This is a genomic window from Blautia sp. Marseille-P3201T (assembly GCF_900120295.1).
GTDB lineage: Bacteria > Bacillota > Clostridia > Lachnospirales > Lachnospiraceae > Blautia.
On record NZ_LT635463.1, the window covers coordinates 1 to 57,671 of the forward strand.

60 protein-coding genes (1 of these 60 running past the window's edge) are annotated in these 57,671 nt (G+C 35.3%); 12 read left to right on the forward strand and 48 right to left on the reverse strand.

What is annotated here, in order from left to right; translation table 11 throughout:
* A partial coding sequence (locus tag BQ7352_RS00035) for a CHAP domain-containing protein (protein WP_143143360.1) occupies positions 1-1,100 on the reverse strand: 1,100 nt, incomplete at its 3' end.
* 112 nt (positions 1,101-1,212) lie between these two features.
* Positions 1,213-1,986, reverse strand: a complete 774-nt coding sequence (locus BQ7352_RS00040; RefSeq protein WP_072445814.1) for a hypothetical protein — start codon at positions 1,984-1,986, stop codon at positions 1,213-1,215.
* 205 nt (positions 1,987-2,191) lie between these two features.
* Here BQ7352_RS00040 and BQ7352_RS00045 point away from each other — a divergent pair, with 205 nt between their 5' ends.
* Complete coding sequence (locus BQ7352_RS00045; protein ID WP_072445816.1) at positions 2,192-2,410, forward strand: hypothetical protein; 219 nt, start codon at positions 2,192-2,194, stop codon at positions 2,408-2,410.
* A gap of 87 nt (positions 2,411-2,497) precedes the next feature.
* Here the strand turns inward: BQ7352_RS00045 and BQ7352_RS00050 are convergent, their stop codons facing one another.
* Together BQ7352_RS00050 and BQ7352_RS00055 are read right to left on the reverse strand one after the other, a co-directional pair.
* Entirely contained in the window at positions 2,498-3,025 is a 528-nt protein-coding gene (locus tag BQ7352_RS00050) for a sigma-70 RNA polymerase sigma factor region 4 domain-containing protein (RefSeq protein ID WP_072445818.1), read from the reverse strand.
* Between the two features lie 185 nt (positions 3,026-3,210).
* Positions 3,211-3,747: a hypothetical protein gene (locus BQ7352_RS00055; protein WP_072445820.1), complete on the reverse strand. Its 537-nt coding sequence runs from the start codon at positions 3,745-3,747 to the stop codon at positions 3,211-3,213.
* 157 nt (positions 3,748-3,904) lie between these two features.
* Here BQ7352_RS00055 and BQ7352_RS00060 point away from each other — a divergent pair, with 157 nt between their 5' ends.
* Entirely contained in the window at positions 3,905-6,343 is a 2,439-nt protein-coding gene (locus BQ7352_RS00060; RefSeq protein ID WP_072445822.1) for a glycoside hydrolase domain-containing protein, read from the forward strand.
* 15 nt (positions 6,344-6,358) lie between these two features.
* Positions 6,359-6,754 (forward strand): hypothetical protein, encoded by a 396-nt coding sequence (locus tag BQ7352_RS00065; RefSeq protein WP_072445824.1) that lies wholly within the window; start codon positions 6,359-6,361, stop codon positions 6,752-6,754.
* 69 nt (positions 6,755-6,823) lie between these two features.
* Here the strand turns inward: BQ7352_RS00065 and BQ7352_RS00070 are convergent, their stop codons facing one another.
* From BQ7352_RS00070 to BQ7352_RS00130, 13 genes are all read right to left on the reverse strand, one after another.
* Positions 6,824-7,513, reverse strand: coding sequence for a recombinase family protein (locus tag BQ7352_RS00070; RefSeq protein ID WP_072445826.1), 690 nt, complete (start codon positions 7,511-7,513; stop codon positions 6,824-6,826).
* Positions 7,514-7,673: 160 nt separating this feature from the next.
* Positions 7,674-8,207 carry a recombinase family protein gene (locus BQ7352_RS00075; protein ID WP_242948486.1) on the reverse strand — a complete coding sequence of 178 codons (534 nt, stop codon included), beginning with the start codon at positions 8,205-8,207 and terminating at the stop codon, positions 7,674-7,676.
* 181 nt (positions 8,208-8,388) lie between these two features.
* Complete coding sequence (locus tag BQ7352_RS00080; protein WP_143143361.1) at positions 8,389-8,835, reverse strand: hypothetical protein; 447 nt, start codon at positions 8,833-8,835, stop codon at positions 8,389-8,391.
* A 203-nt stretch (positions 8,836-9,038) separates the two neighbouring features.
* A complete protein-coding gene (locus tag BQ7352_RS00085; RefSeq protein ID WP_072445832.1) occupies positions 9,039-9,380 on the reverse strand; it encodes a hypothetical protein in 342 nt (113 codons plus the stop codon).
* Positions 9,381-9,393: 13 nt separating this feature from the next.
* On the reverse strand, positions 9,394-9,924 hold the full coding sequence (locus BQ7352_RS00090) for a hypothetical protein (RefSeq protein WP_072445834.1): 531 nt from the start codon (positions 9,922-9,924) through the stop codon (positions 9,394-9,396).
* 17 nt (positions 9,925-9,941) lie between these two features.
* The gene (locus tag BQ7352_RS00095; RefSeq protein WP_072445836.1) at positions 9,942-10,262 is read right to left on the reverse strand and encodes a hypothetical protein; all 321 of its coding nucleotides are present in this window, start codon (positions 10,260-10,262) and stop codon (positions 9,942-9,944) included.
* 49 nt (positions 10,263-10,311) lie between these two features.
* Positions 10,312-11,208: a ParB/RepB/Spo0J family partition protein gene (locus BQ7352_RS00100; protein ID WP_159430621.1), complete on the reverse strand. Its 897-nt coding sequence runs from the start codon at positions 11,206-11,208 to the stop codon at positions 10,312-10,314.
* Between the two features lie 165 nt (positions 11,209-11,373).
* Positions 11,374-12,459 (reverse strand): AAA family ATPase, encoded by a 1,086-nt coding sequence (locus BQ7352_RS00105; RefSeq protein WP_072445840.1) that lies wholly within the window; start codon positions 12,457-12,459, stop codon positions 11,374-11,376.
* 199 nt (positions 12,460-12,658) lie between these two features.
* Positions 12,659-14,131: a MobP2 family relaxase gene (mobP2, locus tag BQ7352_RS00110; protein WP_072445842.1), complete on the reverse strand. Its 1,473-nt coding sequence runs from the start codon at positions 14,129-14,131 to the stop codon at positions 12,659-12,661.
* A gap of 39 nt (positions 14,132-14,170) precedes the next feature.
* On the reverse strand, positions 14,171-14,623 hold the full coding sequence (locus BQ7352_RS00115) for a hypothetical protein (protein ID WP_143143362.1): 453 nt from the start codon (positions 14,621-14,623) through the stop codon (positions 14,171-14,173).
* On the reverse strand, positions 14,601-14,876 hold the full coding sequence (locus BQ7352_RS00120) for a hypothetical protein (RefSeq protein WP_072445846.1): 276 nt from the start codon (positions 14,874-14,876) through the stop codon (positions 14,601-14,603). Before BQ7352_RS00120 ends, BQ7352_RS00115 begins: the two co-directional genes overlap by 23 nt.
* 329 nt (positions 14,877-15,205) lie before the next feature.
* Entirely contained in the window at positions 15,206-15,538 is a 333-nt protein-coding gene (locus tag BQ7352_RS00125) for a hypothetical protein (RefSeq protein WP_072445848.1), read from the reverse strand.
* A gap of 132 nt (positions 15,539-15,670) precedes the next feature.
* Positions 15,671-15,943 carry a hypothetical protein gene (locus BQ7352_RS00130; RefSeq protein WP_072445850.1) on the reverse strand — a complete coding sequence of 91 codons (273 nt, stop codon included), beginning with the start codon at positions 15,941-15,943 and terminating at the stop codon, positions 15,671-15,673.
* A gap of 660 nt (positions 15,944-16,603) precedes the next feature.
* Here BQ7352_RS00130 and BQ7352_RS00135 point away from each other — a divergent pair.
* Positions 16,604-17,320: a replication initiation protein gene (locus BQ7352_RS00135; RefSeq protein WP_072445852.1), complete on the forward strand. Its 717-nt coding sequence runs from the start codon at positions 16,604-16,606 to the stop codon at positions 17,318-17,320.
* Positions 17,321-17,428: 108 nt separating this feature from the next.
* Here the strand turns inward: BQ7352_RS00135 and BQ7352_RS00140 are convergent, their stop codons facing one another.
* Both BQ7352_RS00140 and BQ7352_RS00145 read right to left on the reverse strand, forming a co-directional pair.
* The gene (locus BQ7352_RS00140) at positions 17,429-18,295 is read right to left on the reverse strand and encodes a DUF5688 family protein (protein ID WP_072445854.1); all 867 of its coding nucleotides are present in this window, start codon (positions 18,293-18,295) and stop codon (positions 17,429-17,431) included.
* Between the two features lie 59 nt (positions 18,296-18,354).
* The gene (locus tag BQ7352_RS00145) at positions 18,355-18,639 is read right to left on the reverse strand and encodes a hypothetical protein (protein WP_072445857.1); all 285 of its coding nucleotides are present in this window, start codon (positions 18,637-18,639) and stop codon (positions 18,355-18,357) included.
* A gap of 454 nt (positions 18,640-19,093) precedes the next feature.
* Here BQ7352_RS00145 and BQ7352_RS00150 point away from each other — a divergent pair, with 454 nt between their 5' ends.
* A complete protein-coding gene (locus BQ7352_RS00150; protein ID WP_072445859.1) occupies positions 19,094-19,351 on the forward strand; it encodes a type II toxin-antitoxin system RelB/DinJ family antitoxin in 258 nt (85 codons plus the stop codon).
* Positions 19,351-19,614 (forward strand): Txe/YoeB family addiction module toxin, encoded by a 264-nt coding sequence (locus tag BQ7352_RS00155; RefSeq protein ID WP_072445861.1) that lies wholly within the window; start codon positions 19,351-19,353, stop codon positions 19,612-19,614. Before BQ7352_RS00150 ends, BQ7352_RS00155 begins: the two co-directional genes overlap by 1 nt.
* Before the next feature lie 86 nt (positions 19,615-19,700).
* On the opposite strand, the gene BQ7352_RS00160 is transcribed toward BQ7352_RS00155, so the two are convergent.
* The 3 genes from BQ7352_RS00160 to BQ7352_RS00175 all read right to left on the reverse strand — a co-directional run bounded on the left by BQ7352_RS00160 (position 19,701) and on the right by BQ7352_RS00175 (position 21,802).
* The gene (locus tag BQ7352_RS00160; RefSeq protein WP_072445863.1) at positions 19,701-20,594 is read right to left on the reverse strand and encodes a class I SAM-dependent methyltransferase; all 894 of its coding nucleotides are present in this window, start codon (positions 20,592-20,594) and stop codon (positions 19,701-19,703) included.
* A 187-nt stretch (positions 20,595-20,781) separates the two neighbouring features.
* Positions 20,782-21,240, reverse strand: a complete 459-nt coding sequence (locus BQ7352_RS00165; RefSeq protein WP_072445865.1) for a JAB domain-containing protein — start codon at positions 21,238-21,240, stop codon at positions 20,782-20,784.
* 352 nt (positions 21,241-21,592) lie between these two features.
* A complete protein-coding gene (locus BQ7352_RS00175) occupies positions 21,593-21,802 on the reverse strand; it encodes a hypothetical protein (RefSeq protein ID WP_072445869.1) in 210 nt (69 codons plus the stop codon).
* A 168-nt stretch (positions 21,803-21,970) separates the two neighbouring features.
* Between BQ7352_RS00175 and BQ7352_RS00180 the strand changes: the two genes are divergently transcribed.
* Positions 21,971-22,234: a helix-turn-helix domain-containing protein gene (locus tag BQ7352_RS00180; RefSeq protein WP_072445871.1), complete on the forward strand. Its 264-nt coding sequence runs from the start codon at positions 21,971-21,973 to the stop codon at positions 22,232-22,234.
* Between the two features lie 70 nt (positions 22,235-22,304).
* Positions 22,305-22,460, forward strand: coding sequence for a hypothetical protein (locus BQ7352_RS14575; protein WP_200791348.1), 156 nt, complete (start codon positions 22,305-22,307; stop codon positions 22,458-22,460).
* Positions 22,461-22,878: 418 nt separating this feature from the next.
* Here BQ7352_RS14575 and BQ7352_RS00185 read toward each other — a convergent pair whose 3' ends face one another.
* The 23 genes from BQ7352_RS00185 to BQ7352_RS00290 all read right to left on the reverse strand — a co-directional run bounded on the left by BQ7352_RS00185 (position 22,879) and on the right by BQ7352_RS00290 (position 48,711).
* Positions 22,879-23,937: an ArdC family protein gene (locus tag BQ7352_RS00185; protein ID WP_072445873.1), complete on the reverse strand. Its 1,059-nt coding sequence runs from the start codon at positions 23,935-23,937 to the stop codon at positions 22,879-22,881.
* Positions 23,938-23,939: 2 nt separating this feature from the next.
* Positions 23,940-24,146 carry a hypothetical protein gene (locus BQ7352_RS00190; protein WP_072445875.1) on the reverse strand — a complete coding sequence of 69 codons (207 nt, stop codon included), beginning with the start codon at positions 24,144-24,146 and terminating at the stop codon, positions 23,940-23,942.
* Between the two features lie 18 nt (positions 24,147-24,164).
* On the reverse strand, positions 24,165-24,464 hold the full coding sequence (locus tag BQ7352_RS00195) for a hypothetical protein (RefSeq protein WP_072445877.1): 300 nt from the start codon (positions 24,462-24,464) through the stop codon (positions 24,165-24,167).
* Positions 24,451-25,548, reverse strand: a complete 1,098-nt coding sequence (locus BQ7352_RS00200) for a hypothetical protein (protein WP_072445879.1) — start codon at positions 25,546-25,548, stop codon at positions 24,451-24,453. Before BQ7352_RS00200 ends, BQ7352_RS00195 begins: the two co-directional genes overlap by 14 nt.
* 12 nt (positions 25,549-25,560) lie before the next feature.
* Positions 25,561-26,655 carry a DUF3991 and TOPRIM domain-containing protein gene (locus tag BQ7352_RS00205; RefSeq protein WP_072445881.1) on the reverse strand — a complete coding sequence of 365 codons (1,095 nt, stop codon included), beginning with the start codon at positions 26,653-26,655 and terminating at the stop codon, positions 25,561-25,563.
* 5 nt (positions 26,656-26,660) lie between these two features.
* Positions 26,661-27,470, reverse strand: coding sequence for a hypothetical protein (locus BQ7352_RS00210; protein WP_072445883.1), 810 nt, complete (start codon positions 27,468-27,470; stop codon positions 26,661-26,663).
* Positions 27,471-27,487: 17 nt separating this feature from the next.
* Positions 27,488-27,727 carry a hypothetical protein gene (locus tag BQ7352_RS14475; protein ID WP_072445885.1) on the reverse strand — a complete coding sequence of 80 codons (240 nt, stop codon included), beginning with the start codon at positions 27,725-27,727 and terminating at the stop codon, positions 27,488-27,490.
* Between the two features lie 47 nt (positions 27,728-27,774).
* The gene (locus BQ7352_RS00220; protein WP_072445887.1) at positions 27,775-28,536 is read right to left on the reverse strand and encodes a class B sortase; all 762 of its coding nucleotides are present in this window, start codon (positions 28,534-28,536) and stop codon (positions 27,775-27,777) included.
* Positions 28,533-29,270 carry a hypothetical protein gene (locus BQ7352_RS00225; RefSeq protein ID WP_072445889.1) on the reverse strand — a complete coding sequence of 246 codons (738 nt, stop codon included), beginning with the start codon at positions 29,268-29,270 and terminating at the stop codon, positions 28,533-28,535. The genes BQ7352_RS00220 and BQ7352_RS00225 overlap by 4 nt, the downstream gene beginning before the upstream one ends.
* Positions 29,248-30,081: a class C sortase gene (locus BQ7352_RS00230; RefSeq protein WP_072445891.1), complete on the reverse strand. Its 834-nt coding sequence runs from the start codon at positions 30,079-30,081 to the stop codon at positions 29,248-29,250. The genes BQ7352_RS00225 and BQ7352_RS00230 overlap by 23 nt, the downstream gene beginning before the upstream one ends.
* An 18-nt stretch (positions 30,082-30,099) precedes the next feature.
* Complete coding sequence (locus BQ7352_RS00235; protein ID WP_072445893.1) at positions 30,100-32,010, reverse strand: isopeptide-forming domain-containing fimbrial protein; 1,911 nt, start codon at positions 32,008-32,010, stop codon at positions 30,100-30,102.
* A gap of 17 nt (positions 32,011-32,027) precedes the next feature.
* Positions 32,028-35,138, reverse strand: a complete 3,111-nt coding sequence (locus BQ7352_RS00240) for a SpaA isopeptide-forming pilin-related protein (protein ID WP_083429805.1) — start codon at positions 35,136-35,138, stop codon at positions 32,028-32,030.
* Positions 35,128-35,298 carry a hypothetical protein gene (locus BQ7352_RS14480; RefSeq protein ID WP_159430622.1) on the reverse strand — a complete coding sequence of 57 codons (171 nt, stop codon included), beginning with the start codon at positions 35,296-35,298 and terminating at the stop codon, positions 35,128-35,130. The genes BQ7352_RS00240 and BQ7352_RS14480 overlap by 11 nt, the downstream gene beginning before the upstream one ends.
* A gap of 27 nt (positions 35,299-35,325) precedes the next feature.
* A complete protein-coding gene (locus BQ7352_RS00245; RefSeq protein WP_072445895.1) occupies positions 35,326-35,757 on the reverse strand; it encodes a single-stranded DNA-binding protein in 432 nt (143 codons plus the stop codon).
* 174 nt (positions 35,758-35,931) lie between these two features.
* On the reverse strand, positions 35,932-37,023 hold the full coding sequence (locus BQ7352_RS00250) for a CHAP domain-containing protein (protein ID WP_072445897.1): 1,092 nt from the start codon (positions 37,021-37,023) through the stop codon (positions 35,932-35,934).
* A 2-nt stretch (positions 37,024-37,025) separates the two neighbouring features.
* On the reverse strand, positions 37,026-38,930 hold the full coding sequence (locus BQ7352_RS00255) for a VirB4 family type IV secretion system protein (RefSeq protein WP_083429806.1): 1,905 nt from the start codon (positions 38,928-38,930) through the stop codon (positions 37,026-37,028).
* Positions 38,931-38,948: 18 nt separating this feature from the next.
* Positions 38,949-39,491, reverse strand: coding sequence for a hypothetical protein (locus BQ7352_RS00260; RefSeq protein WP_072445901.1), 543 nt, complete (start codon positions 39,489-39,491; stop codon positions 38,949-38,951).
* Positions 39,478-39,828 carry a DUF5592 family protein gene (locus tag BQ7352_RS00265; RefSeq protein ID WP_072445903.1) on the reverse strand — a complete coding sequence of 117 codons (351 nt, stop codon included), beginning with the start codon at positions 39,826-39,828 and terminating at the stop codon, positions 39,478-39,480. Before BQ7352_RS00265 ends, BQ7352_RS00260 begins: the two co-directional genes overlap by 14 nt.
* Before the next feature lie 11 nt (positions 39,829-39,839).
* On the reverse strand, positions 39,840-42,470 hold the full coding sequence (locus BQ7352_RS00270) for a pLS20_p028 family conjugation system transmembrane protein (RefSeq protein ID WP_072445905.1): 2,631 nt from the start codon (positions 42,468-42,470) through the stop codon (positions 39,840-39,842).
* Positions 42,460-44,835, reverse strand: a complete 2,376-nt coding sequence (locus BQ7352_RS00275; protein WP_072445908.1) for a type IV secretory system conjugative DNA transfer family protein — start codon at positions 44,833-44,835, stop codon at positions 42,460-42,462. Before BQ7352_RS00275 ends, BQ7352_RS00270 begins: the two co-directional genes overlap by 11 nt.
* 57 nt (positions 44,836-44,892) lie before the next feature.
* Positions 44,893-45,189 carry a hypothetical protein gene (locus tag BQ7352_RS00280; RefSeq protein WP_072445910.1) on the reverse strand — a complete coding sequence of 99 codons (297 nt, stop codon included), beginning with the start codon at positions 45,187-45,189 and terminating at the stop codon, positions 44,893-44,895.
* Positions 45,186-46,211, reverse strand: a complete 1,026-nt coding sequence (locus BQ7352_RS00285; RefSeq protein WP_072445912.1) for a hypothetical protein — start codon at positions 46,209-46,211, stop codon at positions 45,186-45,188. Before BQ7352_RS00285 ends, BQ7352_RS00280 begins: the two co-directional genes overlap by 4 nt.
* A gap of 1,066 nt (positions 46,212-47,277) precedes the next feature.
* Positions 47,278-48,711 carry a hypothetical protein gene (locus BQ7352_RS00290; protein ID WP_072445914.1) on the reverse strand — a complete coding sequence of 478 codons (1,434 nt, stop codon included), beginning with the start codon at positions 48,709-48,711 and terminating at the stop codon, positions 47,278-47,280.
* Between the two features lie 621 nt (positions 48,712-49,332).
* On the opposite strand from BQ7352_RS00290, the gene BQ7352_RS00295 reads away from it, so the two are divergent.
* Positions 49,333-51,060: an IS1634 family transposase gene (locus BQ7352_RS00295; RefSeq protein ID WP_072445916.1), complete on the forward strand. Its 1,728-nt coding sequence runs from the start codon at positions 49,333-49,335 to the stop codon at positions 51,058-51,060.
* Positions 51,061-51,847: 787 nt separating this feature from the next.
* Here BQ7352_RS00295 and BQ7352_RS00300 read toward each other — a convergent pair.
* Entirely contained in the window at positions 51,848-52,717 is an 870-nt protein-coding gene (locus BQ7352_RS00300; protein ID WP_072445918.1) for a hypothetical protein, read from the reverse strand.
* A gap of 687 nt (positions 52,718-53,404) precedes the next feature.
* Between BQ7352_RS00300 and BQ7352_RS00310 the strand changes: the two genes are divergently transcribed.
* Entirely contained in the window at positions 53,405-54,166 is a 762-nt protein-coding gene (locus tag BQ7352_RS00310) for a hypothetical protein (RefSeq protein ID WP_072445922.1), read from the forward strand.
* Positions 54,167-54,398: 232 nt separating this feature from the next.
* On the opposite strand, the gene BQ7352_RS00315 is transcribed toward BQ7352_RS00310, so the two are convergent.
* On the reverse strand, positions 54,399-55,184 hold the full coding sequence (locus tag BQ7352_RS00315; RefSeq protein ID WP_072445924.1) for a coiled-coil domain-containing protein: 786 nt from the start codon (positions 55,182-55,184) through the stop codon (positions 54,399-54,401).
* A gap of 272 nt (positions 55,185-55,456) precedes the next feature.
* On the reverse strand, positions 55,457-55,756 hold the full coding sequence (locus BQ7352_RS00320) for a hypothetical protein (protein ID WP_072445926.1): 300 nt from the start codon (positions 55,754-55,756) through the stop codon (positions 55,457-55,459).
* 1,241 nt (positions 55,757-56,997) lie between these two features.
* Here BQ7352_RS00320 and BQ7352_RS00330 point away from each other — a divergent pair.
* Positions 56,998-57,585 carry a hypothetical protein gene (locus BQ7352_RS00330; protein WP_072445927.1) on the forward strand — a complete coding sequence of 196 codons (588 nt, stop codon included), beginning with the start codon at positions 56,998-57,000 and terminating at the stop codon, positions 57,583-57,585.
* On the forward strand, positions 57,573-57,671 hold the start of the coding sequence (locus BQ7352_RS00335; protein WP_072445929.1) for a hypothetical protein. Its footprint extends 462 nt past the window's final position; the window shows 99 of its 561 coding nt (coding positions 1-99); it begins with the start codon at positions 57,573-57,575; the stop codon falls past the right edge of the window. The genes BQ7352_RS00330 and BQ7352_RS00335 overlap by 13 nt, the downstream gene beginning before the upstream one ends.

Below are 57,671 nucleotides of genomic sequence, written 5' to 3' on the forward strand. Positions count from 1 at the left end.
CCCGCCATTTTACTGTTATAATATTTTTTCTGGTAAACGCCATCTCCGTTATCAATGATGCCTGTGTTAGGACCAGTATTACCTTCGATTGTAACAAATAAATCGCCCTGCACATCAATAACTAATCCTGTATGACTAAATGTTTTTCCATTCCAGAACATTACAACATCACCTACTGCAGGATTTGCATGATGGGTAAATCGACTCGCTAAGTCAGGCACATACACATAGGGATAGTGTTTCAAAAGTTCATCTGCTTTTGCTTTTCCGAAAGCCTGTACAAAAACCCACGTAACAAAACAGGCACACCAAGGAGATTTCTGCCATTCAGGTCTAATATCTCTCCAATATTTTGTATAATTGCCATCACCTGCATTACCTGTTTTGCTATCTAAATCATAATTTGATTTCTTTTCTAAATATCCAACTTCATCCTGCGCAACTTTAATGGCTGCCTGAATGGCAGCTTCAGGTGTAACAACAAAATTACTGATATATTTTTTTAAGGACTCATATACCATTTTTTGCCGGCTTTTATACGCCCCTACCTGATTTCCTGTATCCGTTTTACATGCAGCATATAAATGGTCAAGTGTATACGGTGTTTCCGTTTTTGCTAAAATTCTTGTTACTGCTCCTAAACCACCCTGATGTCTGAAATTTGCGCACATCATTTTAGCATCCATATCCGTCACTCCCAGATTTGCAGCCTCCTGTACATAAGCTTCCATCTGTTCATCTACTAATAAATCCTGACACTGATGCCCTACTTCACTGTCAATAATTCGAACAATACATTTTGCTTTTGCTGAGTCTTTTGAAACCTGATATGTTGCCCAGTTTTTTGTATCCAAATCGTTACCAATACCCGCAGTATCTAATTCTGCAAATAAAGAAGGATTTTTCTGACGAATATTCTTTAAAAGACGCTGGGCTTCTGTCGCATACCACTGACCTGCACCAATAGTAATTGCTTTTTCGTTGCTTGTATTTGCATAAGCTTCCGTAAAATCAGCATAATCTTTATTTCCATAAACTTGTCCGCCAGTTTCTACTGCGTAAATAATATTTCGCATTACCTCTTTTTCGTAATCTGTCATGTTTCTTACCTCTTAATTTTTTATTTGAATTAGCTAACTCACTAATTAAAAAGAGCTTTAAGAGAATTTTGTAAACATGACTTTTTAAACATTTTGCGTAATAGTTTTATATCTACGGAACAATACAACTAACGGAGAGTGCATAATATGTATTTTCTTTCATATAGTATGTAACAGTGATCAAAGAATTCACACTTGCTTCTTGTGGCATACTGGCTTTTGACACATTAAAGACAATACTTTCTCCATTATTATCCCCTTCGTCAACATGTATTTTTATTGTTTCATCTGTAAGTTCCTGTATCTGTCCGGAAGAAACATACACGATCATTTCTTTTTCATCATTATCCGTAGAAATTTTTGTTACAATGTTTCTCCCTTTTTCCTCATAATAAGTAATAGAAACTGTTAATCCTGTTCTAATTCTGCATTCCCTATCTTCCAGATAACCTGATGTTGGAATAACTTCTTTTTCTGCATTTGTAATATCAAATTCCACTCCACGATCAAGACCTTCTTCCGGATAATTTCTTCCTCCCGAATTTTCTAAATCTACAATAATAATATTCCCCTCTGTTTCCAAAACATATCCCTCTACTACCTTTTCCTGCTTAATGGTATTGTCAGCGTTTTCTTCCATTTGATTTTGTGTCCCAATTTCTTGTTCGACGTTATTACTACTGCCTTCTCCTATTTCATTCTTTACATAATCTCCTTGCAATACTTCTTCCCCTGTTTTTTCTTCTTCGACCACATCTTTATCGCTCTGAATTATTTCTGAAGTCTCTTTATCCTTCTTTTCCTCTGTTTTTGTAAGCGTACATCCTCCCAGCAAACAAGTTATCATAAAAAAATTCACTGCTACAAATAACGGTTTTTTCATCATCTTATCCACCTTTCCATAAAATACCTTATAAAAATCAAATACTCAATTCCTAGAATAATTATAACATACTATCTATTTTTTTAATATTGTCATTCATATAAATCAACTATACTGATCTTCTCTTAAATAATTTAGTTTACAATTCTCCTACTTTATTCTTTTTTCTAATTATATTGGACGCTATGTATAAAAAGGAGATGAAAATATGAATTTGAATACTTATCTAAAACGCTTTAAAAATCCATCCACCATTATCGGTATTTCCGGTTATATTCTTACAATTCTTTCTACTATGGGCGTAGAAATAAATAATGGTGCTGTAATGACAATTATACAATGCTTATGCGGCATCGCTGTATTATTGGGAATATTAAATAATCCTGAAACATCCGGATTAGATTTTCCAGTATTACCAAAAAAATAAATATTCCATTTAGCGTCCAATTAGGAGCTGCTATCCCAAAAATTCGCAGCTCCTTTTTTCTCAAATTAAACCACATAGTAAAACCTATTATGTATATTTTTTAAATTCCTCCAGTAATTTTTTCTTTTCTTGATTTACATACTGCCTAGAAACTCCTAAAATCCGGCTAATTTCTGCACTATTCATATTTGCTACTATGTACAACATCATAATCAGCCATTTCTTATAGTTTCGCTTTTTCAATTTTTCCATACTACATTTGAATTCAATATTTGACAATTCCTGTTCATGCTTCGGATCAGAAAGAAGATATTCATATTCCGCTATATCCATTTCTTGCATTTTCTTATAATTTTCTGCCAATAAGCGGCTAAAATGGTGTTCCACAGCTTTTTCCATATAACGCAAATATTCCGGATCACTCCTTCCAACTTCCATTGCTTTTATGCATTGCAGTAAAATTATATAATATTCCTGCATCGCATCTTCTCTTTCCATAAAATAAGTTTTACCTGCATATTTCTTTATAAGCGGTGTCATCATCGTGATAATTTCTTCTAATACTTCCTTATTTCCTAATTTACATTGTGCAATTTTATCACTAAGTTTGTCCATATTATCCCCCCTAGGGATAACTAGACAAAACTTTATTTAATGTAAACCAAATCTTAAAATTTTTTTATTTTCAAGTAAATGTCATGTCCTTCTATATCTTAATCCGAATGAACAATGTCTAAAATTATCTTATAGCCACAGAAAAATTTTAAAAAGGGCGAAATTTCGCCCTTTTTTTCAAAACATTATCCAATTGCTCCGATAAATGAACAATCTTTTCCCATTGTTGAACCTTTATCTAATCCCGCATCAATAAAGGCTGAACCCACATCTGCATAAATTCCTTCTTCTGCCTCAAACGCATAAATGTTCATCAACCCCGGATTTGATTGCCCACAAGCTGCATCTCTGTCTGTAAGAATAATATATCCAGCCGGAAGTGTACCCATATAACCGCCTTGAGCGCTATAATAGTTTTCATCACGGCGTAATTTGAATGCATAATAGGTGTCCCCTTTCCAAATCACCTCTTTATAGCATACCTCTGGCAATAATGTTAAGCATCCTGTACCACTTGGACCTGCCAACCAACCATGAGTAGGAACTCCTTCACTGTTTCTGAAATAAATACGCTGGTAGTCTGTACCACTGTGATTTCCTTCCCAGCCTCCTACCCATGCAAAAATCTCGTTTGGGTATAACTTTCCAATAACATCTGTTCCACCATTTGATCTTGTAATATTCCATACCTGATTACTTCTGTTTACACAATAATTTCCCATTTTATAATTCTCCTTTTCTATTATTGATTTGCAAATCTACTTTACTAAATATCAAAAAAATATTTTTTGTAAATATCATTTTTTATCAATTCAAGGTTTACATTATAAATTTCGCTATGTATTTACTATATATAAAAATATGAAAGGAGATTTTATTATGGATCAAATGGTATTAGAAACACAAAAATGGCTCAATAACACTTATAATGGCATAGAAGGTTTTGAGCCTTTTACCGACAATGAACTGGATGGTGTAACAGGGCGGGGAACATTTAAAAGACTTATAGAAGCCTTACAGATTGAAGCTAACAAGCAATATGGTGCATCTCTTGTTGTAGATGGAGATTTTGGTAAAGGCACTCTGGAAGCTCTTCCGGATATTGTCTCAGTATTTGGAGTAAAAAATAACATCCATTATATCATTCAGGGCTCTTTATGGTGTAAAGGTTATCCAGCCGGCACTTTAGATGGTATTTACGGAGAAGCAAGTCAGAAAGGTGTCAAAGAATTTCAAAGTGATGCAGGAATTGCAAATGATGGAATTGTTCGCCCATATATACTGCAAGGAATTATGAATACAGACGGTTATAAATATATCGGAAATGTAGGAACAAACGAATACTATAAACATTTAGTTCAGCTCGGAATGAATACAAACTATGGAAATAAAGTAGGATTAACAGCTCCAAATGGGGAATGGGAAAGAAAATCCCATCAAAATTATATTAAATGTTGCCAGATTGAATGGGGATGCACACCTGTTGATGGTATTTGGGGAACTGGAACTATGAATAGTGCTCCTACTCTCTCCCAAAGTACATCTGGATATAGTAATTCCAAAAGGTTATTAACATGGGGATTAACAATCAACGGATTTTACCCCGGTCACTTAACTGGTGTTTTCGATAACCAAGTTTACAACGCTGTTTACAAATTTCAAGACTTTTTACGTTTAGGAGCTGATGGCATTGCTGGTAAAAATACATGGGCGTCCCTTTTAAGCAGTAGAGGTAACACAGCCCGCCCAGCTACTGCCTGTGACACAAGCACACGACTCACAGCCGAAACTGCAAAAGGCTTAAAGGCTGCTGGATATAGAGATATTGGAAGATACTTAACAAATGCTAAAACCGGAAATTTTGACAAAAAAATGACCAGCGAAGAATTAGAGATTATTGAGGCTGCTGGATTAAGAGTTTTCCCAATTTATCAGACATACGGCGGTGAAGCATCTTATTTTAATCGTTATCAAGGACAAAAAGATGGAGAAGAAGCAAAAAAAGCCGCACGAGAATTTGGTTTTCCACCATCTGCAACCATTTATTTTGCTGTCGATTACGATGCTTTGATGGATGATATTGCTTCTCATATTATCCCCTATTTTCAAGGAATTAACGAAGTCATTACTGGATGTTTTCACCCCGGAGTATATGGTCCTAGAGCTGTATGTAATAGATTAAAAGTATATGGCTTAGCTGAAAAAAGCTTTGTAGCTAATATGTCGAGCGGTTTTACCGGAAATATCGGGCAAATTATGCCATCAAATTGGGCATACGATCAATTCTACGAAACAACTGCCGCCGGAATAGGAATTGATAAAAATATTGCTTCTCCTATATGTACTGCTATCTCACCTGCTGATTTTGTCTCCTATGATATTCCTAGTGAACCCGAAATTTCACAAAATTTTCAGGTATTCAAAAAAATATATGATCTGGCGTGGGAGTTCCTTGAGTCTATTTCAATGCCTACTGTTGGAATATACCCAAGCGTCTTTAATGCCAATGCAATGGCTCTACAATATTTAAGAACATCTGGATATAGTAATTCTAGTAGTAGATTAAATTTAAGCGGTATAGCATGGGACTTTATAGCTGGTCCTCGTGATCCAGAATTTGTTAAACTTGTAGAAAAAACTTATAGCGATATTGTACCAGAAGATATTTCTATTATCGATCCGTTAACTGGAACCTCTATTTCTTTCCCGCATTATGCAGCAACCTTAAATGCATGTATTGTTGGCACAGCCGGGTTAAATTTTGAATTCTTAGAAAGAGATGTCGATGCGTTTTCAGGATGGGCTGGCGATTTAATGCAGATGGCTGCTGTCTTGCAAATTTCTGCTGATATGGGGTATAATTATTTTAATATAAGCGACCTCCAAAATATTATTGGAGCTCCACCTTTAAGTCTGCAGGACTATCATCTGTTTTTTAAAAATGCAAATGGCGATATTGTAGAAATGGAAACAAAAGATGCTGGTTTTAGTAGAGAAGACTTCTATCAGGATATTGATGCCTACAATATTTCTAAAATTTATGACTTATCCAGTGTAAAACTGCATATTGCTCTAAATGATTACTATAACATCTCCAAACATTATAAAAAAAGATTTAGCATCTTCAAGAACAAACTTTTAGAGCAATATGAAGGAAAAACACTGTATCAAATCATTGCAAAATTTTCTAAAGAAGATCTTGGTCCATTATCTAAATTTTTTGAGCACGCATTTGGCAACTTTAATTCAGATATATACGGAGAAATTTTAGCTCAGGCTTATGAAGAAAAAATAAGTGTTTTAGCTGAAGCTTTATAAAAAAGGAGGATAACCATGTTAAAAAAGTTAAAAGGACTATTTGCATTTGCCATTTATGGTTTTCTTATTATTTATATGTTTTATTATATAGACAGTAGCGAAAAAAACTCACCTGCTATTTTTCTGTATGTGTTCTTTTTTTTGGGTGGCTCTGGTATAATCAATTTTTTCTCTGGAAGGCTTATTCAAAAACTTGGTAATATGAAAACATTTTTTGGAAGATTTCTCTATACGGTTGCTACCTGCCTTATAACTTTTTTAGCATGTTATCTTTTTTCAAATCATTTCGGTTATACGTGGAATATTGGAGAAGCATTACACTCTGATACATATATCATAGTTATATTATCAACATTAGGATTTTTCATAGGCGAAATATATCAATATAAAAAAGACCATCTTAGTAAATAATAAAAGTTTTCTGCCAGTAGTAAATCACTACTGGCAGTTTTAAATACTGTATATTTTCAAAAATTACTTTTAATAATACATACTTGATTTTATCTGTGTTTTATATTTATAAAACGTATTTCTGGCAATCCCCAATATAGCGATTACCTCCTTATCCTTCAAATTCCCCTCAAAGCTTTTAGACATTTTTATTATTTTATCCTTCATTTCTATGGATTTTTTCGTTTCTACTGTGCAGCCTGTCACCCTGCCAATTTGTACACCGTCCATCTGAGCCCGAACCATCCCCTCCTTAATTCTTGTATGCAAATACTCTACTTCCTGTTCTGCATTTTGAAACGCAATTTCTATCTGTCTCTTTGCCACTATCATCAAATATCTGTCTACTGCTTCAAGAATGATATCTACATCTGTACCGGTTAATTGTATATTGCTGCGTAATGCTTTTTTAAACACATCTGTATTTAAGTGTTCTTCCTTCAGGAAGACAAGATTTACGTCTTGATAGAATAAGTCAATGTAACACTCAAACCCTTCTTCTGCTGTCCTGCTCATTCTACTTACTTCATCAAATACTATCGTGTCTCTTGGTTTCAGTCCTTTAATCAATTTATTCCAAACTGGTCGATCCATAGTCGTGCCGGTATATTTCTCTGAAAAAATTATAGCAGTAGGATATCTCTTTTTAATATTCGCAATCTGCCTTTCTACTTTCTGTTTTGCGGTACTGACTCTTACATATCCATATATATGCTCCATAAAACATCTCCATTTAAACTCTAGGTTATTTTGATACTTTTTTTATATCACGAAGAAGCTCAAAAAGCAATACTTTTGATATTTTTTCAAAGAAGTTTATTTTGATACTTTTTTTCAAAAAAGTAAGGTGCTACAAATAGCACCTTACTTCAACCTCATATTATCCAATATATTCTTTTTCATATCTTCTGAAAGTAGCTGAACAAATTCCTGCCTGCTCACAAGCTTCTTTCCTACTCAATTTGCCCATTGCCACTTGTGTATATAAACTCTGAAACTCCTCCTTAGGAATTGCTTTTGGTCTTCCAAATTTTACTCCTTTTTCTTGTGCCAAGCGTATACCATCTGCCTGACTTTGACGTATATCCTCTCTTTGCGCCTGTGCTACGTAACTTAAAATTTGTAATACAAGATCCGTAATAAATTCCCCCAATAAATCTTTACTTCTTCTTGTATCTAATAACGGCATATCTAAAACAACAATCTCAACCTTCCTTTTTTTGGTTAGATAATACCACTGTTGAATAACTTCATCATAATTTCTTCCAAAGCGATCTATGGATTTTACAAAAACTACATCGCCCGGTTTTAATTTTCTTGACATCTTTTTATATTGTGGTCTATCAAAATTCTTTCCTGACTGCTTATCTAAATAGATATTTGTAATTAAAATTCTTTGTTTTAATAAGTCCACAATCTGTCTATCTTCATTCTGAGATTTTGAAGATACTCTCGCATATCCATAATTCACGTTCTGTTCCCTGCCTTTGTATGTTAATATATTTTTTGATAATCAAATACAACTCCAGAAACAGAGCTTTCTGGAAATCATAAAAGGTCATAGCGCAACCTGCACTATGACCTTTTATAAAACATTAAATATTATCAGGATACATATATACATTGCATTTTCCACATATCAAAGAACCCGTTTTTTTTGCCCTAGCTTTCATTCCACAAACAGGACATTTCATCTTGACAGGAAATGGTCGAATTGGCTTATTTTTTTCTTCTGTTCTCCTTAGTGCTCTATCTTTCCTTACCGCCTCTTTCACACGTTCCTCTTGCTGAAACTCTTTTTTAAAAAGTATTTTTATTTCCTCTCCTATACCTTTTGTTATATATCCTTTCGTAGGTTCGAAGGAAAAAAGAAGTCCTCGTTTCATTCCCTCTTGATAAAAAATCTTATTATGATATCTCATGTTGCGTGAAGTATCTTTCAGTCCATGTTCAAAACAAAAGATATGTATCATTTGGTGTAACATATTCATGACGATAGTTTCAAAATCATCTTCCAGTTTTTCCTCATGTACTGTAATCATATACTGCCCCTTATTTCCAAAAGGATTACACGCCCAATTTTTACACCTTGTATTAACACTTATATAAATTTGTGGTGTCAAAAATTGATTATAGAAAACATTCTCATTTAGAGTCCGGAAAAGAAATTGAAGCTCTCTCTTGGTGTTGTTATACATTCTCTCTTTCCTCCTTTTGGATGCAGTAAATTCTAACATTCAGTTTTTTAAGACAGCCCTAATAACTCCGCCTGAAGAACTGTATATTCCAACATCGCTTCCAAAAATACCGTTCCTATACTTGTCTTATAGTTCTTAGCAATCTTTTCTAACGCTTCTCTATCCTCTAGTGATAGATAAACTGGCTCTACTACCGGCTTACGAACGTATTCCGGATTGCTTTTTTGTCGTATCAATAACCTCTCGTTAATACTCGGGTTTTCTTGATCTAAATACTTCTGAATAGCTTTCCTATGATAAGCTGCTCTTGAAAGTCCCGTTTCATCTAAAATTTTATTCTCCATTTCTGCTAATTTTGCAGTAATGGAAAACGTTGTTCGTGTATTCATCCACATTCCGCTCCTACCATAAAATTTCTTTCTCCATTCGATGCGTTAAATATAATGTCATATCCCAAACACATAAGGTCGGCGCTTTTACCTTCTTGTCACGTTTTCTTCGAACTCTAATATTTGTATAATATTTTTTCTGTATCTCATCTTCAAATTCAAACGTAACAACTACTTCAGGATACATTCCCCATATCCAAGGATAAGCTTCAATATCTACCACACCACAAAAATTGTACTGTGTCTTATATTGCATTAAAGATGCGTAGCCATCTACTGCACGCCGTTTTAAAGCTATTGAACTAAATCTATGCAAACAGTAAAAAACCATCCATGTAGTAGTAATAAGCAGCACATTTCCTTTAACTATAAACAGCAGCAAAGCAGCACCAATTATTATTCCTAAAATTATCCATTCTACCTTATTATAATATTTCTCTCTATCTTCTGTTGCTCTAAATATTCCATAGTACCATTCTGTGGTATCTTCAGAAAGCTGCTTTACTTCAACCTCTCCGATTTTTTTCTTTGCTCTAAATTGCATTCTCACTCTCCTAAAAGTCAATCCCAAAAATCTATGGCTCTTGCCATCGTACTATCATTATACATTTCTTTGTACTTTTTACTCACCACGGAATTTCCATCTTTTTCAATTTCGTCTAATATTTTCATCAATTTTGAATATACTCTTTCTTCCATATCTTCTTGATAATTAGCCTCTAATAACACTTGATGTACCAAATCTCTTATTCCGTTAGGTCCTGAAAACTGAGAAATCAGTGAAAAACGGTCATCCTGATAGGCAATAAATGTATAGTTTACAAGCAAATCGAAAATTTCTGTTTTCAAATTTTTCTGTCCCACATAAAAATTTTCAATCATCTTCATCATTCCTTTCTTTATAAAGACCATTCGCCTTATACAGAAATCTCTACTGTAATATCTTTTTCAGTTTCTCAATACTTCTCAGATAAATTTCATAATTTTCTTCTTGAAGATATATATCCTTCTCTTTTAGTTTTTTCATAATAACGTTAATGTCCTTACGAAATTTTTTCCCAGATATTAAAATACCTTCTGGTTTTTCTTCTTTCTCTGTATTTTCTGAGTTTTCTTGTACCATCTGCTTTTCAGCTGAAGCTTTACTATCTTTTTCATTTTGGAATTTTAAAATATCAACTCTTTCAATTTTCTCACCCGGTTCTTTTTTTGCAGAAACCTCAGTAATGAATTTTTCCTGTTCTTTTTCCGGCATATCAGCAATTTTCTGAGCTGTCGATACTGTAACTTGATCGTCTAAAAGTGCTTGCACTAAAGCTTCTGAACCTCGATTTTCAACTTTTTGAAGCTGTGCTACTTTTGATGGTGAAATCTTCATATCCGCTGCTAAAAGCATTCTTGTTTTTATGCCGGTAAGTTCTCCTTTTTCACGTAAAGATGTGTAAATGGCTTGATACCCACGCATTTGTAACAGTAAGTCTCCATCTGTCTTATTTCTTTGTCCTGAATTTTCCGCAAGACGTACATAGTCTTCTTTTTCTTCATCTGTAAGTGGCAGCGTAATCAAATCCGGATTAAATATATGTACTTTTATTTTTCTATCTGAAGACCAAATACCTTCTTGAATTAAGTATCCCATAGCACGATATCTTCTCTCACCGGCAACAATTTCATAATCCTTATCTCCTACTTTTTTCAAAATCGGAGGATTTAATATACCTACATCTCTAATAAGCTCTGCGAGCTCTTTTATTTCTTCTTCCTTCATACTCCAATCGTTCTTATCTGTCGTATGTATTTGATCGTGAGTAACCTGAATTTCTTCCATTTCAGCAGATTTCATATTCATAGCTTCCATAAGCCCACTGCCAACCTTAATTGTTGAATTATCGTTTCCTTTATTTCCATAAATCGACTGTTGATTATTAAACTGTCTTCCCATTCCTTTTCTTAAAGCGTCTACATTTAATTTAGCCATTTATATCTTCCTCTCTTATCTTTCAGCTATTTTTGCTGGAATTGGTCTATATTTATCCCAAATGCCATCAGAAATCAGTTTTTCCTGCACTTTACATCTTTTCTTTCCATCTACAAGTAAATATTCCTTCCCTTGTTTTACCACTGTTATCGGTTCACAAATACCATTCTTCTTTATATCTTCCTGCAATTCTTGTTCTACCTCTGACTCTATTTGCTCAATTCCTATAATCTGTTCTAAGGTAAGGTAAACATTTCTTTCTTCATCATATTGCTTCAAGTATTCTTCTTTATTATCTGCCATAATAAACTCCGTCAAATGCAAATAATTTGTTGTCAACTTGCTAACTGTCTTCTTTTTATCCGCAATGAGAAGTGGCAAGTTCAAATAACTACCCTCTCCAATGAGTTTTGATTTATACATTTTAAATGGCAGCAACACTCCCGGAACCATCTCCTCCAATAGCTCATAAGCCATTTTGGGTACTCCTTGATTTTCCCAGCGTGTAAAAAAGCATCCTGAAATTTCTAATTTATCATTATAATCTTTAACCGTACGAATTAAATCCAGTGCATAAGCTACACCTTCTAAACTATCTCCATCTGTGGTCGTGGGTATATAAGCTTCATCACAGACTGCTAATCCGTTCACATTCGCAATCGAAACTGAAGGAGCACAGTCTATAATACAATAATCATATTCGCTTTCTATTTTTTTGATATGTCCTTTTAAACGGAACTGTGGTGGTACGGTTACATCTGCCTTAATCCGGTCCTGCACATCTCCTAATTGCAGATCAGACGGGATAATATCCAAGTTTTGATATACTGTTTTCCGGATACAATTATGAACGTCCATATTCCTATTTAACAATAAATCTGAAATTGAATTGTCTATGCTTCTAATATCGCCATGTAATTTGCGTTCCAGCCTTTCATATACATTGATGTTACTGAAACGTGCCGTTGTATTCGCTTGCGGATCAAGGTCTATCATTAAAACTCTTTTATTATACTGTGTTGCTAAAATATGTGCCACGGAAGTAACACTAGCTGTTTTAGCAACTCCTCCCTTAATATTCACAAATGCCACTGTCTTCATAATGTTCTCCTCTCTCATAAATAAACTTGTTTTTTAATTTATTACATTTATCATAAATCAATATTATAACACTTTTATTGTTTTGTCAATCAATTTTTTATTATTAAAAAATAAGGTGCTATTTATAGCACCCTATTTCTCAATCTATCCTTACCCCTATTTTTTAACAGAAAAAAAGTCTAGGTGCTACAAATAGCACCTAGACTGAAATTTCTCTTTGAGAGCTTCTTTCTCGTCTTTGTTCTTCCAAAACTCTCTCATATTCTCTTTGATTTTTATAGCTTTCATAACTATTATCTAATGCCCTTTTCAAACCATTTATAGCCCTTTGTGTATTATAACTTTTTCTTCGATGTATACTATTCTGTTTCCATTTATTATTCAACCTAACTGTTTCATATTTCTCTTTAGTATCTGTTGGTTCTTTTAAAGGTTCTGTTCTTTTTCCAAAATTCTGTTCTTCCGTTTTTTGCTTATGACTTGTCCCTCCTTTTTTGCTCTCTTTTTTCCCTGCTTCTTTTTCTTTATATTCAGAACTCACATCCTCTATCTTTTCTTCATGGTTTATAAAATCATTTTCTGAAGATACCAAATTTACATTTTCACCCTTTGAAAGATTTTCCATGTCAATTTTATTTTTATCGTATTCCCTAATCTCTTTCAAAATTGCGTTTCCCAATCTAGTATATAAATCTTCTATTTTCCCATCAAAATATGAAGACTTCGACTCCCCATAAGCTTCCCTATATAACGCATCTTGCTTCATCAACTTTTCTTTTAATTCTTCATAATCTTTTTTGTGGTATCTTTTAAGATACGCATTGCTTAGTGCATCAATTTCCCCTTTTAAATGAGACATTTTACTATTATTATAATTCCACAAGCTACGCTTACAATCCGGCATTTTCTCATATAAAGAGAAAAATGCTTTCGCCAATTCTTTATCTTGATGAAGTGCCGTTTCTCTTTTTCTCTGAACAATCGACTCTCGAATAACCCTGTTAATTTCAAGGTTTTGTTCCCTCGTATTTACAATTTCATTTACAACCGCACTCTTACAAGCTTCTATACTGGAAAGTTTAAATCTCCCTTTATATTCCATTTCACTTCCAACTTGCACCTGTTCAGTTTTCCCATTTTTTCTATATGTTTTATATACCGGATAAGATTTCTTTTCCCTCATTGGAATTGGTTCTACAATCGCTATATGAACGTGCAGATTATCCGTATTCAAATGAAAAGCTGCACTCCAAATGGCATTTTGCAAATTTTCTTTTTCTAACATTTCGTTGACTGATTTACGGATAATCCCTTGAAGTTTCTGTTCATTCTGAGCACTCAAATATCCATTCCACAACCCTTGTTTACGTAGCCATTCATTATCAAAACTAATAACCGTCTGCCACATCAATGACTGATTATCTTGTGCCATAGAAAATTGCTCTTTTAGCTCTTGTTTTTCTTTTTCAGATAATTTTGATTTATCCTGCGTAAATAACCCCGTTGTCTTGTAAGGATTACCCATATAGTCCTGATAGATATTATATTCATCAATATGTACATTACGAACCGCTTCATCTCTATCCATATAATTTATATATCCCTGAAACATCTGATTATCTGGCTTACAAAATTCAGTAACAACTACTACACCTGCTTTAATTTTTCCCATATCTTCCCCTTTTTTCTAATTAGGTGCTACAAATAGCACCTAATTTTTTATCATGCTATTTTTTCGTTTTTTCCTGTCTATTTCCTGTTTCTTTTTTCCTATTTTCTTTTTCAAATGTTCTTGTGAGTCAGATATTACCGGCGATGGAAATGTGTCTGTAAAAACACATGCCGCATAGTCTTTTTCAATAAGCATTGTGTTTAAAGCATCTAACATTACAGATACATTCTTATCGGTTGCTCTTACAGAAGAATATAATCGTTTCCAATAATCTTTATAAACCTCCGAAAAAACATTTAGTATCTGCTCTGCAACTCTCCTACTCTGAACTTCTTCATTTTGCATTTCTTTATAACTTCGAATTACATGACGCACCGCCTGCACCTGCGTCTTATATCCATGCTCCTGCATTACTCCCTGAAGAATGTCGATATCTTCCTGTTCCAGATTATAAACCTTCTGGATTTTCTTACTCGCCATTTTCTCGCTCAAAAATATTATCCTCCAATCTCTCCATTGTATGAACACACTGTTCCATTACCATATTATTTTCTTCTAATCTTTCCAGAAGAACGTTCACCAGATTTCCAAATTTATCTTCTGCAAACTGTACTTCTTTCTTTGTTGTTAATGTAAGAAAATAGTTACGCAGAAAAGCTTCTCTACTTAGCCCTTTGCTTGCTGCCATTTCATTTAATTTCAGTGCCACATCATCTGGCACATTCCTAACTTGTATTTTTACCATATTCTCACCTCATATTTTAAGGTGCTATTTATAGCACCTAAGCTACTTTGAGTGTAACATTTTATGGTAATCATTGCAATAATCATATATAAAAAATGCTTATATCTATATATAGTAAATTAAAATTGACGCCAAGGAAAACCCTAGGCTTTGCCTAGGCGGAACGCTTGCGTGACGTCAGTTTTCCCTTATGCTCTTTATATACTCTCGTCTTTATAAAGGCTGCGTTTTTTTAATTAACGTGATGGGGAAACTTCTTTATTTGTGAAAAATAAAAAAGAGTCTTTATATGCTACAATCTATAAAGGCTCTTTCTCAGTTCTCAACTGCTATGCAATTTGTTCTAATTTAATTTTAATCCTTCTCACATCTTCTTCAAGCGCATTTAGACGAATTAAAGCTAATTCTTCTTTATCCCTTACTTCCAACGCTTGATTAAGTTTTCTTGATAAATCAAGATGTCCTTCTGCAATAATCTTGATATTCCTATTCGTTACATTTTCTAATGTAAGCTGTATATTTAAAATATCCTCTTGCATCTTAGTCATCTTTTCTTCCATACCGGATATTTTACTTTCTATACCGGATATTTTCTCATTTGTCTTTTCCGCTGATTTTTCTAACAGCATTGCAATCTGTTCTAAATCTCTACTTTCTAACATTTCATACCTCCTACAAATTGTCAATTTTATTCGTCTGTGTTCTATTCTTATTTTTCTGTTATTCCCATTTCAAATCTGTGCTTTTAGTATATTGCACAGAATTTGAAACGTCAATGGAATATAATATAAATATTATTCTACCAAAAGCAGCTCCTCTCCTTTAGTAGCCACATCTGGTAAAAATGTCCCTAAGCTTGCAACGGGAATAAATAAATTATATCCCTCAAAGCTTTTGAAATGTGCCAGCATTTTATCATTTTCAATCAATACATATTCTCTCTTATCTGCATTGTTAAAATAAATGCTACCCAGTCGGTAATATTTTCTTGCTTCTGCAAGCGTTTCTTTTTCGATTTCCTTGATACTCCTTGTCAGTTCTCCTTTTGCATTTCTGTACCTTTTCATGATTTTTCCTCCTTGTATTTATTTTTAGATATACAAATTTGTCTAGCAAAACTGATTTCCGGTTGACGGAAGTCTGGTGGGACTTACCTCAACCCGCAGGATATTCCTGCTATTTTCTGTTTTGCTGATTTCCGTATATCCGTTATCTGTATGGGACAACGCAAAAGTGGCCAGAAATTAGGGGAATGACAAGGGGCAAGCGCAGCGCAGCTATGTACACCTTTTCTTACCCCTAATTTTAGGCTATGCTTTAAGTTCCCATACGACGGATATACGGAAGTAAACAGAATGCCACAGGAGCACCTGCGGGTGTACGTCTTAAATAGTTTATCGTTTAAAGAAAACTTACCATTCATTGAGGTTTATAAGTAAATAACTATAATGAGATATTAGACTACTTTTATACTTATAAATACATACTTAAATACTTAGAGGAGCACAAAAATCTCTGAGTGCCTTATAAATACTAATGTTCAAGAATTTTGAACGGAAACATCTGGGTTGTAAAAAGAAACATTTAGGTAGTTAAAAGAAACGTTTAGGTAGTTGAAAAGAAACATTTAGGTAGTCTGATAGTGTAATATACCTGAAAGAAACAAGTGCCTTGACATTGTTACCTTTTATAGTATAATAGTTATATCTTTATTAGAGGTAACAATTATGAAAAATATGTGTTTAAACAAAGAAAATCAGGTTGTTATGGCAAACGATTTAATCAAGAGTAAAAGCTGCCTCTCTTTGAATGAAATAAAATTGCTGCGCCTCACAATTATGCAGATTGTGAAGGAAGACAATGATTTCTATACATACAAAATATCTATTATGGAATTGGCAAAATTACTAGACATCCCCAGTACACATTTATATTCTGACGTATATGATATTTGCAGACATCTTTTACAAGAAGTCGTTGAGATTGGTGATGGAAACCCTAAACATAAATGGAAAATATTCCAATGGTGCAGTAGTTGCAGTTATAACAACGGAATTATTACAATAAAGCTCCACGAAGATTTACAGCCTTATTTAATACAATTAAAAGGTTACTATACACAATATGTATTAGAAGATATTATATTGCTCAAAACGATTTATGCAATTCGTATTTATGAACTAATACGTGAAGCAATGAAAGGGCAAAAGGTATATGCTGATAAAATAGCGATTATAACTTTAAGTGAGGAAACAATCAGAAAAGCAACCGGAACTGAAGACAAATATACAAAAATGAGTATGTTTCGAGCACGAGTTATTGATGCGGCATTAAAAGAAATCAATGCAAAATTAGGCTATAACATAAGTTATGAACCACTAAAATGCAGCCGAAAAATTGTAGGTTTCCGTTTTAAAATAGAGTCTAAAAACAATGGCAAGTAAACAATTTTCAGGTTAAAAATTATAAGGTGCTATTTATAGCACCTTATAATTTCTAATACACTATACACACTTTAGTTGACAAGGTGCTATTTATAGCACCTTGTTTCTTCAAGCTTTATGTAATCTTCCATTTTCCCAAACAAATACATTATCTGATAAATATTCATTTGGCGATAACACTGTGTTATTTACTTCCTGTACCATTTTTTTGCATGATCTTATATCGTCTTTTGATTTATAAGGAACTGCAATAAATTCATGAACAGAACTGGGTAGTATAAGAAATTTAGAAGAAAACTGTTTTTCTAATTTATCCATTACTTTTTCACTAACCATAAGCGCTGCGCCTTCATCATTATCTTTTGTAGTTACAACCAATATTTTGATTTTCTTATCTGCTTCCTCTAACGGAAAATCTTCAATATATTCTTTTATAATATTTTCGATAGGTGCAATATAATAATGCTTTTCTAAATTTTCTTTTGCGTATAAAAAGACTTCTTCTTTTGTCAGGTTGAGAGCTTTTAACAGATCATTTTTCACTCTTATTTTTCCAATACTTTCTCCAAACTCAATACGAATATAAAAAGTAATTGCCATATCCTCTACAGGGATAAATAGAATATCTTCTTGTTTTAGTCCTTCAGCATTTCTATTTAAAGATATCAAAGTCATATAGAGATTTTCCTTTATATAATCCATATTTTTCATCACATTACTAACTTTCTCTGCTTCTGGCTGATCTCCCGCTAAGATACTTTCCATATATTCAATCAATTCTTTATCTGACATCTGAATAATACTTTCATGATTATAAATTATAGGATAAGTATTACTGCCCGATCTCAAAATGGCATATCCTTCCAATTTCTCATTTCTTTTCCAACGTTGCACATATTCCACTGTAAAATCTTTTTCTTCTTCTCTCAAAAGTTCATTTAATTTTTCTACTCTCATCATCATTTTTTCTCTCATAATTAAAATCCTTTCCGCTTTTTAGCTATTAAATTTTTCCATACAATACAGGAACTAGGCTAATCCCAGTTCCTATATTTTTGCGATATAGTTGTAATAATCCCAATTACTGCATTTAAAGCTTCACCCCATGTAGTAGATCCTTGAGTAGCTTTCTGTCTATGTAGCCAAGAATAAAGATATTGATATTCTATTTTTTCATGAGTATCAAAAATAAAACTTATTTCTTTTTCTACATCTTCTCTGTTTCGTTCCAGCATTTGAAGATTTTCTTCTGAAACATCAATCGCTGTAATCGTTACAATACCTTCTTTGATATCAATAGATGTTATTTCAACTGTCACATTTCCACCTCCTTTCCAGGTCTATTTTGTGATACATTTTTTTCAACAACTGAAGAACACGATATGTAGTTGTCAAGGTGCTAAGCAACTTGTTTGTTGCTTATGAGCCATTTTCATCACAGGCGTTATGTTCTGCGTCAATGAGCAAGGTGTTTCTACAGAAACACCGATACGCCGTAGGGCAATCATTGACGCAGAACATAGGCTGTGATATGCCTTCAGAACGAATGAAAACTCACGTTTCCTATGCTGAAAGAAAAGTGTCTAACTTATAAGCAACAAACAAATTGCAGAACCACAGACAGCATCATTCGTTCTTTTGTTCTAAAAAAATATTAAAATACAGATGTAATGCAAAGGTGTGATATTATATAGCAATTATATAGTAATTTGCTTGCTTTTTATCTTTCTTTGCTATAATATATATATAAGAAATAGAAAAGGAGTGAGTAGTATGGCACAAATCAATTTTCGTGTAGATGATGATATAAAGCGAAGCGCCGAAAGAACACTTAATGACATAGGATTGAATATGTCTACTGCAATTACTATTTTTCTCAAGGCAGTTGTTCGTGAAAATCGTATTCCTTTTGAACTATCCGCTGATCCATTCTGCAGCAAAGAAAATATGGACGAATTAGAAAGACGGCTAAATGATATTCATTCTGGAAAAAGTACGTTAAAAGAGCATGACTTGATTGAGGTAGACTAATGAAAAAACTCTGGGAAGATAATGCGTGGAATGAATATTTAGAATGGCAGACTAAAGACAAAAAAACATTAAAAAAAATAAACCGACTTTTATTAGACATTGATCGAAATGGTTATAATTGTATCGGAAAACCAGAAGCATTAAGTGGAAATCTTGCTGGATATTGGAGCGTCCGCATTGATGAGAAGAATAGAATTGTCTTTAGAATTAACGAAAATAGCATTGAAATTTTACAATGTGGTACTCATTATAGAGATAAATAAGCAACATTCTTCTTTTTAACAGTCCTATTTTTTCTTTTTAGGAAAGGAAACAAAAAGGTAGGTGCTATAAATAGCACCTACCTTTTTTAACTTAAATACCACAAACCATTTTCAAAGAAAAAAATCTTCCGATAGGCATATAAAGTTTGACGAACCTTCTCCTTTACATGATTATTTTTTTCTGCTTTTTTATATCCCGAAACTTGCTGATAAATATTATGCAACTCTATTTTCCCACCGGCTTTTTCTATAATATCTGCTATCACATCTTTCCACGTTACACTCTCCAGGTTGCGAATATCTGCTATCCTGTTGACTGCAAATTGTACTGGATAAATCAAATCCTCTGCTTTTTTTAACAGTAATACATATTCATGTTGAATGCGAATAAAATTTTCATTTGCATACTGGTTTTTATTACTCATACAATTATGCTGTACTTTTATGACAATATTTTCAATGATACCCGGTTTCGCAATTTCTAATAGCATACTATACAGTTTCCCCTGTTTCTTCAAGTCTCCCATTAAAACTGCCATGTGTCCTCCTGTCTCTAAAGAAGCAAATTGTTTTATCATACAAGCATTTAGTTTTTTAATAAAATCTTCCCAACTTCTACACTGTGATAAATCTACTTCATTTGCACAAATACCGTATTTTTTCTCTATCTCTGATGCTGCATACATATTGTCCGCATACCGTATCATATTATGATAAGGCGGATGCCAGAAAATAAATTCGTTTCTTTCCGGAACATCCATGTTTAAAAGATCAAATCCTTGATTTAAGTCATATACATTCGCTTTTATATTTTTTCTGTCCGCCACGTCTTTTGTTGTTCCGGAACCGCACATATAATCACTGATATTTTTTACTTTGTAAAAATCAATTAAATCTTCAATCAATCTTGGTGAACAGTTTCCTCTATAGAGGTTATTTCCACCAATTCCTCTTTCTTTGTAAGATACTATACTTTGCATGTACTTCCTCCTTTAAATCATTTGTTTTTTAGTTCCATAATACTGATACGACAATCTTCTATATTGGTTTTCTCCGTGCCCCCTCTCCTAAAAAAGATAATTTAATATACTGTTTTCGCAACATTTTAAAATTGGGTGCTATAAATAGCACCCACCCATACTTTCCTTATAAATAACCTTTTTTGTATTATAAAAGCTCATTTTCCTTCCGGAAGGAATAATATTCACCACTACCTATGATGATAAAATCATCTAGTGGAATTTCTAACAATTTTGCTGCATCCATAATCTTTTTGCAAATATCCCTATCCTGTTCACTTGGTAATATATTTCCTGATGGATGGTTATGTACTATGATAATATTCGCAGCGCCAATGAGTAATGCTCTCATAAAAATTTCTCTATTCGATAAAAATGCAGCATTTATCGTTCCATGTGAAATTTCAAAAATACCAATAAGCATTTTTTTCGTATCGTATGCAAACATAAACACATATTCTTCTGCTTTTTTGTCTAAATGTAATTCTTTTGTAGAAAATTCAAAAACTTTTTTGCAATCTGTCATTGCATCATTACAAATTATTTTTTTACCACGAACTAAAACAGTCCTTTTATTTCTTAATTCAGCTTCATAAAGATATGCCATTTACATTCCTCCTAATAATGATTTTCCGGTTTCACAGAAAATTAAAGAAACAATATTTCTAAAATTACCGGTATTAGATTTTCGTATATTTTGCTGTATGGGATAACGATAGACAATCCAGAAAAGCAGAAAAAACACAAGGGCGAAGCTCTGTATACCCTTGTGTTTTTTCTGCTTTTCTGGCATGGTCGTTTCCCCATGCAGCCATATACGAAAAAAATCGGTGATTTTGAAATACTTAAAGAAGATATCCGCTTTACTTTGCGCTCCTCTCCTAAAAAAGAAAATCATTTATTCTTATCTCTTTACATCTTTGCCATTTTCCTATATAATTTAAAATCATAATATTTTTTCAGTCCACTTTTGGTTGCCGCCGAGTGGACTTCTTTTTCATTAAAATTTCCCATCTTCTGACTTTTTCGATACAGCAAAATATCATGTACGAAATTATTCCTACTGAAAATATTTGTCCTGTAAAGCTCATATTATTAGGCATTTCAAATACAGTATTAAATAATAATGCCGTTCCAAGTAAAGCCTGTGTAACACTTTCTCTGTGCATTTTTCATTCCTCCATTCTGATAATTTATTTTCCTTTGTAACAATTATATTTTATCACTAATTTTAGTGAATGTCAATGCGCTTTTCACTATTATTTGTGAATATATATGTTGACTTTTTCACGGATAATGCTACTATATTGTATATAATCATAGTGGAGGTAACAGAAATGTTAGAATATAAAATCGACATAATAGAAGAACTGGAGAAAATTGGTGTGAACACAACAAAAGCCCGGGAAACTGGAATTTTCGGGCAATCAACTATGAAAAAATTTAAAAATAAAGATACTTCCATTTCTTTAGATAATCTTAATCGACTTTGTGCAATCTTGGAAATGCAGCCACGAGATATCATAAAATACATTGAAACAGATAACGATAGAGAAAATTACATCTCGAAAATTAGTGAAAAATCTATTGACATTCACTAATATTCGTGATATTATATATTTGTAAGGAAGATATCTTACAAATCCCCCTTATGGGAGAAAGGAGAAGAAAATGCAAGATATGGGAATGACAGACAAACAGTTTAACGGTTTCATAAGATTTTTAATCGATGGCTTACAAGAAGCTAAGGATGAAAAAGACACCCAAAAGAAAGATGACCGTATTCAAAAAATACTTGATAATCTTCAAAGTACATTGGAAGATTAAAGAGTAGGTGCTATAAATAGCACCTACTCTTTAATAGTAAACGCAGTTAGAAAAAATACTATTTTTTATTTTATACGAGCCCTGACAAAAGCAAATGATAGCGAAGCTTCGCAGGCAGAAAACTAAAAAGATACCCAAAAAATTTCACAAAAAAGTCAAATAGATTTTGTCTGAAATATAAAAAGGAAGAACTCAAACCGAAATTGTAGATGAGTTACAGGTAAACAAGCAAGAAGTAAATCAAATAACATGTGAATAAACTACAAATCCGTAGTCATCGACACTGTGGTAATGTGTGTAACCATTTGCCTATGCCAGCGTGGGAAAGTATGTTTATAATCTGTGGAAAATCAATTTTCCATGGATTATAAATAAACTTTTCCATGCAGAATAAATGGTTATGCACATTTCCACGGTGCTAAATTTCTAATCCTTTTCCAGCCCTCATATTTTTTTCTATTCCTATAATCTTGTGTTCAGCAGAAATATTTTGTACGTTTCTTTGCTGTACGATATCCGGATTTTTCATATATTCTTCTATTTGGTTTAAATGTTTTCCCATAACTCTATGTATGTGTTCAAAGGAGTCATTCATTCCCCTCTCTATTTCCCTTTTCTGAGCTTCTAACGGCAGCTCTTGATACTTTTCCTGCATTTCCTTTTCAAATTGATTGTAGGCATGTTTAAAGTGTCTTCTGCGGGCATCTGTGATTTCTATGCCTAAATAATCCTGAAGCATAATGGAAATACAATCTGCCTCATATTCCCGTTGCCCTTCTCCCTTTTCCTTTCCCTCTACACCGTGTTTTTCTATGGCATGTCCCATTTCATGGGATAATGTAGAAAGCTTTTCTACCCCCTCCAGTTTCTCATTTAATACAATTCCATTCTTATAATAATAACCTTTTAATGATATGGAAGATAAATCCTCTGTTCTTACACTACACTGCAATTCATTTTCCGCATAGCTTTCCAAAGCTGCAATCATTTTATCTGCATCTTCTGAAGCTTGCCCCATATCAAAGTATTTCGGGTACTGCTCTTTTGGAAAATTTGTTTGTGCAATATCAAAAACATAACCGATTTGAAACCCTTGTTTTACTACCCCTTCCAGCTCCCCTTTTTTATACAAATCCTTTTCTTCTTTTGTGGCATTCCGCAAGGACACCACAGAACCGTCTTCTCGTTTTAATAAAGTGGATTGTACAGCGTACCAGATTGCAATGCCCTTTTCTCCACGATTTACAGATACCCCTTCTTTTTTCCATCCAGCAAACGATTTTACAAAGGTTGCATGAGGATTTTGCTGATAAATAAGAGCAGTATTCCGTTGTGAATACTGATGAAAATTTTTTGAAAATCTTAGATATTCTACTATCGTCTCCGGATTTTCCTGATAGGACTTTGCAAATTCTTCCATCTTTTTTCTAGCAAATTCTCTATTTTCCTCTGCTTTTTGAGACCAATTTTTTTCCAATATTATTCCTCCTGAAAGCGCTTTAAAATTTCTTGCTGCATAGCTGCATCCAGCTTGTCTAAAGTTTCTAACTCTGCATCTGTAACACTTCCCACCGGAATTAAATCATTTTCACAGTCAAAAAAATAGAGTTCTCCATATTCCGTTTCTACGATTGCCTTATCCCTGTAATATCCAACAATTATATTATCCTTTAAAATTTTTTCCATTTTTATCCTATTTCCTTTCTATAACATCATTCTAATTTGGTTATAAATATCCTGCAACACGGCAACAAGCTCTACCCTTATTTCCGGATACAAGAGCGTTAATAGACCGATTGCGGCCAACAATAGAATTATTATTGTTGCCGCAATCCTGATTACCCCACCTATTACCCGTATAAAAAATTTTATCATGTTATTTTTTTCGACAATCATTATTTCTTTGTTGTCCACCTGATATTTTTTCCTTAAATCTTCTTGTTTCTGTTGTTCCTCTTTTTCCTTCAGGATATTATCCATAATTCCATTTTTAAGCTTTGCCATTCTTCTTTTTCCTCTTAAACATATCTCGTATACTCTTTCTCTGTGGAATATCCTTACTCTTATTATCCAAAGGTATAATATCTTCATAAATGGGAAGATTATCGATTGCAAACTCATACGCTTCCGGAGAATAACAAGGGAAATATATCCTTTCTTCTTTATCTTTCATGGACTCTTTTAAGCCTTTTCGGTCTGCTTCTGGTACATGGATAAACAAATAATAAATATCTGTATAAAATTCATTTTCTATCAACGTAGTTGTATAGACTACCTCTGAAACTTTTGCTCCGACACAAGCCAGCCGTATATCTTTTTCCAGATAAGACGTGCGGTTGAAATTTTGGCTGCCACAAACTCCATAGTCGTAAACATAAAAATCATATCCCAGCTTTAAAATTTCAGAAATTTTATCCTGCCTATAAAAATGATGAACGTTCATAAAAACTACTTCGCCCATGTCCTCATCTACATTTTCACAATCATAAAAGGCAGCAACATTTTCTACATATCCTGTATCATTCATCTCAATATAACAGGCTTTATATCCTTTATAGAGCAAGTATTTTACAACCTGTAACGCTTGTGTTGTAGTCCCTATTCGGCTCATCGCACCGGCAACACCAATCAATTTATAGCTTGCTTCTCGTCTCCGTTCTTCTTCCTGCTCCTGTAACGTAATAATTTCCAATTCTTCAAATCCATTTGCTTCATAATACCCTGCCAAAGCCAGCTCTAATTGCTGCTTTATTTCGGATAGCGTTACGCCAATAATAAAATTCTTGATACCAACCTTGCACAGCTCTACCAAAACTTTATTTTTTAACATATATCCTGATGCGTAAATAATCACTGTTGCATTATTACAGTTGCGAATTGTAATAATTTGTTTTGCAATTTCTTCAGCTGAGTCCAAATATTGCTGAATATCAAAAATCATATACTCTACACCCTGATGCTCCAAAATCTCGGTCTTCTGTAATTCTATCCGGCTGTTTGATTTTACATAGGCAAATTCTTTTCCTTTTTTTTCTGCGATTTCTTCCGCAAAATAACCTTTTTCTGCTGAACCAATAAATATAATCATATTTCCCTCTAGCTAAAATCTTAAATTTTGAATTGTTCCATACATCTGCGCCTCCTGATAGGCTTCGTTCCAATCTGTTTCTTCCTTTACCGGGAGACGTTCTATAATTTCCGCTTCAATTTTTCGGCACTGCAAGGCTTCTCTTATCTTTTCTACACTTAAATGCCCTGCATAGTCATTATCTACGGCTATATAGACTTTCTTCTTCGGTTTCCTTAATAAATGGTTTATGAGTGCTTCGTATTTGCATGAACCACACAAAAAGAGATAATCGTATGCTTTAAAATCCCTTCCCTGCTTTTTTAAAAGACTCATGATGCTCATACCATCAATCACGCTTTCTGCAATAATAAGGTTTTCTGCATCAAAGTTTAAATAAAATCCATATTCATAATTACTTCCCATGCAGTCTCCAATGTATTTTCTTTCTGTATTTGTCCCTCTTAAAAAACCATATACCGGAGCTTTGCTGTCGTCATATCCTACAAAGACACAATTTCCATAAACATCCTGATAAAGCATCTGTTCATCGACAAAAAATTGAACTACTTCTTTATCAAGCATACGAATTTTTGTAAGATAAGCAAATACACGTCTCATATTATCTACTCTTTTTGGAAGCTGCAGCTTAACATTCTCAGTCTCCTGCTTCTTCCATGTCTGTTTTTCTCTTGCCGGTCCTTGCTTTATGCTTCTTTGTACTCTATTTGTAAAATAAGTGAGAGCCTCGTGCATATCCATATTGGCAAACATCACCGCAAAATCAATCACATCCCCACCGGCGCCGATTGCACTACCAGCACCCGGATGGGAATTTCGCCAGAAACGTTTCTTTTGTGGATCAATTCGAACACTGTCATATTCTTCCAGCGTAAAATATCTGCCTATTCTTCTTACGTGATATCCCAGTTCCTGTGCAAAGTCCTGAATATCGATTTCCTCTATAATCCGATCACGAATATCGTTATCTCTTTTTTTATAAAATTCATATTTATGCTGGTTGATAAAAGCGACAACCGCTCTGCGGTCTGTCATATTCGGTAATTCAATATTCAGATATCTTGCCATATCCTCTACAAAATCAATCTGTTTCTGGCTTGGTAGCATAATTCCTACTCCTGTTCTCCCTGCTTATATTCTTCTATTTTCTTATTATGTTCTTCTATTTTTGCCTCATATTCTGTAATCTCACTATCGAAATCTGCAATCGCTTCCTGATATGCAACAATATCCGCTTCTAGCTGCTGTATCAAGATATCCGTATTTAACTGTTCTTCTTCGGTTTGATACTTCTTAGCACCCAGCAAAGAGTTGATACGTTCGTTCGCATTGTTTATTTTTGTTTCCTGTTCTGCAATCGCATTTCTGTTTTCTTCTATTTTTGCTTCACATTCTGCAATATCCATTTCTTCCCTGTTAATTAGATATTGCTGCTCCGAATGATCTTTAATTTCTTCCACATGATTTACAGCTTTTTTGTTTGTAAAATATTTTAACATTTCTTCTGCATCCTGTGTAAGTTTAATTCGAAAAGAGATTTCTTTAAATTTATCCGGAACATTGTTGATCCGGATAATCGTAAGATTATCTGCTTCATAGATTTTTTCTACTTCCAGCTTCCCTTCCTTTCGATCTACGGCTTCATAATACAAATTTTCAATCCCATCCGTACTGTGATTTAAAATTTGAAACTCCAATTCCATCATCTTTTGCTTCGGCGCATAATCCCAGCGTTTCAAGGTAAAATCACGATCTGCAAAAGTTGTTGTTGTTCCTATTGGTGTAGCCTGTATCAATTTTCCGTCTTTCGGAAACCATTCCTTTGACGTAAAAAATGCAATCAGAAGAACTATATATACTACAACAAATCCTTCTAAAAACACACTTTTTCCCAAATGTATCCTTTTCAGTTGTTTTTTCATTATCTTCTTCCTTAGTCTTATAAATAATTCTGAAAAATCTCCTTCATAAAAAGAGGATGTAAATCTTTATCGATATAATAAATAGGCTTCCCAGAAAGAATAAGTTTTTTTCTTTCTTCTCTACTCACCGTGCCAATACATAGGATATCTGTTGCATCCTGCATTGCAGAGGATGTGTAAATAAAATACTTCCTTAATTTTTTTATATAGTCTTCTTTCTTATTTTCACCACAGTATATATAATATTTTTTCTGCATTTCTCTTTGCAGGACGCTTCTGTTCCCGCTTTCCTTTCTTTGTATCTTTACTGCAATACAAATTTTTCTTTCTTTAAAGCAAAATTTAACACTAGTCTGTGTGTCCCACCAGCTCTGCCATGACACGTTGCCAGTGTAAAAATTTGTGCCGGTTCTTTTTCTTCATCTGAAGTTTCCAAATCAACGAAACTTCTTTTTTCTAAATTGCTTATAATTTCTTCTGCCTTGCTGCGTTCCCATGTTTTTTCTTCCAGCTCAAAGATTTCATCTGTATTTTCACATTGAAAAACCGAAATCAACTCTAATTCCTTCGTTCTCTCTTTTGTATAAAAATAAGCTGTTCGGTGAGATGCAGCATACTCCGTATCTCTATACTTTTTCAGACCACCAAACATTTGTCCGGAAATCATGTTATGCCCGTATAAGCAAACATGGAAATCCTGATTTAATTCCACATTCTGAAAGGCAAAGATAGAGCCTAAAGCACTTGCTTTTCCTCGAAAATCCTTTTTTAAATATTCCTGATCCGTATCTCCTATCAGCACAGGATAATCTACCTTTGTTTCCGGTATATAAAGCCAGCCGCTAATCTCACTATTAACCTTTTCTAATGCTTCAAAGTCAATGTATCGATTAAATGGATCATCTGCATCCACTTCTTCCTGATTACCGGCTGGGACTTTTACAACCTGTTCCTTTAAGGTTTCACTATTTTCTTCTGCATTTAAAAACAGCAATAGCTCTTTTAGCCCTAATGCCACAAACAGGAAAAGGCAGCATGTCAATATTACATTTATCAGCTTTTTCATTCTTTTTTCTTTGTTTTTTTCGTTCCTACATTAAGGGCTACCAAAAGCAATACAATAATCAATGCTCCGGCAAAATATTTCAAAATAGGACTGTCTAATCCGGTTTGCGGAGCTCCCGGTCTTCCGGGAGAGTCCGTTGTAATCCTTCCCGGTTCTGGTTCATGTTTCGGAATTACCTTAATGTCATAGTTCATTTCTCCCTCTGCTTCATCAAAGGTTGGAATGGAAATCAGAAATGGGGTTACTTTTTCATATTTTGCCGTATTCGTAGCCTCTAAAAAATATACACCCACCGGTAAATCTTGAAAGCAGAGCTTTCCATCTTTATCTGTCAACAACACTTTTTCTGCTGAAAAATCTAAAGCAGCCAGCTTCTCCGCAGCTTCTTCCATGTCTTTTGCTGACTCGATTGCATTTAAGTCAATACCTGAAGCAGAGAACTCATCTTTCATTACATATTCTCCCTTCACGATTTCTCCTACTTTGGTACAGGAAAATTCTACCTTTTCCCTTGATGTACCTTTTCTTCCTTCTGTCAGCTCTACGCTAATGCTGCCTTTTCCTTCTACATTTACCTTTTCCAGTTCTTTTTCATCCATGAGGGAGTTTTCGCCTTCTGTTCCTTCGTGGTTTACCAAAGCATTACTGTCATTTGCGTATACTTGTATACTAAATGCAAATAAAAGGATTGCAGTTAGACATAGCAGAATTTTACTTCTCATTCTTTTTCTCATATCTCGTCCTCCTAAAAAAAGAAATTGATCCGGCTACAATAAAAATAAACGGCAACAGCAAAAAGAAAATTTCCCGAAAAGATGGTAATTTTTTCTCAATACTGTCATATTCCACTTTTTCATAGGGAACTCGTTCCCCTGTTACAATCAATCTCTGTGTGTTAATCCCATAAGGGGTACAGGTTATTAAGGTACATAAATCCTTTTCCGGTAAAATTTCCAGCAGCTCTGCTTCCTCCGGTTCTACTACTTCTATTTCGGTAATGCGGTATGCTAAAGTTTCCCCACATGTACTGATAAAAAAAAGATCGTCTTTTTCCAACTCATCCAGCCTTGTAAACAGTTTAGAATTTGGCAATCCCCTGTGTCCGGTAAGAATACATCTCGTATTATTCCCGCCCACGGGAAGGCTGCTGTCCTGAAAATGTCCCACACCACTTGCTAATACTTCCTCTGACGTTCCGTGATAAATTGGAATATCTACGTTAATTTTCGGAATTTCAATGCTTCCCATTACCCCTGTTCCTGAAAGATTTAATAGATTTTCATAATTTTCTTCACTTAAAATCCCATTCTGCAAGTCTCCAATGCTTGCCCCCTGTGTCTGGAACAGCATATCATTATACTCAGATGCTTTTGCTATTGCATCCTGTATCTGGCTTTTATCCTCCGCTTCAATGCTGCCCTGATAAGTAGCGACAGCATCTTTTTGATGCTGCCGCTCTATCATGCTACTTACCAGAGGATAAGATACGAGAAGCAGACCTATGATAAAAATAATCTTATTCCATATCTTTTTTTGCTTCTTCATTTTCCCTCTGATATCATCCTATTCTTCTTCTTTTTTGCTACGTTTTCTGTTAGATACGATTACACCGCCCATTAGCGCTGCTCCGGCACAAACAATTACCAGCATAGCAGAAGAACCGGTGATCGGAAGTTTCTTGCCAACCTCATTGATTACCTTAATATCCAAGTTACCCTGATTTACGTCTGTATGAAGGTTGATATCTTCGTCTTTAAATGCACCATTGTAGAAGGATTTAATATGCGCTGTACCTTCCAGCTTCTTCAGTGTCTTTTCTGTTGCACCGTCTCCCTTGACATAGCTGTTTCTGTCTGTGGTATAAGTCGGTTTTACGTTAATCACAATCGGATCAAGCAATGGTCTATATCCATCCGGCGCATCTGTTTCCTTCAGGTAATAAGTACCCTGATCCAAACCATAGATTTTGAAGATACCGTTTGCATCAGACACCATCTCAACAGCATCCTGTGGCGCTGTTCCGCCGGTATGGTCTGTGCCTCCCACAGAGTCACGGTTTATTACCACATATCCGCCCTGTCCCTGATTTGGATTTTTCTTTACATAAACCTCATTCTTACATTCCTTATCACTGTAAAGACGGAATTTCGCATCCTGAAGCACTTTATCGTGGTTATTGGTTTTTAATCCGTCCACTTCAAAGGTAAAGCATACAACCGTATCCCATGGTGTAAAGCCTGTCTCTCCCTTTCCGTTGGAGTCTGCATCATTGGAAAACTCTAAGCGGACATCATTTTCAAAGCCCGGTCTTCCGGTATCCAATGCAGCCAGATCATTTAAAGTTGCTTCGCATTTTAAAGTAACGGTTAAGCCGGTATAATCATTTTCCTGATTGTTGTTCATTTTATTAAATTCACGGTCTACAATCTTTTTGATATCCATGACTTCCACTTTGAAGGTATCGCCGGAGCCGTCCTGCGGCTTTTCTGTTAAAACATACTCATCGTCCTTCAGCTTATAGCTTTTGCCGTCTTTGCTGTTAATCACGATTTCCATTTTTGCTTTGTCTGCATGGAAGGTCAGCGCCTCATCCATTTTGTCGTGCCATGCGTAGTAATAAGTGTCATATCCATTCATATTCGGGATGGTAGACTCAAATTTGTATGGTACAGTCTGTCCGATTTCGTAGTCACCGATATCATTCCAGCCATCATTTTTAATGGCATCCTTGTTATCGTCTTCCTGAATTTTCTTTGTAATCTTAGGATAATCGGATTTGATGTTTACCTGTGCATCCGGATTAGCGGTATTTACCATACAAAGAGAGGAGGCAAACCACTGTTCTCCGTTTTCATCTGCCTTTGATAATTCGTCCACTACATAATATCCGTATACCAGACCTGTAATAGATATGGAATTATCTGATTTTGTAGACTGTACGGTAACAATTTCTCCGGATTTATTTTCTTTCTTAATCTGTGTTCTTACATCTTCCACGAAGTAGCGGAAGTCACTGTATCTTCCTTCCAATTCCTGCGGTGTATCTACCCCTTCTACCGGATTGGAGTTTAAGGTCTGGATATAGTCAATCGCCATATATTCTGTCACATCTGCCGGTCTTAACTGCGTTCCGTTCTTTTTATTTAACGCATTGGCTACGACTGTCTGAATGGCATTGGCAAATTCTGGGTTGAAGGTATAGTTGATGGACTCTCCGTCTTTGGAATTTTCTGCATTGAACAGCTGGAAAATCTCGAATTTCTTTCCTACTAAGGACTGACCTTCATTTCCATTGATGTTAATGCTTGCAGAACCCTTTCCAAAATCCAAAACACCGTTTACTACCTGATTTCCCTGTGCAGCTTCCATTTCCTCTGCATAAACCGGTGTCAATGCACTTCCTGCCATAGAGGTTGTTGCTGTTGCTACTACCAATCCCATCATCATCATTGCTTTAAAAATCTTGTTCTTCATTGTTTTTCCCCTTTCTTTTATCGTGTTGTTTTTTCTTTCTTTTTTAGGGCGGTAATCATTAACATACTTCCGATTGCCAAAATCCAAAGCATATTCTGTGAGCCTGTATTTGGCAGCTTTCCACTTACCGTATTCACAACCGTAAGGTTGACCTCCCTATCCTTTTTTGTACCGCCAATGGTAATCGCACCATTGGAATTAGCATCATAAGCTTTATCATTTACATAAACGATAAAACTGTTTTTTATTGGGTCACTTTCCACTTTAATTTTATAAATCACCGGACTGCCATCTGGATTGATTGGAAGCTTGTACCCCGCCGGCGCTTTTGTTTCTTTTAGGTAACATTCCCTGCCGGTCTCTACATCTTTAAATGCCAGATTTCCGTCTTTATCAGACACCTGTCTGTCAACCTCTACGCTGCAATCCTTATCCTCATATAAGGTAAATTCAGCACCTTCTAATACCTTATCTTTATTATTTACTTTATGAATGTTCAGCTTAAACGGAGCTAACTTATTTTTTACCGTTAAAGTACCGTCTCCATTTTTTTCTTCCGCAAAGGCAATTCCCATATCCTCTGTAATCTGTGTAATGGCACGTACCTGATTATCTGCGGTAACTTCAAATTCAAATACGCTGGTATTCGGCAAATATCCCTCTGCCGGAGACATTTCTACCACCTGATGTTTTCCTACGGCAAGCCCTTGTAACTGAATTTCCCCTTTGTCATCTGTGGCATAATCCTTTGTTGTACCATCCGGCATCGTGTGACGGAATACCGTGCCGGGAATACGAACATTGTTTCCATCCTGTATCTTAATAATTTTTACGCTTACGCTGTCTTCCTCAATTTCCGGAGTGACATAGGACTGAGCACTTTCTGATGTTCCCGGTGGTGTAATCTTTCTAATAAAAGTCTCACCATTCATGTGATATCCTGCCGGTGCTTTTGTTTCTGTTATCACAAGTGTACCGACTGGTAATGCTGGTGTACCCTTATTCCCTATATAAAAACTATCTCCACTAACTTTATATTCTTCTGTAAATCCAATATAACCTTCTGCATCTGTTGCAAATACCCATGTCTTATCCGCCGTCTTTCCTAGTGTTTCCGGGTCTGTATCTTCTGGATATTCCCCTTTGTAAAATTTAAAGGTAAACTCTGCACCCTTTAAGCTTCCCTGTCCTGCCGGTACCGGATTTCCCGTATCTTTATCTACTTTTTTAATTAAAATGGATATCGGGTCTAGCAATGGGACTTCTTTTGAGGTAATCTGGTATTCCAAATTTCCGGAGTCTGCTGTCAAGTCTACGGCATAAACTGTTTTATCCAGTGCATATCCCAGTGATGCTTTGGTTTCTTTTACATAATATGTTCCAAGCTTTAATCCGTCTTTTTCTGCATATCCGTTCTCGTCTGTTATCAGCTTGTCTATATAGTCTGTGCAATCCTGATTACTGTAAATGGAATACTCTGCCCCTTTTAAAGAATAAGCATTGTTCCCATCCGTACACTCTGGATTTGCAGACTGCTTTTGCAGCGTAATTTTTCCAAAAGCCAGAGGTTCTTGTGAATATAAATCCACGCCTATTTCATCGTAAGAGCCAGCCTCTCTTAAATCAGCCTCATATACCGTTGTATCTAGTCCAAATCCCTCCGGTGCTTCTATTTCCTGTATGTAGTAATACCATAAAGGCAAGTTATCTACCTTACCATAGCCACTTTCATCTGTCGTGATTACAAAATCAGGTTTTCCATTTCCAACGGAGCCTTCCCAGTTCCAGACTCCGTATTTTGCTCCTGCTAAAGACTTATCCGTAGGTACTTTTGCCGATTTATGAATTCTAATCTCCGCTGTCTTAATCGGTTCTGGATGTTCAAACGTATAATTGGTTGTATTTAAAGTAACCGGATACCATGTGCTGTCAAGCTTGTAGCCTTTAGGCGGTACTGTCTCCTGTATTTGATAATTACCGGACTCCGGTAGATAACACCAACCATAACCATACTTATCCGTTGTTATGGCATCATAATAATATTCGCCTGTTTTCTCATTCCATACCGTATATTTCGCACCTTCCAGTGAATAAGCTGGATTACCATCAATCGCCCATTTTGCATAAGCTTCAGCATCATACCATACACCATTTACATATCCACCGTTAGAGGATGGTTTTTTCTGAATTGCAAGCCAAGGTGAATGATACTCATAGTCCCATGTACTTAAAGGCTGTCTGCTATCCGGATTGGCTTTGTTGTACCAATAATGACAGTCCCTAGGTGTCATATTCTGGTAATTATCGTGCGCCCATTTCCAGCCATTGTTCATTAAGTCAGAAACATGATTTGAGATATAGCAGCTACTATCTCCCGGACAATGAACACCATTTCCAAATTCTATGTACGCATCCTGCGGATACCAGCCTTCTACGGTGTTTAAAACAGCCCAGATAGCACATTGTCTTAATGCGTAAAGATTGTTGTCCGATAAATGCTGGTGATAAATCGCTTGGTCGTCAATATACTTTAGCATAGCGCATACTAATTGAATGGTTTGTTCATTGTAGCGTTCTGACATCGGTTGACACACGAACGTTCCACCGGCAAATTTAATATCCGGATCTGCACAATATGCTTTCTCGTGATAATAGGTATTGTTTGGATCATCCGGATTTTTAAACCCTAAAACGCCTTCTTTCCAGCTATGCAGAATGGTATTGCCTGAAGGACGATACAACACAATATCAACTTGAATACCAGAGTTAGAAGCAGAAACCAATTTGCCGGCATAGCGTTCGTCCCACTTGTTCCATCTGGGATCAGCCGCATAAGTAGAGCTGCCTTGTGTGTTTGCAAACCCTACACCAATTTCCTGTGCTTCCCTGTAAATCTTTTCAGCATCATATAAAGGTTTTCTGTCATCTATCTCTTTCGATACTTCTTCTAACTCTATAAGTTCTTCTTTCTCATTTTCAGTTTGTACCGCTTCTCCTTTTTCCTGAAAAGGCTCTATCAAATTTTGAGGTTCTGCCTGTACATTATTTTGGAAAAAAATACTAGCAAATGTCAGTACAGCTAATGCAAATGCAATGAATTTCTTCCCTGTTTTCTTTCTACCTTTCATACAGTTCCCCCCTTTCTTCTTTTTCTTTCATTTCTACTAACTGTTTCATATATTTTTCCTGTTCTGCCAAATCATCTTCTCTACTACTAATCCGCACTAAGGAATATATGAATACGAGAATGAAAATAATTAGTACCACTGCTACTGCTATAACCGTCATTTTATTTCCCCTTCCTTTACCGTAATCTTAACTAAAAGGCAATTCCTCATCTATTCCTTCCGGAATGTTCATAAATCCGTTTGCATCTTCCGGCATCATTGGCGCATTACTCTGTGCCTTCTCACCATTTTCTGTATGCGATTTACTTTCAGCAAAATTCTGTTCTTCTATTACAACATCGGTTGTATAAATTTTAATGCCGTCTCTGTTTGTATAACTTCCTGTTTGTATTCTGCCGCTTACTATAATACGCATGCCCTGACGGAAATACCTATCTGCAAATTCTGCCTGTTTGGCAAAAGCTACACAGCTTATAAAATCTGCGGTTGCTTCGCCCTCTTTTTTAAAACGGCGCTCCACAGCCAGCGTATATCTGGCAATGGCTATTGAATTTTCACCAGCAGAATATCTTACTTCAGGATCTCTTGTTAAACGTCCCATCAAAATTACTTTATTCATCTGCTTCTCCTTTTTGCCTTATGTCTTCCAGTGTGCTTAAGATTGCTATAACAGCGTAAAACAAGAACCTTTCTCAACCGCAGCAATCAGGAAAACATTGTAAAATGGTTTTCTGTTTGTAAGGTTTTCACAGGGGCTTGGGGAGGTAGTCCCCATACTTCCTAAAAAAGAAAATCAGCCCCAAAAATTTCCTCTGTTTACTGCCATCGTAATATTACTTCGCCATTCCGGATGGCAGGATGTTGTTCCGGGATTTGGATGTCTTGGATACCATGTATTTTTATCAACGACAAATTCAATGATGCACGTACCGTTTAAATGTCCCCATTTGTTACATCCGGGATCATTTTGGTTTTTTATATCCCCAATAATGCACTTTAAAACTTGTCCGTTTTCTTTGTAAAAATCCACATAATCTCCAATCCCTCCAAACGTTGTAGTGCAGGCAATTACATATCTGTCTCCAATCCTTCCAAAACCTTCTGCGTCAAAATTCATCCCAGCTTCCTGCCTTAATTTATATTGCAAAGATGTAGGAGAGGTAATCATCTGCCATCCCATGTAAGTATGCACAGAACCTAAACCGGATGGGACAACTATTCTTTCTCCCTCTCCCATAGGACCAGCACCAGTGTTTCCGGCAGGATATTCCGGAGAACAAAATCCGGTAATTCTTGGATTGGATTTCGCATAATTTCTCTGATTAACCTCACTTCCAAGATGAAAAGGTGTTGTGGAAGACTGCCCGGTATTTCCTTCAATCGTGGTGACAATATCTGTTTCTGCGTCATATCCAACCACTAACCCGGTATGTGTACTTGTCCCATAAATAATGATGTCTCCGGGTTTTGGGTTATATGCTTCTTCCTTATAATGAAATCTCCCTATATTTTTATAGTGGGAATAAAATCCATATACCGAAGCGGTTTTCGGGATAATTCCCTGTTCTATGTATCCACACTGGTCTGCACACCAAGAGACAAACATTGCACACCAGTCAGCATTCATGCCGTACCAGTTTTTATACTTATAGCCACCTCTGTTTTCTTCCTTGTTCGCATATTCTTGCTGCGCCACCGCAACAATATCCATGCCTCCTGTTCCAGCAGCACCTGAACCTCCCGTTTGACTTTGCATATATGAGATTTTCTGCATTTCATCTTGTGTCACAACGACTGTAATTATTGTAAATAACAGAATAAAACCTGAACAAGAAACCAAAACGATTGACAAGATAAGTTTTTTCAAAAACCGTTTCGGCTGCATCTTTATACACCTCCACGGAACAGTTTCAATTCTTCCTCACTTGCAAATATTTTCACATGATACGTGTTCATGCCTGAAATGGAGAAAAAACATTCTCCACGTTCCAAAATAGAAATTTTTTCTTTTTGTATTTCCGTCAGGTTTCTTCCGTATACAGCGTCAATGGTTTCTTTTACACTCTCGTCTTGTTGGAAGGTAAACTTATATTGTGCCAGCTCAAAGACAGAAGACATTGCCTGTATCTTATTCCTATCCTGTACGGAAGACGGATAATAGCTTCGGATGGACTGTGCTGCCAGTATAATCCCAATAAAATATTTTCTACCTTCCTGAAGGAAGCGTGTCAGCATATCCAAGCACTGTAAATATTGTGTGCTGATAATACGTGGCGCTTCGTCAATAATAATTAAGAAACGTATAATATCTTCAAACTCAATTTTTCCTGTCTCATAGAGCTGCTTCATAGCATATCCATTTATTGTGCTATCGTTATAGCATAGGTTTAACATGTTAAAAACAATAGCTTGAAAAACATTTGCAGCAAATTCTTTCAAATCGCTAATGTCAAAGGTTACTACCTGTTCATCCAAAATAGAAACTGATGTATAACCATTGAATACATTTCCATACGTTCCCATATAAGATGATATTGTGTCCTTTACTTTCTGAAGCAATAGAATGTTATATACGGCAATTTCTTTTTCCACATCATTGTAAGTATTATTCGTCTGCCTATTGATTTCTTCTTCTAATAACGCAATGAAATCTGAAAAAATAGGGTATTGTCTTGCCGGAAGACCAGTAATCTTAATTTCTTTGTTCTGAATACTGGGACTTAATCCAAAAGCCCGATACAATTCATCTAGCATTTCCTGATACTTATTCAATTCTTCGGTACTTACATCTGGCTTCAAAAACTTATAAAAAGTAATCAGCTTTGTAATATGGATAGAATAATTATTTTTCTCATTTTCGCTGGTTTTTAATATTTCCAATGGATTAACAATTCCCTCACTCCCATCCAGCTTTAATACTTTTCCTCCAAATTCGTATGTAAGTTCCCGAAATTCACCAGAAATATCAAATGCCCTGACAAAATTTCCTCGCATAGCATTATCTTTAAACAGCTTTTTCAAAAGTGTGGATTTTCCAGAACCCATGAGACCAGCAACAGAGGCATTGTAATTCTTCCTCTGTTCGTCTGCATGAAAAATATCAAAAAGGAAATTTCCGCCACTTAATGTAAAGCCCAATACAGAACCATGAGGATCTTCTAAATCTGAGAAATGAAAAGGATTTCCACCTGCAAGTGTTTTCGAAGAAACCGGTTGTCCTTCCATTGCATATAAGGCTTCCTGTTGCTCACCATAAGGTAAAAACATTGCCTGCCAATCCCTCTCTGTTTCATTCAACATAATTGCTGCCTTGAAACCAGAGGTATTTAACTCGGATAAAATCTCTTTTACATTTTTTTCTAAATCGTGCAGTGTAAGTCCGGAGACATAAATCCGTACATGAAGCAATTTAATGATTTCTTTCATTCGATTGATTTCTTCAAAAATCTGCTTCATTTCTAAATATTTTTGTTTTGCATCGTATTTATCCGCCGGATGCTCCGACATCTGATACCTTAAATCCTGTTCCTCCATAGAACGGTTTAAATTTCTCTTTACTTCCTGTGTATCTTCTGTTTTAACATCAACTACTGCAATGGTACTAGGTATATTCATTAACGTAGATAACCAGTTGCTATGTACCCTATCCGGATATTCATAGACATGTATGCAACTTTGATATCCTGTGCCAGTAAGAATATGTGCTTCGTCCCGAAAAGATATCCCTCCTACGGGCTGTATTTTTTCCAGAAGATATTCATCTATTTCTTCCTGCTGTTTTTTTCTTCGCATTTCTGTTATCTCCTTTGTTTAGACATCAAAAAGCTGAATATTCTGATTTGACATTTTGGATAACACCTGACATTTCTTATGAAAACTCATTTCTTCTAATGATTTCTCTTTTCCGTTTCCCATAATTTTGAGGTTACGCATAATAAACTCCTTATGTTCCTCCTTACTTTCTGAAAAAAAGAAAAGATAATATTCCCTTTTTGTCCTGTTTTTTTCCAGCCAAATCAATTCGTCCAGAGATTTCTGAAGCCATTTTTTCTTGTGCATATCCTTACATTTTTCTATCTGCCGACGAAAATACGCTTGCTGTTGTTTCGTATTGCATGGAAAATTTAAAGAAACCCATTTGACTTCTGCTCCATTCATCTTGTTAAATTTCCATAGTTTTAGAAACTCTATCTCTTTTTCTATTTCTGACATATTTTCTAAATCCTTGGAAACCACCTGCATAATGTCTACGATTTTGCCTCTTTTATCTAAAAAATAGCCTTCCTGTGCAACTTTTCGAAGCGGCATTACGGTACTTACCCTTTCCGAAGCTTTTTCTTTAATACTTATCAATTTCTTCCCTTTCTATTGTAAGCTTTAATGTTTTCAATCGTTTTATTGCACTGACATTCCTCACCGGTCTATAAATCGACTTATCCCTAAAAAAGAAAATCAAAATGCTTTGATACATTTTCCGTTTTCGATTAAAGTAACTGGGCATCGTAAGAAAGATGCCCGTACCGATTGCAAAAATTGCATACGGAAGCATCAGCTGGGTATGTACAAAAACTCTCAAAGAATAAAACAATATCCAATAAAAACATAAGAAATAAAACGTTGATACTAGAAGTTTCCCTGCCACTTTTGTCTCTGATTTAATTTCAGAAGCAATATTATATTCGTCTTCCATTTTTCCTCCTACTACTCGTCCATCAGTGTATCTTTTAATTCTTCATCGATTTTTTTTGCCTTTCTTAGCTGTCGCTGCATTTCTGCAATCGATGCTCCTGCTCCTGTATTTGCCGGATTTAAGTTATTTACGTTATTGCTTGATAAATCATTAGAATTACTTCCATACATACTATAACTTCCATCTAGGCTGCTTCCTTGTTCTATTGTGCGAGTACCTTCCAGTGTTTCTGTTCCTGCACTACTCGTATTAGAAGATATACCTCCAGACGTCTCCTGCATTGTTTTTCCCAATCCATCCGATGTCCTGTTTGGATTTTCTCCAGTAACTGTCTGGTTTCCTTGCACCTCTTTCACAGTATTATCCAAGCCTGATGTTGCTTCATTTAAGCTGCTCTTTGCTTCGGATACTCCCTGACTTCCCGACATCTCTTTCATATTATTTTCCAAGCCTGAAGACGCTTCATTTAAACTGCTCTTTTTTTCGGATACTCTCTGATTTCCCGGCATCTCTTTCATACTATTTTCCAAGCCAGAGTTTGTTTCATTCAAGCTGCTCTTTTCTCCGGATACTCCCTGATTTCCTTGCATTTCTTTCATGGTGTTATCCAAGCCTGATGTTGTTTCATTCAAGCTGCTCTTTTCTCCGGATATTCCCTGATTTCCTTGCATTTCTTTCATGGTGTTATCCAAGCCTGATGTTGCTTCATTTAGGCTACTCTTTTCTCCGGATACTCCCTGATTTCCTTGCATTTCTTTCATGGTGTTATCCAAGCCTGATGTTGCTTCATTTAGGCTACTCTTTTCTCCTGATACTCCCTGATTTCCTTGCATTTCTTTCATAATGTTATCCAAATCAGAGGTTGCCATATTTAATCTATCCTTTTCTCCCAGCTCCTGTGTACCCTGAGACATTTTTTGCATTGCGCCATCTAATTGCTCTGGTTTTTCATCTAAATTATCGGTACTCTCCTTATTTAGATTTTCCTGCATCTTCTTTGCAATGGAGTCATCTTGTAACTCTGACGGTGCTTCATTCATGCTCTCAATCATGCTGTCATATTTCCCCTGTGCTGATGTAGCATTACTCATTTTTTTCATTTCTGCTTCTAATCCATGTTCTTTCTGTAAGCCTTCCAAATTGTTTCCCGATTGATTTTCACCGGTATTTCTTACGGATGAACTACCACTGCCACCTCCACCAGATGGATTATTTGGAGAATTTGGAAGCCCCGGCATATCCTTTCCATTATCCGGTAAGCCTGTTCCATTAGATGAAAAAGAGGAAGGTGTACCCGGCATTGGTTTTACTGCCTTATCCGCCGCCCAACCAAATCCATTTGCCAAAGTTTTTCCCGCTGATGCAAGATGTCCCGGAATACTTGCTGCTCCATGTATTGCCTGTTTTGCTGCATACATCATCCCTAGACCACCAGACACTCCAACATTTTGTCCTGTTACTTTCTCAATAATGGACGGACCGGAAATAATCGCAAATGCTAAAAGTACAAGGATAATTGCATTTACCATACCGTGATCCACAAACAAATCATTCAACCATGCCTGAAATAATGTATAAATACGAACAGATAATGCCGTTAAAAATAAAGCAATATACCCATCTTTCATAGTGTTCAAAATCATCCATGTCTTCTTGGAACCGGTAAGATCGGCAGAATATAAAATACTAAGTATTTGTCCTATTACGAGATTTGTAATAATCTTTACAACGACAAAAGACATTGCAATATAAACTGCTACAAATGCAAACAATGTTAAAATACAAATGGGATAGTTTACATGGTAGCGATAGTAAAATTCATTTCCAGTATCATCATCACCCTCTGAATTCCATCCCCATCCATTTTTTACATCGCCGAGTGTAAAAGTTGCATCTGCAGTTACTTTCAGCCTTTTTTTCAACAGCTCTTTTCCTTCTTCCGATAGTTGTTCATCCTTATAGTTCAATGTTTCTCTCACTCGAATACTATTAAACATTTCATCTGTGAGCTCCGGATAATGATAATTTTCAATATTATCTTTGCTAAAGCTCATGAGACCATTTTCTTCTTTTTGATCTACATACAAAAGGTCTGTGATATTTGCATTTACCACATCATTTGCCACTGTATGATTTTCTCCGATTGCCCATGTCACTAGTCCGGTATCTGTTTCTGTATCATAAAGAGCTTTATTTAACTGCGATATAATATAGAAAGAACAGGTAACGATTGCAACAGTAAGTAAAATACTTCTTAAGAAATTCGGAAATTTGCTGTTAAACAGCATCAGCATTAACCCTACCGCAGTAATACTTAAAAGCAAAATAGCGTGATACATTGGCTGCATACTGGATATTAAATTCTGGATATTATCACTGGTGGAGAAGGTAAGCAATTTAAAGCAATATAGATAAAGTTCTTCCGCCATTACACAGATTGTCCGCAAAAACGAAACAAGCCACCATCCCAAGCTTCGTAAAATATCTCCAAACCAATCGTTCTGTTGAAAATATTCTGTATTATGGCTTAATACATCGATTATTTCACTTTCAGATGGAGTTGCCAAAACAGCCTGTGAAAAAAGAAAAATCGTGAAGCAAATTGCTACAATTCCACATATCCGTTTTTTCTTACTTCTCATTGATACGACCTTCTAATATTGATAACATGGTCTTTTTTGACTCTTTTTTCATAAATTCCAACCCTTCTATCTTTTGATAAAGTTCTTCTAAAGGAAGCTTATGCGACCAATTTAAAATTTCTTTATAATCCTCCCCAATTCCATCCATAGCATAACTTTCTAACAGCGCATAATGCCTTTGTGATAAGGAAGCCAGCGTTTTTACTTTCGGCAGCTCTTTTTTTCTTTTTTTAGGAGCCGGTACATTTTCTTCTAAGCGCTTCATTACCTTATTAAAATCCATAATATATTCTTCTATATTGGAAATTTCTTTTGTTTCTGGCGCAATTTCTGACAACCGGATTGTACGGGGATCTTCTAAAATCCCTTGCAAGTAATCATAACTGAATTTCAGCTTCGTACCATCTTCCGCACGGTTATAAATTGGACGTGGTCTTATATCATTTCCATCCAAATCTGTACGTTTCATTGCCCTTCTTACAACACTATGTCCCTTTTTCAGTTCTCTTAAATCACTTGCAGACATCAGCGGTTTTTTTTCTGTTCTTTCCGTAAATGTTTTATTTAAGCTCAATTTACTGCCACTTCTCTGTATGTCTATGTAAGTTATCTCACCTAACATCTTACTGAAATATTCCGCTGTTTCTGTGTCATTTCCCATTAAGTAAATTTGATTTCCACAGTTTGCTATAATTGTTGCCGCATCTTTATCTCCATAAATCTTCTGAATACGTTTTATGGACTGTATATAAAGGTCAAAGGTAATATTCCTTCCCAGACCAACGGTCAGCATATTTGTCATACCTTCAATGAGTGGCATATTACCAAATTCGTTCAGAATATACTTTACCGGTCTTTTACAGGTCATGTGCTCATCACACATTCGTGAAAGCATAATATAAGATTGCCTGATTAAAATAGATGCAAGTGTATGTAACGAACTGTCATAATCCGGAAAAACAATAAAAAGAGCAATCGGCTGTTCCCCAAATCCAAGTTCTTCCATATCCAGCTCATTTTCTAATGATATTTTTATAATTGCATCATTGGAAAAGTTGGTTAATTTAATTGCCATAGAAGAATAAATATCACCACTGGCACGGTCTGAAGCTAAATCTATGGATAAATATTTCAATTTTGCTCTATCGGTAGCTGGTCGCATATTAAAATATCGGTCTAATTCACTTATTCCGTTTGCATCACGCTTCCTTGATAACTCTGAAAACATCACGATAATGCTGTATATATTTACACATTTTTCATATTTCTCAATTTTCTCAAATGTCACGTCATCCGGAATATAATGAACCGTATCATCCAGTACATAGTCTTCCCCTTGATATTTTTTTAAATTCTCCCTTGCCTGTTCCTGTTCTTTTTCCGGTAAATCTAAAAACTTTTCTTGTTTTTCTTGGAACTTTAGTTTCCGAATATGGTTATACTTTTCATCTTCTTCTAAGCAATCTGTAATATGAGCAATAATCAAGGCTGAAAATAAAGCTGCCGCATTCTCAGTAAAAAAGTCATTCTCTGCTTTTGTCCTTTCTCCTGCACAAAAAATCGAATAGGAATAAGAGTATGCCATTAGTTCTGCTGTTGCATAATCCCCTTGCTTATACAGCTTTAACATATTTGCTAAATAGTTAATACTAATACTATATTTCGGATTTGACAGGTTATAAAGCAGGGTTTTGTATCCTCTTTTTTCCAATCTTTTCTTAGCAGCCCTGTATTCTTCACCTTTTAAAGCTGTAATCACCATAGATGGTTTTATTTTTGCTCGTGAGTAATTATTCATATTCGGTTCTACATAGATTTTATCTTTACCAGCTCTTGTAATACCGATTGTGATTGTATTTGTATTTCCATCATCAATAAAATGCTTCCCTTCATGAGTGGAAATCAAAAACCCCGGAAGACCATCATATTCCCCTTCCCGTTCATCAATCTGCCGATATTGCTTTTTCAATTCTTCGACTGTTGTAAAACGGGATGAGCCTTTTTGATTAACATTAAAATTTTCCTCTGAAAAAGAGACTTTTATTTTATAAGCCCATGTTATATCGCATATAAGAAGAAAAAGCAGAAAAATCAGATATAGCCACCAAAAAATTATTATTCCCTTCGGCAATGGGAAAATTTTTAAAATTCCCCATATATTTTCTTCTGTAAATAGTTCTACAAGCGTATTTATCAGGAAGTTGAAGCACACAGCAAGGAAAATATCTATTACGAAAAGCAGTTTTCTCACGTTTTCTTTTTCTGCTAAAATGCGGTTAAGCTGCATTACCCTTTTTTCTTTTTCCGTTTTCTTCAGGACAGAAGCAATCTGATCTCTTAATTTTTTAAAATCACTTTTTTGCATATACTTCTTTCTTTTATTTTCAAGGTGCTATTTGTAGCACCCTGAAAGGTTTTCACTTTAAAAGCTCATTTTTGACTCAATATATGCTGCATACTGTGCTGCACCAGCTACCAGCAAACCTCCAATAATAAGGAAAACAAGAAAGCCTCCGGCTTTCTCCTTAAATCGTTTTGGAAGTGGAAGCATAAATAATAATCCAGATACCAGCACAACAATCGTAGCAATAACTGTAATCTGGTTGCTTATTGGAGCTATCAAATCTGATATGATATTAAAAAATTTGCTTATTGGATCAGAGCCTCCTGTTCCACCAGCAGTTAAAACAGATAATCCTTTTACATATAAACTATTCATTTTTTCTCCTGTTTCTTCTTTTTCTTGGCAATGACATAAAGAATTGCAATAACTATGGCAACAAAAATTAAAATTCCTGCTCCTGCCATAATGTATTTCACGATTTTATTGTCATCTTTTTCGTATTTTGCGGTTGCAGCTCTTTCGTAGATAAAGGATGTCTGGCTTTCAACTGTCTGTTCTGCCCGATAAGCGGCAACATAGCGGACTTCATTTTTATCCAGTCTCTTTTCATAGTTTGCCCTATAATAATTAACATACTGTTCAATGTCAGCCCTTGCATTCCGACAGGTCTCACCATTTTCATCCGTGTATACATCAGAAGTCCAATAAGTCCGGATTACCCTACTGGTATTCCTATCCGCTCCGACTGATGCTAAAAGCTCCTGTTCATAACCCTGAAGCGGTTGTTCCTGATTGCCTTCTATCTGTATACCATTCCATTCAAAATAGTCTGCATCCATGTTATAAAACTTAATATCAATGTAATTGGGTTTCCATCCACCTCCCTGTTGTACTAAATTTTTCAATTCAGCCGTCACCTGTATGGTCTCACCGGTGGCGGGATCTGTTGTAGAAATGGCTTTTGTCTTGGGAACATCGGATTGCTGTATAGGGTATTGGTAGTCAACAAAACCCGTAACTAATTGTCCTTCGCCGGGAGTAGAGATGGGTTCTTGCACAACATGTGACAAGGAATAAAGAATGTCATTATCTTGCAATTCATCCGGCGGAGCATATTCTTCCTGAGCTCCTACTACTTTTTCTACTTCTTTTGTTAAATACTGGACTTCTTCTTGAGGAGTTTTTTTCAAAGTGCGTACACTAACACCGGACAGAGTGTATTTCTGTCCGTCTCTTATAATCTCCTTATCGAAATCCGGAATATTTTCCTGTTCATTTTCTGCTTTGAAATTGATTGTTTTACTAAAACTATCTTTTGAAGCAGCCAGAACAGGGGTGCTCGCATAAAGCAGAGCGGCAGCAACTAAGAAAAAAGAAACAAACTTCTTGTTTTTCACGCTGCTTTCCTCCTTGAATTTTTTACAAAATGTATACTTTTTGTACACCATAAAAAAAGGAGGGGAGTTGAACCTTTTACTGGAAATTTTTCAAGAATTGTTTATGTTTTTAATAACCGACCTACGTTAAAATCAGAAAATAATAAAGAAAAATTGACATGAAAAAAAGGTATACTTTTTGTCGCATACCTCTGTATCTAAATAATAGCATTGAAACCCGAAAATGACAATGAATTTTGTAAAAAAATATCAAATGTCATTTTAAAATCTCTAATTTCCCCCGATTATTTTTTCTCTCGGTAACAAAAAAAGCCCTGAAAACACGGCTTCAGGACTTTTTTATAAAATTTTTTTCTATTCCATTGCATTTTTTCTTTCTCTAGCGTATAATATGTTTAAAGGAACAACCGCCCACAAGGGGTTGACCGATTTTGGAAATAGCATAGAAATGCCACCCTTAAAACCGCTCAAAGTTTTCAGAGGGTGGTTTTTCTATGCCTTAAATCACTACCGACAGAATGAAAAAATGAAGGTCAGTAGTGATAGAATGAACATTCCGAATTGCATTAAATCTTTGAAATCAAAATGTTTCATCAGCACCACCCCCATTCTATGTATTATAAAATGAAGGTCAGCCACCCTGTAACACGATTATTCCTAATTTATATTTTACCATTTTTTTCTTTCGCTTACAATTATTTTTTACTCAAAAAAGCCCTAAAAGTACGGTTTCAGGATTTCCTCATAACTTTTTTTATATTTGATTGCATTTTTTCTTTCTCTGACTTATAATATGTTTAAAGGAACAACCGCCCACAAGGGGTTGACCGGATTTATAAGAGATAGAAATACCACCCTAAACCTGCCAAAGTTTCAAGGGTAGTTTTTCTATGTAATAATAGGATTACTTACAAAACGTAAAAATGAAGGTCAGTAGTGATAGAATGAACATTCCGAAAGCCATCAAATCTTTAAAATCAAAAATGTTTTAATTCATTATTGACAAAATGCAAAATGAACATCAGAAAAGTGCCTGAAGTATCACCTTCAGGCACTTTTTTGACATCTATTCTTCTACTGCTTCTTCAGCTTCTTTTGACTCTCCACAATGGCTGCACACATACCCAATCAGTTTATGCTCCGTCCATGCTTCCTTGTCTACTACCCACTTATCTTCATACACAGCTTCTTGGTCTACAATCCAGCGGTCTTCATATTCTGCCGGATGCCAGATGCTTTGATACACTGCATCTGCTATCTTTACATGTTCATAGTGCCCTTCTTCCGGATGTTCGATGATGTCATATCCTTTTTCTACAAGCACCTCTGCTTCGTGCCAGCCTCCGCAAGCAAGGTTTCCTTGTAACATTTGTTCTTTGTTATGAGCCATAATTCCTTCATAATCATCACCAAAGTCCTTTTTACAACCGTTGCAGAGGTAGTGAATTTCATATTTATCCTTTGCCGGATTGTGTACCTTTTCCGTCCATGCTTCCTTGTCTACCACCCAGCGGTCTTCATATTCCGCTTCTTTTATCAGCTTATATTCGGTCCACTGGTCTTTCACCAATACCTTTTCATAATGTCCTTCTTCCGGTGAAATCAGAACGTTTTCATAGTGTCCTTCTTCCGGATGCTCGATGTCCTCATATTTTTCTTCCCATTCATGGTTGCATTTTTCCGGTATCCATGCGCCGGAGGCGTCTACATAGTAATGATCAATCCATGTATCAGATGCCATTCTTCCGTCAGCGTACATGTAATAACAGGTGTCTCCAATCCAGTGCCAGCCCTCACCTAACATCCAGCCTGCGCCATCGAAATAATACCATGCCCCATCTATGTATTTCCATGTGTTTGTCGGATAGCTGCCGTCTGCATACCGATACCACCACTGGTTTCCTGATGCAACCCATTTATCAGTTACCCATTCTCCGGAAGCATTTACATAATCTCCGCCTATCCATGTGCTCTCCGCCATAGCTCCGCCGGAGTACATATAATAGCATTTTCCGTCAATCCAGTGCCAACCTTTATCCAGCATCCAGCCGTCTTCGCCGAAATAATACCATGCACCGTTGATAGCAGCCCATTCATTTTCCGGATAGCTGCCATCCGGGAAGGTATACCACCAGCGATCTGCATAGCTTCTCCATTGTGCCGGCTCTGCATCAGGAACCCATGCTCCGGAGGCATCCACATAGCTTCCGTCTACCCATGTGTTCTCTGCCATGTCACCGCCAGAATACATGTAATAGCATTTTCCATCAATCCAATGCCAGCCTTCCCCTAACATATAGCCGTAAGAGTCAAAATAGAACCATTTCCCATAAATGCTTTTCCATGTGCTTGTCGGATAAGAACTATCGTCTTCCTGCCACCACCAGCCGGTGCTGTTTTGCTGCCAACTGGCAGCGCTTACACTTACCGGTGCTGCCGCTGTTAATAATGCGGCTAATCCCAAGGCTGCGCTTTGTTTCAACACTTTTTGTAATTTCATCCATATACCTTCTTTCTTTCAATTTCGTATCGGTTATTTTATTTATATTATACCGCAAAAAGGAAACATTGTAAATACCTTTGTTTCTTTTAATTGTGAAAGATACGTTTCTAAACTACCTAAATGTTTCCTTTCGTAAATTTAGATAACAAAATGCCCCAGAGTCGAAGCTCCGGGGCATTTTGTATTTGTCATTATTTCATTCCTTTCATCTATCGTAGCAAGTATAATAGCCTATTATATTTGCAAATAATTAGATAGACAGTAAAACAAAAGAAAAAAAGACAATTAGCCTAGAAGACACCCCAGAGCTGGCACTCTGTGGGTGTTTGTGTTTGTCATGCAAATCATCTCGTTTGCCTACTGGCATTATAACATACGCTTTTTTTATAATCAATATACCTTTTATTTAAAACAAATTTTCCTAAAATGAAAAAGTAAATTCCACTATGGGTGGGAAAGATGGAATTTACTCGGGAGTTTGACAGTTGAATATTGAAAAAAATGCTTGCAGGCCTCATAATACCTGCTTTTTTTGTGTCAAATTTTCTGTTTTATTTTATAGTATTATCTAGCAATATTATGTAGTGTATGATATACTATATCCAGGAGGGATTTGCCATGAAAGTAACTACGTCAAAATCAAAAAATTCTGAATCCTTTTATATCGCAAAAAGTTACATTAACAATAAAGGAAAAAGTACTTCTGTTAATGTGCGAAAGCTTGGAACACTCAAAGAACTTTTAATCGAGCATGGACCGACTCGTGATGACGTTATGAAATGGGCAAAAGAAGAGGCACGTTTGGAAACTATAAAATATAAAAAAGAACAACAAGCAAAAGCTGTTCCTATCACTTTCCACTCTGATCAGAAACTTGATTACAACCAACAGGTTCTTTATCGTGGTGGGTATCTTTTCCCACAAGCCTATTATTATCGACTTCAGCTTGATAAGACATGCCGGAAATTAAGAGATAAATATAAATTCAAATACGACATTAATGCAATCCTTTCGGATCTTATTTATGCAAGGATACTTGATCCAACCAGTAAACGTTCTTCTTACAAGATCGCTTCTGAGTTTTTAGAAAAACCTTCTTATCAATTGCACGACCTATATCGTTCCTTAGATGTTCTTGGAAATGAAGCTGATTTTATCCAATCAGAAGTATATAAAAACAGCCATCTTCTAGGAAAAAGAAATGATAAGATCCTCTACTATGATTGTACGAATTACTATTTTGAGATTGAACAGGAAGACGGTGACAAGAAGTACGGAAAAAGCAAAGAACATCGCCCAAATCCAATCATCCAAATGGGAATGTTCATGGATGGGGATGGTATTCCACTTGCTTTTTCACTATTCCCAGGAAACGCAAATGAACAAACTTCCCTGAGACCATTAGAGACAAAAGTACTTCAGGATTTCGGCTGTACCAAATTTATTTATTGTAGTGATGCAGGTCTTGGTTCAGAAGCAATCAAACGAATAAACCATGCAGGGGAGCGGGCTTTTATCGTCACGCAGTCTATTAAAAAGTTAAATAAAGAGGATAAGAAGTGGGCTTTAGATAAAAACGGATTTAAGCGCGTGTCGGATGACACCCCTGTCAATCTTTCAGAAATCCCAGATGATGATAACGGATTGTATTATAAAGATGAACCTTACACACCTCATACCTTGCATCAACGGCTCATCGTAACCTATTCACCGAAATACGCACGGTATCAGAAATCTATAAGAGAAGCCCAGGTAGAACGTGCCGAAAAAATGCTTCAGACCGGAAATATAAAAAAAGAGCGTAAAAATCCAAACGACCCTGCCCGCTTTATTGGAAAAGTTGCGGCAACTGAGGATGGAGAAATCGCAAAAATCCATAACTATCTGGATACAGAAAAGATTGAGCTGGAAGCATTGTATGACGGAATATATGCTGTAACTACGGATCTGTTAGATGATGATGTGAAGGACATTTTAAAAGTCAGCGAAGGCCGTTGGGAAATCGAGGAATGCTTCCGTATCATGAAAACCGATTTTGAGGCAAGACCTGTATTCCTTCATGATGATATACGCATAAAAGCACATTTTCTTATCTGCTTCCTCGCATTAGTAATCTATCGTTATCTTGAAAAAGACTTAGGAGATGTCTTCAGTTGTGAGACAATCTTAGATAAATTAAGAACTATGAATTTCGCCGATATACAAGAACAAGGTTTTATTCCACTTTACAAACGGGATAAGCTGACAGATGCATTACATGATGCTTGTGGTTTTGAAACGGATTATAAATTCATCACAAAGAGTCAGATGAAAAATATTCAGAAAAAAAGTAAGGGTCGAGAATAAAATACTATAGTTTAAAACGACGCCAAAAATCGCTGAACCCCAATGAAACCAAGGGACACAGCGATTTTTTCATTTCTCAACTGTCAAAGATAGGATTATAACATACGCTTTTTTTATAATCAATATACCTTTTATTTAAAACAAATTTTCCTAAAATGAAAAAGTAAATTCCACTATGGGTGGGAAAGATGGAATTTACTCTTACTCACTAAGAATTTTATCTTACAACTTGTTTGTTATTACTATTCTACTCACTTCCCCATAAAAAATGTTGCATTTTGCCAAAGCATGATAAGCTTGTATGTTTTTTTCTTTTTAGGAGTGTTATTACTTCTGTGGAGGAAATGTTATTTTTTAAGTTGAATTTCTGGAGGTTTGTCGCTTGCTTAGTTCCGGAGGAACAGACTGTTTTTTTCTGATTGTCAGTCTAAGATATAGTTTATTAAAAAAGAATTTAAAAAAAGATATGATTTGTTAGGCGTTCATATTTGCCTTAAACCCTTTATTTTACTAGGTTTTTAAGAAATTCCTACCACACAAAATCTGAATATATTCCTAGAAAATTCCCATGAAACTTGAATATTTTTTCCTACTTTTGACATAAAACTTGAATATATAATTTTTAAATAAACATAAAACTTGAATACTTTTTCTCTATTTTCCATCCTAAAAAAGAAAAAAAGCTAAAATATACTTTCTGTGCTCTCAAAAAAGTATATCTCAGCTTTTCATTCCCTTTTTTTGTAACGGAAAATAGACTTAGACAATTCTAAGCCTCAAAATCTTCCTATGCTCTTACAAAAAGTTCTTCCTGTATAATTTTATGTATGAGTTTTGGATTTAATTCCCTTCGCCATTTCTTTTTTTGCTTGCTGCCATTTAGAATTTCTAAGCTCTGCTCTACAATGCTGCTAAGGTTAAAGTCCAATTTCTTAACAATTTTCACATGGTACTGCCTCAAAACTGTTAAAATGTCCTGTTTCTGCTCTGCTTCTATTCCTTTTACCTTATTCCGGCGGCAGGCTGTATCAAAATCATGCAGCCTCTTTTCTTCATTTTCACTTTCACCGGCATTGTAGACTTCGTTTTTCTTAAATGTAAGGAAATACTTCCTTCCATCTTCTAAATATACGCTTAAAAATGGCTTTAATTCCCCTAAATAAGCTCTTGCCATACGATTTGTAAATCCTAATTCCTTAAATTTATTTAAGAAATTTTCCTTCAGGATAGCGTAAGAGTCACGCTTCGCTTTCTTACGGTTAATGTTCCATTCACGGAGAAGGTAGAGAGCCATCATTTTTGCATTGGCACGCAGCTTCCTGAAGGCTGCGGATTTTACCATTTTTGAACTTACGCTCACATAACCACGTCCATAATTTTCTTTTCCGGCAAAAGAATTATTTAAGATTGTAATATCCCAGTCATAGTAATTGCATTTTTGGGCATCAATTAAGCCCTTCTTCTGTAAGCTTCTTTTGCAATCATAAAATCCCTGATAAGATATACCAATGCTTTCACAAACGTCTTTATAGTAAATTCCACTTGCTCTGCCGGCTTCATCCTGAAAACGGGCAACATACAAAAGCAGATCCAGCTCTGCGCTGGTAAGTTTTTCCTTTATTGCTTTTTCCAGTACCTCTATGCTTATCTTCTGCAAACGACTCCCTCCTTTCTTATTTTTTCTTGGTGCTACAAATAGCACCTACTAAAGAAACTGCTTATTTCCTGCTTTCTCACACAAAAAAACAGATGACAAATACACCTGTATCTATCACCTGTTTTCCTTCACGCACACCCTAATGTTTCAATCTTAGCAATAAAAATTAAGATATTCTTTTCCCATAAAAAAATGACATTTCACGAAAAAAAGCACAACATCTTATTGACAATTTCATTTTTTGTTGCTATAATCCGAAGCATAAGATACAGTTGTGGTGTATCTTTTCGGTGTGTATTATCAGGTTGGTGATAGATACACAAGCTGTTTCAGGTGTGACCAGCACCTTAACAGCAACTTTGTATATATAATAATCAAATTTATCTTAACTGTCAAGAAAATTTTGGATATTATATATACCAACTCAAAAATAAACTTGTTAAAGGAGATAAGATACGTCTTATCTCCTTTTGCTTTCCCCCAAAAAACATAAATCCATTTGAGCAAATCGTCTTTTATTTCTATTAAATTTTTCATAGTATTTCCCTTATCTGATAATTGTGACTCTTATAAGCAAACACCAATTACAGCATCTACATTTTCCCGAAAGTATGTTCTGTTTTTTCTGGATTTTCATCTGTAAATATGGTAAAATACTTTAAAAATAAACGTAAAGGAGACGATAAAATGAGTCCTGAAATTCATGCTGCCATTATAGCCGCTGTAACATCTATAATAGTTACTCTTCCCAAATTTATATATGATTGTTTCCAGGAAAAAAAGAGAAAAAATTTTCAAGAAAAAATCACAGATATCATCCAAAACAAAGAAGATCAACGAGCAATGATGCAAGTTGGCGCAAATATTGTTTGGTCTGCAAGAGTCGAATGGATCCAAAACGTAAGAAATGTCACATCTGAATTTATTACTGCTGTAAATGATTTTGTAGTTTCTGGAGATGATACAGCACGGAAACAAAATTTAGAGCTTATTCGTGCTAAAAGTAATCTTCTCATCCTATACTTTGGTCCTGACAAACACCCTGATACTAATATTGATTTATTCAATCCAACCAGCAATGTGTCAAAAAATGAAAATATCGTCAAATTCATTAAAAATATTTGTGAAAATGCTCCTGCTTACTTTTTAAGGCAAACATTTATTGAAGACTATCATAATAATATATTACATTGCAACAGCTGCAAAGCGTCTTCCGATATGTACGAAAGTTGCAATATTATTGACGCCTCTATGTCAAACGCCGAAAAAGAAAAAAGCTGCACTGCTCAAATAAATAACTATTTAAAAAAAATTGAGGATTTACGTCAGGAAAATCAAAAATTCAAAGACAATATTCAGGATTTCGCAGAAATCATGCGAATATACCTAAAGCTGGAATGGGAAAGAGCCAAAGAATGGAATAAAGAAAGCACTGAAATATACTCTTAAAATATATACTTTTGTCTTCTGTTGTTACGGCAAGTATGGAAATGATTAGATAGAAGAAAATAGAGGCAAATTAGCCTATGAAACGCTCTTCTTGAAAGAGCAGAAAAACCAGAGGATGCACCCTCTGGTTTTCTTTTTGTGCTAGTTTTATAGATGGTTTTTTCTTTTATCCTTTTTTAATGCAATATTCTGTCATTTGTTTCCTTTCTCATTCCAGAATAATCCATAAAAATCACTCTTGTTTCTGCATTGCTTTTAATACAGCGATTGTTTCCTTTGCCGTATCGAGTGACGCCCTTAATTCCTCAATTTTTTGTTCTAACTTTTCAATCTGTTCTGCCTTTTCCTGACTGGAAGCTTCCGCCCTTGACAACTTCAATCCAATTTCATTTACTGCACGTTCTTTCTGGATTTCTGCATCTTTCTCCATATCTTTTATTAACTGCTGAGAATTTTTCACTTCATTTTTTGCTTCTTCCAAACGTGCCTGTAATTCCGGATAATCCTTTACTTTCTGCTCTGCGTCCCGAAGCTGTGCAGCTAACATATCTGCAATAGATTTTTTATCTTCAACCACTTGCTCCGCTGCAAGCAGTTTTTCTTTCGCTTCTGTTGCTTCTTTTTCAGCAGATATGACCTTATTTTCTGCCTCCTTCAGCGCTGCCTGTGCTTCCTCTAATTTCCCTTCTCTTTCATCAAGAGAGTTCTGTAAGTCCATAATAATCTGATCCTTACTATCCAGCTTGCCTTGAAACTGCTCTAAAATTCGTTCTTCTGTGGCTTCTGCAATTTCCAAACTATTCAAATATGCTGCCAGCATAGATTTTACATGGCGTTCAAATTCTTCAATTTCTGTCATTCTTGCCGGTACAGATGCTTTGGCTCTGTCTAATTCTACTATCTGCATAATATGATCGAAACCCTGTGCTTGATTGAAACCTTCCTCCTCACAGAAAGCTCTAAACTTGTCTGCATCCTCTGTCCGGACTCTAAAATTTGCCTGTTTTATTTCCCCCATAACGCTTCCTCCTACATCCTGTATAAATCTTTGCTTTCTATATCTTATTTTATCATATATGCTTTCCCTATTCAACTGTTATACATACGTTATACATTGCTTTTGTTATACATAAAATAGTCTTTTCTATATTTCTTCTATCTCATTAGCCATTCATATTTTCAGGAAAATCAGCCCTCAGAATAAAATTATTCAGGAATATGACTTTCCGATCTGTTCTATCTTCTCCTGTCCGGAAGCTTCCACCCTTGACAATTTTACCCCGATTGTATTCACTGCACATTCTTCTTGGATTTCTGCGTTTTTTCCATATCTTTCATTAACATCCGAAGACTTTTCAATTCATTTCGGGCTTCCTTCAGCGCTGCCTGTGTTTCCTCTAATCTTGCCTCCTTTTCAGCAAGAGCTTTCTGTAAGTCTATAATAGTTTGTTCCTTACTTTTTGGCTTACTTTGAAGCCGCACTAAAATTTCTTCTTCTATGACTCCCGGAATTTTCAAACCACTCAAATATGCTGCCAATACGTCAATGTCTGACATATCTCTAAAATTCACCTGTTTTATATCCTCCATAATGTTTCCTCCTGCATCCTGTATAAGTCCTTGTTTTCTATGTCTTATCTTATCATATACCCCTTTCCCCGTCCAATCACTATATAGAGGTTACACATTATTTGGGTAATATATAGAACAGTTTTTTCTATCACATTCTCTACTTATATTTTCCTAAAGATTATCCCTTCAGAACAAAATCATTCTAATAAAGAGCTTCAGGAATAAATCCGTAGTCATCGACACTGTGGGAATGTGTATAACCATTTGTCTATGCCAGTGTGGGAAAGTATGTTTATAATCTGTGGGAAATCAATTTTCCATGGATTATGAATATACTTTTCCATACAGAATAAATGGTTATGCAAATTTCCATGGTGTTTTAATATTTATAAACTTCCCTCTAAGTAGCTCACTATATTCTAAAGCACATTGTTATCTTTTCTTCTTCATGCTATACTTGTTAGGCTACCACCCCTATACAGGTAGGGAAAGGGGGTGACATCATGGATTTACTCGTATCATTTATTCTTTCTATTATGGCAGGTGTGATTTGCCATCTCATCTGCAAATGGCTTGATAGAAAAAATAGCTGGTAGTAAGCCTTGGGTTTAAGCCACCTATCCAAAACGGAATAAAAAAGCCCCAGAGCTGCAACCTCCGGGGCTTTTTGCGTGCCACCATGGACACTCGCATCATTTTTGCCTACTGGCATTATAACATATTCTAATAGGCATTTCAAGTATTCCCGTTCCTTCGTAAATTAGTACAGCTTATTTCCAAAACTGTCCTCACTTCTTAATCCAACGAATAATTCTAAGTTTCAGAATTTTTACTATTCCCACACAAAATACTATCTCTTAAAGAACAAAGAATTTATAGGTTTTTATTGGATTTTGTCTTTACTTATGATATTATATGTATGAGCAAAGAAGGCTATGGTCATTCGGCTCATAGTTGGAGCTCCCACTTGAGAGTTGGTTCGCTCTCCCGAATAGGTATATACCGAAAAAAAGAACTATACTAAAGATAAACGAAATGCTCTTGGTGTATATCCAAGAGCATTTTATGTTGAAAAAATGGATAATTTTAGTTAAATAGTAGAATTGTTTACGAGGTTTCTAGCAATACTCACATCGAAGTCACTTATACCAAAAACAATTCAAACGTCATATTAAGAAAAAATTATTTTTTATGCTAATATTTAAATAGCATTTACCATAACATAAAATATTAGTAATATTAGTTAGATAGGTGAATTTATGAATACAGAAAATTTAGAAAAAATACCTTTGAACAATTTTCCTTTTGATACAAAACTTTTCCTTTCTGATCTCCAAAAGAAGGATTACCTACTCCTTTTTAAGCATTATGTCAAAAAATATATTCCAGAGTTTAAAACAATAAAATACCAATATTTTATTATCGGCAATATTCTCAACTTTATATTATCTACTATACTCTATATCGCTTTTGATATTAACTGGATGAAATGGTTTTTTATTGTTTTTATCCTAGTTTGCATTTACACACTACTATGTATTACGACACATACAGCCTCTTATTTCGATTTATATTGGAAAGACCAAAATACCTTAAGAAAAAAAGGTTACTATATCCATTCTTTACAGTTCACTGAAGAAAAAATCATTATAGAGCACTATAAAAATTTCAAACCGGTAATTTCCACATATAATTATCAGGATATGAACACGCTGGATATAAGTCCTTATGGTATTATTATAAAAAATTCTGTAATTATATATGTATCATATTGTGCATTCCCAGATTATAAAGTTTTTAAAAATTTTTGTAATTGGTATAGGAGAAAATATTTATGCAAGAAATAAACACTGAGATTTGTTTTGAATTCAAAAAATACCGCCGTCTGATTATATGGTGGTATAAGCGCCAAAAAAAGGTCTGGGACGCCCGT

What these genes read in the sequence shown, in the direction of transcription:
- BQ7352_RS00040 (WP_072445814.1), bottom strand. Translation starts at nt 1,986, where the DNA reads ATGATGAAAAAACCGTTATTTGTAGCAGTGAATTTTTTTATGATAACT.
- BQ7352_RS00045 (WP_072445816.1), top strand. Translation starts at nt 2,192, where the DNA reads ATGAATTTGAATACTTATCTAAAACGCTTTAAAAATCCATCCACCATT.
- BQ7352_RS00050 (WP_072445818.1), bottom strand. Translation starts at nt 3,025, where the DNA reads ATGGACAAACTTAGTGATAAAATTGCACAATGTAAATTAGGAAATAAG.
- BQ7352_RS00055 (WP_072445820.1), bottom strand. Translation starts at nt 3,747, where the DNA reads ATGGGAAATTATTGTGTAAACAGAAGTAATCAGGTATGGAATATTACA.
- BQ7352_RS00060 (WP_072445822.1), top strand. Translation starts at nt 3,905, where the DNA reads ATGGATCAAATGGTATTAGAAACACAAAAATGGCTCAATAACACTTAT.
- BQ7352_RS00065 (WP_072445824.1), top strand. Translation starts at nt 6,359, where the DNA reads ATGTTAAAAAAGTTAAAAGGACTATTTGCATTTGCCATTTATGGTTTT.
- BQ7352_RS00070 (WP_072445826.1), bottom strand. Translation starts at nt 7,513, where the DNA reads ATGGAGCATATATATGGATATGTAAGAGTCAGTACCGCAAAACAGAAA.
- BQ7352_RS00080 (WP_143143361.1), bottom strand. Translation starts at nt 8,835, where the DNA reads ATGATTACAGTACATGAGGAAAAACTGGAAGATGATTTTGAAACTATC.
- BQ7352_RS00085 (WP_072445832.1), bottom strand. Translation starts at nt 9,380, where the DNA reads ATGAATACACGAACAACGTTTTCCATTACTGCAAAATTAGCAGAAATG.
- BQ7352_RS00090 (WP_072445834.1), bottom strand. Translation starts at nt 9,924, where the DNA reads ATGCAATTTAGAGCAAAGAAAAAAATCGGAGAGGTTGAAGTAAAGCAG.
- BQ7352_RS00095 (WP_072445836.1), bottom strand. Translation starts at nt 10,262, where the DNA reads ATGATTGAAAATTTTTATGTGGGACAGAAAAATTTGAAAACAGAAATT.
- BQ7352_RS00100 (WP_159430621.1), bottom strand. Translation starts at nt 11,208, where the DNA reads ATGGAAGAAATTCAGGTTACTCACGATCAAATACATACGACAGATAAG.
- BQ7352_RS00105 (WP_072445840.1), bottom strand. Translation starts at nt 12,459, where the DNA reads ATGAAGACAGTGGCATTTGTGAATATTAAGGGAGGAGTTGCTAAAACA.
- mobP2 (WP_072445842.1), bottom strand. Translation starts at nt 14,131, where the DNA reads ATGGGAAAAATTAAAGCAGGTGTAGTAGTTGTTACTGAATTTTGTAAG.
- BQ7352_RS00120 (WP_072445846.1), bottom strand. Translation starts at nt 14,876, where the DNA reads ATGGTAAAAATACAAGTTAGGAATGTGCCAGATGATGTGGCACTGAAA.
- BQ7352_RS00125 (WP_072445848.1), bottom strand. Translation starts at nt 15,538, where the DNA reads ATGTTAGAAAGTAGAGATTTAGAACAGATTGCAATGCTGTTAGAAAAA.
- BQ7352_RS00130 (WP_072445850.1), bottom strand. Translation starts at nt 15,943, where the DNA reads ATGAAAAGGTACAGAAATGCAAAAGGAGAACTGACAAGGAGTATCAAG.
- BQ7352_RS00135 (WP_072445852.1), top strand. Translation starts at nt 16,604, where the DNA reads ATGAAAAATATGTGTTTAAACAAAGAAAATCAGGTTGTTATGGCAAAC.
- BQ7352_RS00140 (WP_072445854.1), bottom strand. Translation starts at nt 18,295, where the DNA reads ATGAGAGAAAAAATGATGATGAGAGTAGAAAAATTAAATGAACTTTTG.
- BQ7352_RS00150 (WP_072445859.1), top strand. Translation starts at nt 19,094, where the DNA reads ATGGCACAAATCAATTTTCGTGTAGATGATGATATAAAGCGAAGCGCC.
- BQ7352_RS00155 (WP_072445861.1), top strand. Translation starts at nt 19,351, where the DNA reads ATGAAAAAACTCTGGGAAGATAATGCGTGGAATGAATATTTAGAATGG.
- BQ7352_RS00160 (WP_072445863.1), bottom strand. Translation starts at nt 20,594, where the DNA reads ATGCAAAGTATAGTATCTTACAAAGAAAGAGGAATTGGTGGAAATAAC.
- BQ7352_RS00165 (WP_072445865.1), bottom strand. Translation starts at nt 21,240, where the DNA reads ATGGCATATCTTTATGAAGCTGAATTAAGAAATAAAAGGACTGTTTTA.
- BQ7352_RS00175 (WP_072445869.1), bottom strand. Translation starts at nt 21,802, where the DNA reads ATGCACAGAGAAAGTGTTACACAGGCTTTACTTGGAACGGCATTATTA.
- BQ7352_RS00180 (WP_072445871.1), top strand. Translation starts at nt 21,971, where the DNA reads ATGTTAGAATATAAAATCGACATAATAGAAGAACTGGAGAAAATTGGT.
- BQ7352_RS14575 (WP_200791348.1), top strand. Translation starts at nt 22,305, where the DNA reads ATGCAAGATATGGGAATGACAGACAAACAGTTTAACGGTTTCATAAGA.
- BQ7352_RS00190 (WP_072445875.1), bottom strand. Translation starts at nt 24,146, where the DNA reads ATGGAAAAAATTTTAAAGGATAATATAATTGTTGGATATTACAGGGAT.
- BQ7352_RS00195 (WP_072445877.1), bottom strand. Translation starts at nt 24,464, where the DNA reads ATGGCAAAGCTTAAAAATGGAATTATGGATAATATCCTGAAGGAAAAA.
- BQ7352_RS00200 (WP_072445879.1), bottom strand. Translation starts at nt 25,548, where the DNA reads ATGATTATATTTATTGGTTCAGCAGAAAAAGGTTATTTTGCGGAAGAA.
- BQ7352_RS00205 (WP_072445881.1), bottom strand. Translation starts at nt 26,655, where the DNA reads ATGCTACCAAGCCAGAAACAGATTGATTTTGTAGAGGATATGGCAAGA.
- BQ7352_RS00210 (WP_072445883.1), bottom strand. Translation starts at nt 27,470, where the DNA reads ATGAAAAAACAACTGAAAAGGATACATTTGGGAAAAAGTGTGTTTTTA.
- BQ7352_RS14475 (WP_072445885.1), bottom strand. Translation starts at nt 27,727, where the DNA reads ATGCAGAAAAAATATTATATATACTGTGGTGAAAATAAGAAAGAAGAC.
- BQ7352_RS00220 (WP_072445887.1), bottom strand. Translation starts at nt 28,536, where the DNA reads ATGAAAAAGCTGATAAATGTAATATTGACATGCTGCCTTTTCCTGTTT.
- BQ7352_RS00225 (WP_072445889.1), bottom strand. Translation starts at nt 29,270, where the DNA reads ATGAGAAAAAGAATGAGAAGTAAAATTCTGCTATGTCTAACTGCAATC.
- BQ7352_RS00230 (WP_072445891.1), bottom strand. Translation starts at nt 30,081, where the DNA reads ATGAAGAAGCAAAAAAAGATATGGAATAAGATTATTTTTATCATAGGT.
- BQ7352_RS00235 (WP_072445893.1), bottom strand. Translation starts at nt 32,010, where the DNA reads ATGAAGAACAAGATTTTTAAAGCAATGATGATGATGGGATTGGTAGTA.
- BQ7352_RS00240 (WP_083429805.1), bottom strand. Translation starts at nt 35,138, where the DNA reads ATGAAAGGTAGAAAGAAAACAGGGAAGAAATTCATTGCATTTGCATTA.
- BQ7352_RS14480 (WP_159430622.1), bottom strand. Translation starts at nt 35,298, where the DNA reads ATGACGGTTATAGCAGTAGCAGTGGTACTAATTATTTTCATTCTCGTA.
- BQ7352_RS00245 (WP_072445895.1), bottom strand. Translation starts at nt 35,757, where the DNA reads ATGAATAAAGTAATTTTGATGGGACGTTTAACAAGAGATCCTGAAGTA.
- BQ7352_RS00250 (WP_072445897.1), bottom strand. Translation starts at nt 37,023, where the DNA reads ATGCAGCCGAAACGGTTTTTGAAAAAACTTATCTTGTCAATCGTTTTG.
- BQ7352_RS00255 (WP_083429806.1), bottom strand. Translation starts at nt 38,930, where the DNA reads ATGCGAAGAAAAAAACAGCAGGAAGAAATAGATGAATATCTTCTGGAA.
- BQ7352_RS00265 (WP_072445903.1), bottom strand. Translation starts at nt 39,828, where the DNA reads ATGGAAGACGAATATAATATTGCTTCTGAAATTAAATCAGAGACAAAA.
- BQ7352_RS00270 (WP_072445905.1), bottom strand. Translation starts at nt 42,470, where the DNA reads ATGAGAAGTAAGAAAAAACGGATATGTGGAATTGTAGCAATTTGCTTC.
- BQ7352_RS00275 (WP_072445908.1), bottom strand. Translation starts at nt 44,835, where the DNA reads ATGCAAAAAAGTGATTTTAAAAAATTAAGAGATCAGATTGCTTCTGTC.
- BQ7352_RS00280 (WP_072445910.1), bottom strand. Translation starts at nt 45,189, where the DNA reads ATGAATAGTTTATATGTAAAAGGATTATCTGTTTTAACTGCTGGTGGA.
- BQ7352_RS00290 (WP_072445914.1), bottom strand. Translation starts at nt 48,711, where the DNA reads ATGAAATTACAAAAAGTGTTGAAACAAAGCGCAGCCTTGGGATTAGCC.
- BQ7352_RS00295 (WP_072445916.1), top strand. Translation starts at nt 49,333, where the DNA reads ATGAAAGTAACTACGTCAAAATCAAAAAATTCTGAATCCTTTTATATC.
- BQ7352_RS00310 (WP_072445922.1), top strand. Translation starts at nt 53,405, where the DNA reads ATGAGTCCTGAAATTCATGCTGCCATTATAGCCGCTGTAACATCTATA.
- BQ7352_RS00315 (WP_072445924.1), bottom strand. Translation starts at nt 55,184, where the DNA reads ATGGGGGAAATAAAACAGGCAAATTTTAGAGTCCGGACAGAGGATGCA.
- BQ7352_RS00320 (WP_072445926.1), bottom strand. Translation starts at nt 55,756, where the DNA reads ATGGAGGATATAAAACAGGTGAATTTTAGAGATATGTCAGACATTGAC.
- BQ7352_RS00330 (WP_072445927.1), top strand. Translation starts at nt 56,998, where the DNA reads ATGAATACAGAAAATTTAGAAAAAATACCTTTGAACAATTTTCCTTTT.